This window comes from Coprococcus sp. AF51-11b1 (genome assembly GCF_027682785.1).
GTDB lineage: Bacteria > Bacillota > Clostridia > Lachnospirales > Lachnospiraceae > Allocoprococcus > Allocoprococcus comes.
Genome location: NZ_JAQCZB010000006.1, coordinates 123,312 through 176,271 on the forward strand (window position 1 = coordinate 123,312; position 52,960 = coordinate 176,271).

44 protein-coding genes are annotated in these 52,960 nt (G+C 40.0%); 41 read left to right on the forward strand and 3 right to left on the reverse strand.

Annotation, left to right across the window (positions count from 1 at the left end; translation table 11 throughout):
- Positions 1 to 942: DUF6070 family protein (locus tag PGY05_RS07685; RefSeq protein ID WP_270206068.1), on the forward strand; the 942-nt coding region annotated here is incomplete at its 5' end.
- An 8-nt stretch (positions 943 to 950) separates the two neighbouring features.
- Entirely contained in the window at positions 951 to 2,183 is a 1,233-nt protein-coding gene (locus tag PGY05_RS07690; protein WP_118452046.1) for a DUF6070 family protein, read from the forward strand.
- Between the two features lie 64 nt (positions 2,184 to 2,247).
- Here the strand turns inward: PGY05_RS07690 and PGY05_RS07695 are convergent, their stop codons facing one another.
- Entirely contained in the window at positions 2,248 to 4,047 is a 1,800-nt protein-coding gene (locus tag PGY05_RS07695) for a BlaR1 family beta-lactam sensor/signal transducer (RefSeq protein ID WP_118452045.1), read from the reverse strand.
- Between the two features lie 21 nt (positions 4,048 to 4,068).
- Positions 4,069 to 4,437 (reverse strand): BlaI/MecI/CopY family transcriptional regulator, encoded by a 369-nt coding sequence (locus PGY05_RS07700; protein ID WP_005330465.1) that lies wholly within the window; start codon positions 4,435 to 4,437, stop codon positions 4,069 to 4,071.
- 139 nt (positions 4,438 to 4,576) lie between these two features.
- On the opposite strand from PGY05_RS07700, the gene PGY05_RS07705 reads away from it, so the two are divergent.
- A complete protein-coding gene (locus tag PGY05_RS07705; RefSeq protein ID WP_021739063.1) occupies positions 4,577 to 5,017 on the forward strand; it encodes a winged helix-turn-helix domain-containing protein in 441 nt (146 codons plus the stop codon).
- Between the two features lie 58 nt (positions 5,018 to 5,075).
- A complete protein-coding gene (locus tag PGY05_RS07710; protein WP_006428643.1) occupies positions 5,076 to 5,417 on the forward strand; it encodes a hypothetical protein in 342 nt (113 codons plus the stop codon).
- 181 nt (positions 5,418 to 5,598) lie between these two features.
- On the opposite strand, the gene PGY05_RS07715 is transcribed toward PGY05_RS07710, so the two are convergent.
- Positions 5,599 to 5,961 carry a helix-turn-helix domain-containing protein gene (locus tag PGY05_RS07715; RefSeq protein ID WP_006428642.1) on the reverse strand — a complete coding sequence of 121 codons (363 nt, stop codon included), beginning with the start codon at positions 5,959 to 5,961 and terminating at the stop codon, positions 5,599 to 5,601.
- Positions 5,962 to 6,446: 485 nt separating this feature from the next.
- Between PGY05_RS07715 and PGY05_RS07720 the strand changes: the two genes are divergently transcribed.
- The 37 genes from PGY05_RS07720 (at position 6,447) to glf (ending at position 52,890) form a co-directional block, all read left to right on the forward strand.
- Positions 6,447 to 6,917, forward strand: a complete 471-nt coding sequence (locus PGY05_RS07720; protein ID WP_064786979.1) for an RNA polymerase sigma factor — start codon at positions 6,447 to 6,449, stop codon at positions 6,915 to 6,917.
- Between the two features lie 593 nt (positions 6,918 to 7,510).
- A complete protein-coding gene (locus PGY05_RS07725; RefSeq protein WP_009243963.1) occupies positions 7,511 to 8,032 on the forward strand; it encodes a type II toxin-antitoxin system PemK/MazF family toxin in 522 nt (173 codons plus the stop codon).
- Between the two features lie 150 nt (positions 8,033 to 8,182).
- A complete protein-coding gene (locus PGY05_RS07730; protein WP_005337954.1) occupies positions 8,183 to 8,410 on the forward strand; it encodes a helix-turn-helix domain-containing protein in 228 nt (75 codons plus the stop codon).
- On the forward strand, positions 8,407 to 9,624 hold the full coding sequence (locus PGY05_RS07735; RefSeq protein ID WP_055181881.1) for a site-specific integrase: 1,218 nt from the start codon (positions 8,407 to 8,409) through the stop codon (positions 9,622 to 9,624). Before PGY05_RS07730 ends, PGY05_RS07735 begins: the two co-directional genes overlap by 4 nt.
- A 2-nt stretch (positions 9,625 to 9,626) precedes the next feature.
- Positions 9,627 to 10,919 carry a tyrosine-type recombinase/integrase gene (locus PGY05_RS07740; RefSeq protein ID WP_005337952.1) on the forward strand — a complete coding sequence of 431 codons (1,293 nt, stop codon included), beginning with the start codon at positions 9,627 to 9,629 and terminating at the stop codon, positions 10,917 to 10,919.
- A 333-nt stretch (positions 10,920 to 11,252) separates the two neighbouring features.
- On the forward strand, positions 11,253 to 13,238 hold the full coding sequence (uvrB, locus tag PGY05_RS07745; protein WP_270475630.1) for an excinuclease ABC subunit UvrB: 1,986 nt from the start codon (positions 11,253 to 11,255) through the stop codon (positions 13,236 to 13,238).
- A gap of 27 nt (positions 13,239 to 13,265) precedes the next feature.
- Positions 13,266 to 16,106, forward strand: coding sequence for an excinuclease ABC subunit UvrA (gene uvrA, locus PGY05_RS07750; RefSeq protein ID WP_270205529.1), 2,841 nt, complete (start codon positions 13,266 to 13,268; stop codon positions 16,104 to 16,106).
- A gap of 96 nt (positions 16,107 to 16,202) precedes the next feature.
- Complete coding sequence (locus PGY05_RS07755; protein ID WP_195502326.1) at positions 16,203 to 17,192, forward strand: rod shape-determining protein; 990 nt, start codon at positions 16,203 to 16,205, stop codon at positions 17,190 to 17,192.
- Between the two features lie 61 nt (positions 17,193 to 17,253).
- A complete protein-coding gene (gene recD2 / locus PGY05_RS07760) occupies positions 17,254 to 19,476 on the forward strand; it encodes an SF1B family DNA helicase RecD2 (protein ID WP_270205530.1) in 2,223 nt (740 codons plus the stop codon).
- Positions 19,477 to 19,514: 38 nt separating this feature from the next.
- Positions 19,515 to 20,255 (forward strand): ComF family protein, encoded by a 741-nt coding sequence (locus PGY05_RS07765; protein WP_117823981.1) that lies wholly within the window; start codon positions 19,515 to 19,517, stop codon positions 20,253 to 20,255.
- A 54-nt stretch (positions 20,256 to 20,309) separates the two neighbouring features.
- On the forward strand, positions 20,310 to 20,705 hold the full coding sequence (locus PGY05_RS07770) for a hypothetical protein (RefSeq protein ID WP_055157315.1): 396 nt from the start codon (positions 20,310 to 20,312) through the stop codon (positions 20,703 to 20,705).
- The gene (locus tag PGY05_RS07775) at positions 20,705 to 21,871 is read left to right on the forward strand and encodes a hypothetical protein (RefSeq protein WP_270205531.1); all 1,167 of its coding nucleotides are present in this window, start codon (positions 20,705 to 20,707) and stop codon (positions 21,869 to 21,871) included. The genes PGY05_RS07770 and PGY05_RS07775 overlap by 1 nt, the downstream gene beginning before the upstream one ends.
- A gap of 55 nt (positions 21,872 to 21,926) precedes the next feature.
- On the forward strand, positions 21,927 to 22,814 hold the full coding sequence (gene cdaA, locus PGY05_RS07780; RefSeq protein ID WP_175305997.1) for a diadenylate cyclase CdaA: 888 nt from the start codon (positions 21,927 to 21,929) through the stop codon (positions 22,812 to 22,814).
- 58 nt (positions 22,815 to 22,872) lie between these two features.
- Positions 22,873 to 24,072: a CdaR family protein gene (locus tag PGY05_RS07785; RefSeq protein WP_270205532.1), complete on the forward strand. Its 1,200-nt coding sequence runs from the start codon at positions 22,873 to 22,875 to the stop codon at positions 24,070 to 24,072.
- Entirely contained in the window at positions 24,062 to 24,325 is a 264-nt protein-coding gene (locus PGY05_RS07790; protein ID WP_270205533.1) for an HPr family phosphocarrier protein, read from the forward strand. Before PGY05_RS07785 ends, PGY05_RS07790 begins: the two co-directional genes overlap by 11 nt.
- Before the next feature lie 7 nt (positions 24,326 to 24,332).
- Positions 24,333 to 25,514, forward strand: a complete 1,182-nt coding sequence (locus PGY05_RS07795) for a MerR family transcriptional regulator (RefSeq protein WP_270205534.1) — start codon at positions 24,333 to 24,335, stop codon at positions 25,512 to 25,514.
- A gap of 537 nt (positions 25,515 to 26,051) precedes the next feature.
- Complete coding sequence (rfbA, locus tag PGY05_RS07800; RefSeq protein WP_055156554.1) at positions 26,052 to 26,948, forward strand: glucose-1-phosphate thymidylyltransferase RfbA; 897 nt, start codon at positions 26,052 to 26,054, stop codon at positions 26,946 to 26,948.
- A 19-nt stretch (positions 26,949 to 26,967) separates the two neighbouring features.
- The gene (rfbB, locus tag PGY05_RS07805) at positions 26,968 to 27,987 is read left to right on the forward strand and encodes a dTDP-glucose 4,6-dehydratase (protein WP_270475631.1); all 1,020 of its coding nucleotides are present in this window, start codon (positions 26,968 to 26,970) and stop codon (positions 27,985 to 27,987) included.
- A gap of 22 nt (positions 27,988 to 28,009) precedes the next feature.
- Positions 28,010 to 28,951 carry a dTDP-4-dehydrorhamnose reductase gene (gene rfbD / locus PGY05_RS07810; RefSeq protein WP_117556372.1) on the forward strand — a complete coding sequence of 314 codons (942 nt, stop codon included), beginning with the start codon at positions 28,010 to 28,012 and terminating at the stop codon, positions 28,949 to 28,951.
- Positions 28,952 to 28,967: 16 nt separating this feature from the next.
- Positions 28,968 to 29,579: a dTDP-4-dehydrorhamnose 3,5-epimerase gene (gene rfbC / locus PGY05_RS07815; protein WP_270205535.1), complete on the forward strand. Its 612-nt coding sequence runs from the start codon at positions 28,968 to 28,970 to the stop codon at positions 29,577 to 29,579.
- A 154-nt stretch (positions 29,580 to 29,733) separates the two neighbouring features.
- A complete protein-coding gene (locus tag PGY05_RS07820; RefSeq protein ID WP_117556370.1) occupies positions 29,734 to 30,645 on the forward strand; it encodes a nucleotidyltransferase family protein in 912 nt (303 codons plus the stop codon).
- Positions 30,646 to 30,663: 18 nt separating this feature from the next.
- Complete coding sequence (locus tag PGY05_RS07825) at positions 30,664 to 31,608, forward strand: glycosyltransferase family 2 protein (protein ID WP_117556368.1); 945 nt, start codon at positions 30,664 to 30,666, stop codon at positions 31,606 to 31,608.
- A gap of 7 nt (positions 31,609 to 31,615) precedes the next feature.
- A complete protein-coding gene (locus tag PGY05_RS07830; RefSeq protein ID WP_270205536.1) occupies positions 31,616 to 32,032 on the forward strand; it encodes a GtrA family protein in 417 nt (138 codons plus the stop codon).
- A 5-nt stretch (positions 32,033 to 32,037) separates the two neighbouring features.
- Entirely contained in the window at positions 32,038 to 32,832 is a 795-nt protein-coding gene (locus PGY05_RS07835) for a glycosyltransferase (protein ID WP_055156542.1), read from the forward strand.
- 32 nt (positions 32,833 to 32,864) lie between these two features.
- Positions 32,865 to 35,210: a GH25 family lysozyme gene (locus PGY05_RS07840; RefSeq protein ID WP_270205537.1), complete on the forward strand. Its 2,346-nt coding sequence runs from the start codon at positions 32,865 to 32,867 to the stop codon at positions 35,208 to 35,210.
- A gap of 159 nt (positions 35,211 to 35,369) precedes the next feature.
- Positions 35,370 to 38,705: a glucosaminidase domain-containing protein gene (locus PGY05_RS07845; protein WP_270205538.1), complete on the forward strand. Its 3,336-nt coding sequence runs from the start codon at positions 35,370 to 35,372 to the stop codon at positions 38,703 to 38,705.
- Between the two features lie 138 nt (positions 38,706 to 38,843).
- Positions 38,844 to 40,421 carry a hypothetical protein gene (locus PGY05_RS07850; RefSeq protein ID WP_270205539.1) on the forward strand — a complete coding sequence of 526 codons (1,578 nt, stop codon included), beginning with the start codon at positions 38,844 to 38,846 and terminating at the stop codon, positions 40,419 to 40,421.
- Between the two features lie 66 nt (positions 40,422 to 40,487).
- Positions 40,488 to 42,443, forward strand: coding sequence for a polysaccharide biosynthesis protein (locus PGY05_RS07855; protein ID WP_270205540.1), 1,956 nt, complete (start codon positions 40,488 to 40,490; stop codon positions 42,441 to 42,443).
- 172 nt (positions 42,444 to 42,615) lie between these two features.
- The gene (locus PGY05_RS07860) at positions 42,616 to 43,620 is read left to right on the forward strand and encodes a glycosyltransferase family 2 protein (RefSeq protein WP_270205541.1); all 1,005 of its coding nucleotides are present in this window, start codon (positions 42,616 to 42,618) and stop codon (positions 43,618 to 43,620) included.
- Between the two features lie 14 nt (positions 43,621 to 43,634).
- A complete protein-coding gene (locus PGY05_RS07865; protein ID WP_270205542.1) occupies positions 43,635 to 44,423 on the forward strand; it encodes an ABC transporter permease in 789 nt (262 codons plus the stop codon).
- Positions 44,424 to 44,434: 11 nt separating this feature from the next.
- Positions 44,435 to 45,175 carry an ABC transporter ATP-binding protein gene (locus PGY05_RS07870; RefSeq protein WP_022220078.1) on the forward strand — a complete coding sequence of 247 codons (741 nt, stop codon included), beginning with the start codon at positions 44,435 to 44,437 and terminating at the stop codon, positions 45,173 to 45,175.
- A 12-nt stretch (positions 45,176 to 45,187) separates the two neighbouring features.
- A complete protein-coding gene (locus tag PGY05_RS07875; RefSeq protein ID WP_022220077.1) occupies positions 45,188 to 46,993 on the forward strand; it encodes a glycosyltransferase in 1,806 nt (601 codons plus the stop codon).
- A gap of 3 nt (positions 46,994 to 46,996) precedes the next feature.
- A complete protein-coding gene (locus PGY05_RS07880; protein WP_270205543.1) occupies positions 46,997 to 48,826 on the forward strand; it encodes a glycosyltransferase family 2 protein in 1,830 nt (609 codons plus the stop codon).
- A gap of 42 nt (positions 48,827 to 48,868) precedes the next feature.
- A complete protein-coding gene (locus tag PGY05_RS07885; RefSeq protein ID WP_270205548.1) occupies positions 48,869 to 50,062 on the forward strand; it encodes a DegT/DnrJ/EryC1/StrS family aminotransferase in 1,194 nt (397 codons plus the stop codon).
- 9 nt (positions 50,063 to 50,071) lie between these two features.
- Positions 50,072 to 50,752: a sugar transferase gene (locus PGY05_RS07890; RefSeq protein ID WP_008374631.1), complete on the forward strand. Its 681-nt coding sequence runs from the start codon at positions 50,072 to 50,074 to the stop codon at positions 50,750 to 50,752.
- A gap of 23 nt (positions 50,753 to 50,775) precedes the next feature.
- Positions 50,776 to 51,774: a glycosyltransferase family 2 protein gene (locus tag PGY05_RS07895; RefSeq protein ID WP_270205544.1), complete on the forward strand. Its 999-nt coding sequence runs from the start codon at positions 50,776 to 50,778 to the stop codon at positions 51,772 to 51,774.
- Positions 51,775 to 51,792: 18 nt separating this feature from the next.
- Positions 51,793 to 52,890 (forward strand): UDP-galactopyranose mutase, encoded by a 1,098-nt coding sequence (gene glf / locus PGY05_RS07900; protein WP_270205545.1) that lies wholly within the window; start codon positions 51,793 to 51,795, stop codon positions 52,888 to 52,890.
- The last annotated feature ends 70 nt before the right edge of the window (positions 52,891 to 52,960 follow it).

The window sequence follows — 52,960 nt, forward strand, 5'->3', positions numbered from 1 at the left end:
AAAGGATATGCGGCAGTAGATTGTGATAATCAGATTGATATGGTCAATCGTGAAAAAGTAGAAGATTTTTGCAAAGCAGCAGAGAAAGAAGAACAGGCAGCAGTAGATATTGTTGTTGTATTTGATGAAGGGGAAATTATACAATATCATTTAGAGTCAATGAATGGAAAGATAAATGTTCGATTATGTCAGGTTAAATGGAAGGATAATAGCCCACAGGCTAATTATTATGATGAATATGAAGCATATGAGTGGAAATATACAGAAAAAGGATACTTGTTTCTGGAGGAATATCACCCACCGGGATTTGATGGAGCACCGGGTGAAACTGGATTCAGAGTGCAGCCATTAGATAAAACATGCCGAGAATTGAATCGAAAATATGTTATGCCGTTGGGGTATGCACTTAATAATCTGTTGATTACAAATTGGGATAACCAGAATTATACGGAACTTGATTTTTATGATCTTTATGAAAAAATGTATTATATGAAATATGGAAAGCAAGTTCCATATGAAGCAAATTATGGTGGAGCAGAATATGAAGTTCCAAAAGATGAGTTTGAAGAGGTTATAAAGACCTATTTACCATTTAGTAATAGCGAGATTGAAAAAGGAACTTTTTATAACTCTGATAATAGAACTTTTAGATACAGACCGCGAGGGTTATATGATTGTGAATTCCCATATGAGCCATATCCGGAAGTTATCTCATATGAAAAATTACAAGATGGAACATTAAAACTTACGATAGAAGCAGTATGGGAAATCAGAATGTTAGATCAGGCAATCACCAGTGAATTGATGATAAAACCTATGGAAGACGGAAGTTTCCAGTATTTATCAAATAAGGTAATCAAGTCAGATCAAAATGCAAATGCAGGGTGGTATATGCCAAGGTTAACAGAAGAAGAGTGGGAAGAGAATTACAGTAATAATTAGGGGGCAATATGAAAAGAAAAAGTATTTTGTTAGTACTTTGTATAGGAATGATTCTGACTTCCTGTGAAAGTAAGATATCGTTAAACAGCACAGATGTAAAAAATGAGAAGAATCAGAAAAACACTACCATGGAAAATCCGGATAAGGGATATAATCTACCAATCGATGAAGACAAGAAAAAGGAAGCTGTGAACGATTGTGAAGAAATTATGGGCATTATCCGAGATATTTATTCTGAATATAATGGAATACAAGAAGCAGATCAGAACACTGCTGAGCAAATGATGAATCGGATGAAAGAAATTATCAAACAAAATGGGAATCCGGTCATTGGTTCCGATCATTATTCTGTTATGGATAATTATCAGAAGATGGAACAATTTTTAAAATCTGCAGAACAAGAAGAAAAAGGAAGTGTAATTTTATATGAAGCAGATACAGATGGTGGAATTACCAGAAAAGAATATAGTTATGATGGAAAAGAAATGAGTGTGATGTCCGCAAAAATGATCTGGAGTGAGGATACAGAGCCTGTACTTACATACATATCGCTATCAAAAATAAAAGAATGGGCATATACTGAAAATGGGAATTTCTGTTATGAATTATGCGTACCTGAACCACCGGAAGTGACAGAGATTGTAGATGGAAGTTGTATTATCCGGGTAAAGCCTTTGAGTGAGGAGTGTCGGGAATATTCAAAAAAATATGTGAGTACGTTCGGCTATCAGGGAAACAATCTGTTATGTTCAAACTGGAATGCGGAGGATATGCAGGGGTTGGATTATAATGGACTTTATGAATATTTTTATCAAATGAAATATGGAGAAAAATTTACTGCAGAAAAAGAGGTTGTGGGAATTCCAGCAGAAGAGTTCGAAAATGTAATTATGACATATCTTCCTGTTACAAAAGAAGAATTGAAAGAATGGGCGGTCTACGATGAACAAAGTAATATGTTTATCTGGGAACGATTGGGATGTGGTAATTATTCACCAACACATTTTGGCTTGTCTTTACCGGAAGTAACAGAAGTCAGGCACAATGAAGATGGAACCATTGTTTTGACAATTCATGCAGTATGTGATTCTGTTGTATGTAATGATGTTGTTATTACACACGAACTTACGATGAAAATTCAGGATGATGGAACGATTCAGTATGTTGGAAACAGGATTTTAGATAATGGTATTGATAATATACCGAGGTATCAGTACCGGTTAGGTAATTTGCAGAATTGATCAGTAGAGAAGAATGAAATAAAGAGAACTGATAACGGGAAATTATGCTATCAGTTCTCTTTATTTATTTCCAAATACCAAGATTAGAAAGTACAGATTCTGTTATTTCGGTAGCCTGACTTCCAGTTGCACCAGAAGAGGATTGAATATTTGTTGCGAAGTAGTAAGTATTATTCGCTGTTTCAATGTATCCGATAAACCAGCCATTGACATCTTTACCATTGACACGCCCAGTTCCTGTTTTCCCGTAAAGAGAACCGGAAGAAGTAGTGGAAAGCAGCAGGGCTTTTTTTACTGCCTGGATATTTTTACTGTCAAAATGAAAATTATTTTGATAGAAATCCTGTAACAATTCCACCTGTTCTATGGGTGATATCTTCAGAGAGAAATCTGTCCAATAGAGATTTAGATTTGTTCCAGTATTCTGATTCCCATAGTTTATTGTCTGTAAAAATGTTCTTACGGCTTCAAAACCTGCCTGTGAATCAATTGCCTGAAAATACCAGTTTACGGAATTATGTATAGCCGAGGTTAAATCTTGATCGGCTTCCCATGAATTAAAAGGATATGGTTCTCCATTCCATGTGAAAGTGGAATGTTCTGGTGTAATAATTCCAGATTCCAAGCCAAGTAATGCATCATATATTTTATAAGTCGAATTCGGTGATACACGTGTGGAAGCATGCTCCATATTATAAATATTCCATTTATCAGCAGACTGATCATATAAAACAAAACTTCCAGTGTAGTCCCCAAAATTGGAAGAAAGATTTAGCTGAGTAATATTCTTTTCGGTTGTGTCAAAATGATACCCAGTCTGATCAGAAGCATAAACAGAAAGTATGGGAATGCATCCAATGATGATAGTAGAGACGAATATGCATATAAGATATCCACGAATTTTTTGTTTAAAAGTAGGTTGGTGGAATGATGCAATATTTAAAATGCGTCCTTTTAACTGTTTTATATTTCCACTAATTCCCATAGTAAGAGGGAATGGAGACAGAGCTATTGTTTCGGCAAAGTTAATCAGTGTATTTCCATATGACTTGTATTCTGTTTCTTTCAATAATTGTAATACAGCACTGTCGCAGGCAAGTTCCCGTTCCTGTCGTATTCTTTTTAGAAAATACCAGATTAGGGGATTGAACCAGTAGAAAACATTTACTGTATTTATCAAATATCCAATTAGAATATCTTTATGCTTGTAGTGCTGCAGTTCATGAAGAAGCATATAGCGAATATCAGTTGCGCTTATAGTTCCAGCGTTAAAATCTGAAATCAAATGAATTGGAAGATAAATGCGAGGATGCAGGAAACCAGCCAAAACAGGAGATTTCAAAAATGCTGTACTATAAATCGGAATGGTATGCTTGCTGTTCACTTCGTTTAAACATTCTATATAAAGAGCGTTTAGTTCTTCATTTTGAAGAGGTAAAGCAGAACTATGTAAGGCTTTTACTTGTTTTACTGAGCGGTAGAGAAGAAAAAACATTATGAATATACCGATACTCCAGAAAAATACAAGTAATGTGTGAATAAAAGTTGGTATTTGGGTGCTGACAGAGACAGCAAAATCATTTATTTTATCCAAATTATAACCATTACCAGAAAGAAAAGTGGTTTGAATGTCACCATTGGTACTTGAACTGGCTGTCAGCAAATGGCTCCACGATATAGAAGATGGGGCAGAGCTTATTGGTAAAAAGGGAACAATTAGAACGGCAAGAAATATAATCGAAAGATTATATTGCATACGTGCGGATAATTGCCTTTGCAATAAATTTTTTAATCCCAGTAAACTACCTAAAAAAATACAAATGATGGCATTACACAGTAAAAATCGAAAACTAAAATATATCAAAATATGCTCCTCCTCCCATGGTTAATGATTGGAAAGAAGATTCCGTAAGCTGGCAATGTCTTCTTCAGACAATTTATCATCCTCAATGTAAGAGGCAAGCATAGAAGTGATATTACCATTATAATATCGTTTTAAAAAAGAATTACTTTCCTGCCGAATATATTCGTCTTCTTTGACCAATGGAGTATAGACAAAAACCCGGCTTTGTTTTTCGTAGGTTAGTGCTTTTTTAGAAACGAGACGTTTAATCAATGTCTGAATTGTTTTAGGACTCCAACGGGAAATTTGTGTTAATTTTTCAGTAATTTCATTGGTGCTGATTGGTGCATATTTCCAAACGATTTTCATAACTTCAAATTCGGCTTCTGAAATTTGAGGCAGATTGCTCATGTGATATTCCTCCAAATCTTACAAATGTAATAAAAATATTATATATCTTAAAAGGTTATTCTGTCAACGAAATAAAAACTTGACTTTAAATCTTACAGATGTAATAATAGATAAAAATTACACTTGTAAGATTTGGAATATGAAAGGTTTTTATAAAATGGGAAGGGTAGTTGTTGTAACATTTGATGAAAATGAGGAAGAAAAATTAAATGAATTATTACATTTTCTGTCTGCTAAAAAATACTCTGAGATGCCTGGTAAACAAAATAGGGTACTTGATTACGGAGCATTAAAAATAAATGCGGAATATCGTTCTGTAGAAAGTAATGGTGAGCTGGTTCAATTGACGAATTATGAATTTGAAATATTATATTTGCTGGCAAAAAATCCAGGACGGATATTTTCAAAGGAACAAATATATACACAGGTGTGGAAAGAACCATATTATGGGGCAGAAGATAATGTTATGGGCATAATTCGGAGAATCAGAAAAAAGATTGAGCCAGATTCTGCAAAACCAAGATACATTTTAAATGTATGGGGTATGGGATATAAATTTAATGGTGAATTGATGAAATGATGAAATATAAAATTGGGCATAATAAGTAAAGATACCAAAAAAAGCAGGAGAAATTTTTATGGAAAATGATATTTGGAATGAAATATCCTCTTTTTTGAACCAGTTGCGTTGTGAGAATATAAACAGAGAAAGTTATATCTATTTCCAAGAACTTGCAAATATTCAGTTGAAGAAGAAAATGGAAAAAGAAAAGGTGAATAAACTTCTCGATCATATAAGTTATGAGGACAGGGAGAAGTTGAAGCAATATGGAGAAATTTTGGAAGAAGAAGCGTTTGTGTCAGAACAAAGGGCATATTGTCAAGGATATGTAGATTGTATTCAGTTATTGGCTGGTTTAGGACTCTTGAAAAAATCGACGGATATGGAAAAAATAATTAGCGAGATGAAAAGCAATTAAGTGTGTCGTGGAGGGAAATGTAGTATTTGATAGATAATAGGATGTTCGTAAAGAAGAAACAGTTATGTTATATCAAGTTGTAATGATATAGCATAACTGTTTTTAACATATGGTAATAGTATTTATTCCACTAATTTTAAATATCGGTAATTATCAGCTATTTATCGGTATTTTACAAGTTTTATTTTGTATCATTAGTAGTGTCTACGTTAGAAATAAAAGGATTAGAATCTAGCAGAGCTGTCGTAGTTGCAAGAATTACCTGTAACTGATAATCATTGCACTGATTTAAGAGCCGAAGAATCTGATCATATGTAGAATTATTTTTATTCTGATTTGGATAAACGTAGTCATCAGCAGAAATATTTAAAGTCTGCATGGTTTTACAAAATAATTCCAGACTGGGACCGCCTTTATGGCGTTCGAGGTCTCCAAGATAAGCCGCCGATATTCCGAGTTTTTCAGCAAGAGCTTCTTGTGTTAAATGCATTTCCATACGCCCTTGTTTTACTAAAGTGGCAAATAATGTTTTTGGAATATCCATGTTTGTATACCTCCATAAACTTAGTGTATTACCCTAAATTTGAAAAGTGAAAAGGGTGTAATATTAGAAAAAACACAGGGTATTACCCGATGAATGAGAAAGCATACAAATCTCTTTCGGTTAAAAAAAACAGATTCCGAAAGAGCAGTATTTGTATGCTTATTTTCTTTTCCGGAATCTAACCGGAGAAAATATGGTTCTTAGCAAGAGTTCAGCTAAAAAATTCTGTTCAACAGAAGGTATTCAATTAAAAAAATCTCAACAATTTCATTAGTAAATGTTGGAATTGAAACTAGGGTAAGAGCCAATAATGAATCCAGGGTAATAAAATATCGAATTAAATGCGTCCATAGGAGTGAAATCTGTCAGGGCGTTTTTTGTTACCTAAATATTGAGAATGAGCAATTCAAAATAAGGTCGATTGTTCGTATTCGTGCCCCGCCTACTGATCTGAATTCAAAAAAATTCAGATTGGAGGAAAGGTCATGGAAGGCAGACAGCCTAAAAGAAGAAAAGATAAATATAACCCATATGAAATCTATGAGAAGGACGGAAAATATTATGTTTCATTTCGTAATGGTGAAAAAGAGTACAAGGATTTGGAAATAGGAAAGAATGTATATGAAGCTTTTAATACGTTTGAATTGCAGGATGTGTCGCATATGAATGTTGTGGACAGGCATTTGGAACAGTCAGAAATCTGGGATTCCAGTTTATATGAACGGGTATTTCAGAAAGAGGAAGGTGTAGAGGATACTGTTCTGAATAAACTGGAAGCGGAACGTTTACATAGTGCAATTCAGCAGTTGTCGGAAATTCAGAGAAGACGATTGATGAAGTATTATTTTGAAGATAAGAATTATGAGCAGATTGCACAGGAAGAAGGCTGCTCTTTTCAGATGGTAGCAAAGTCTGTAAAAGCAGCAATCAGAAATTTGAAAAAGATTTTGAGATAGTGGGTTGAAAAATAGCGTTTAAGTGAGGAAACAGGTGGAAAGAGAAATATTTTGATCCACCTGTTTCTTCTTTTGTCACGAAAAGACTGGGGAGCGGGAAGAACCTTGACAAATTCATATACATTCATCAGGCACATTCCTGTTGTTATCGTGATGAGCGTAAGCCACATTAACAAATACGCCATAACACAGGCTGGGTAAAGACAGCGAAATCCCACCCGTATACTTCCTTTTGGTTTCAGTTTGTATTACCCGGACTGTTGAGCGAAAAATATCTGGTTATAACTGTCAGATTGCTTCTGGCAGGGCGATGACAGACAACAGGCATAATGATACTCCTGTCCGGTCATAAAGTCGTGTATACAAAATATTTCTTTGATGCCGCAACAAGTGAGGGCAGCTTCAGGAGATCCCTGGAGAGGAAAACTCCCAATCCCATATATTTATTTTAGATAAAATCCTGTGGAGCTGATTAGCAGTCAGCCGTCTGATGATTTCCCAATTACAAGTCGGGGCGTCGGGGACAAATAGGCTTGTATTTTACATATTTAGGGATAACAACAGTTAGAAAGACGAGAGGAGATATAGCAAAGATGGAAGATAGAAACGTCAGGCGTGGGGATATTTATCACGCCGACCTTGATCCTGTATTTGGAAGTGAGCAGGGCGGTTATCGTCCGGTGCTGGTGATTCAGAATAATATAGGAAATCAATACAGTCCGACAGTGATCGTGGCAGCAATTACAAGTAAAGAAAAAATGAAACTGCCGACACACATTGCAGTCCCGGAAATGGAAGGTTTGGAAAAGGATTCTGTAGTGCTGTTGGAGCAGCTTAGAACTTTAGATAAAAGACGGTTGGAAAATTATGTGTGTACCTTAGATCGTACTGAAATGGAGAAAATCAATAAAGCAATCCGAAGAAGTACCGGGATACCGAAGATAATTGAAAAACCGTTAGTCGTGAGCTTGTGCAGAGTATGTGCAGGCAATTTTTATGAGGTGCCGGGACGTTATATCCGGCGGGTGAATCCGGAGCAGCGATATAAGGAATTATGTATGTTCTGCAATGTCCGGAATGGGTACGACTATTATATAGGAAGAAAGAACAAGTAACACGTAAAAGTCAAGTGTGCGATTTGAAAATTCGCACATTGGACGATGTAGACGAAAATGGATATCTTAGTGGTGTACCGTTTTTAGATGTTACACAGCTAAAAACTACCGGTAGTAAAGCGCAAAGATTAGGACGAGGAGGATAACGTCATGGCAATGATAGAGAATGAAATGGAAAAGAAAGTATATAAAGTAGAAGATGTTCAAAATTTGCTTGGGCTGGGACGCTCCAAGGCATATGAATTTATAGAAAATGTTTATTATGACAGAAAACCATTCCGGGTGTTGAAGATTGGCAGATCTTATCGTATCCCATGCAATTCTTTTGATAAGTGGCTGAATGGAGACGAGGAGAGAGAAAGAGTGAGAGCAGAATGAAACAGAAAGAAACGCAGCAGGAGACAATGTCAAAGGAAAAGAGAGTTGTCTTTTTTGAAGGAAAATCATGGTATCACAGAACCAAAGAGCTGCAGGACGATCTGACGACAAAATATGGGAAAAAAGGTGGCTTTGAAACGCCGGAAGAAGCAGAGAAAAGTTACTGGGAATATGAAAAAAGATACCAGAAGAAGCAGAGAAATCTCCAGATTGCAAAAATGCAAAAGACAGATGTGATGCTTGGGGATTATCTGGAATACTGGTTTGAAAATATTTTCAGTCCGAGAATTGAGACAACCACGAGAATGGTTGGAGCATATACCTTATATAATCTGATTCTTCCGAGTATGGAAGCGGATATCAAATTAAAATACATTTCAGTAGAGTATTTAGATGCTCTACTGGAACGTGTCGCAAAAATCTGTCCTTCAGCGGGAAATAAAGGGCGGGAGCTTTTGAGCATCGCCATGAAAGATGCAGCAGGAGATAAGTTCATAAGCTATAATCCAATGCCTGAGACAAAGCCATATCCGAGAGCAAAACCAAAGGTAAGGGTATTAAGCAAAGAAAAATTGAAAGTTTTTCTTGAAGCTGCGAGCAAGAATCCTTGGTATCTGGAAATTTTACTGGGACTGTTTTGTGGGTTACGAAAAGGAGAAATTCTTGGATTGAAATTTCAGGATTTTGATTTTGAAAAACAGACCGTCAGAATTAGCAGACAGCTTGTTGGAAACCTGAAACTGAAAGAAAAAGAATTTACGGTTACGGAATATGCTGTTATTGAAAGGAATCCAAAGACTGAGAACAGCTACCGGATATTGAGAGTGCCAAAAGTGGTGATGCAGGAAGTAAAACGCAGACAGCAGTTGATTGAATTGCGAAAAACTGATCCGGGCATAGAATACAAGAATTTTGATTATGTATGTTGTCAGGAAAATGGCGAACCCCGATCATTAACGGCAATGAATCAGGCACTTACGAAAATCTGTAACAGAAATGGATTGGCAAATATCACCGTACATGGACTCAGACATATGTTTGCGACCATTTTAATTGAGCTTGGAGTTCCATTGTTTAAAATATCTGGTCTGTTAGGTCATAGTTCCGTTCATACGACTTACGAATATTATTGTGAGATTATGGACGAGCAGGATAAGATTATTGCATTTGTAAATAATACATTTGTACCACAACGAACGGGAACGGAGGGATAGCCATGCATAAGACCTTTGATTTTAAGAAATATGTAGAATATAAGGTTTATTCGGTGACGACAATCAAAAAAGGATATGGATTTCGCGTGTTGCTGACGTTTGCAGATGAAAGTACAAAGACACAGCAACATGCGGGATTCACAACCAAAAGAGAAGCTAATGCATTTCGTGATGAAGTAATCGGACAGCTACATACCGGAACCTATATTGTGTATGGAAAAATCCGGGTAGAGGAGTTTATGATCTTCTGGCTGGAAGATATTATGCGTCCCCGGATAACAGACGATACTTATACAACTTACAAAAGTTCCATTAAGAATTATATTGTTCCACAGCTTGGAAAAATGTATATGTCTACACTGAATCAGGGGTATATCAGAAAATTATATAATGCAGTTGCAGAGAAGTATGAATCGGTTGCGAAAAATGTCAGGACGATCATGAAAACATCATTGGAGTATGCATTTAACAAAAATGTATTGGCAACAAATCCTGCGAAGGGAATCAATTTACCGAAGAAAATAAAAAAGACAGAGTATCGTGTCCTGAAAATTGACGAGAAGAAAACATTGACACTTCCGCAGGTGCTTCGGTTGATTGAGGCAAGCAAGGAGACACCGATTCATATGCAGATTTTATTTGCGGTATTGATGGGACTCAGAAGAAGTGAAATAAATGGTCTGAAATACAGTGATGTCGATTACATTCACAGGACGTTGAGAGTAGAGCGTCAGTTGGGAAAGAAGCCAAACAGTAAAGCAGAAGATTGTGCACCTAAGATGCTGACAAAGCAGGAAATTAAAACAAAAACACCTGCTGGTGTGCGTGAACTTCCAATACCGGATTATGTATTTGAAGCCATTCTAGAAGAACGGAAAACTTATGAGAAGAACCGCAGACGCAGACCAAAAGAGTTCCGGGACTGGAATTATATTTGTTGTTCTACATATGGGAATCCAAGGAGTAAAGGCTTTCATCAGAAATACTATAAAGACTTGTTGAAATCCTTGGATTTGCCTGATATTCATTTTCACCAGTTGAGAAATACCTATGCAACTATTTTGCTGAAGAATAGCTTTAATTCAAAAGGTGTTTCGCATTTATTGGGACATGCCAAGGAAATCATATCAGTAGATGTCTATGGAGATACGCAGGAAATCATAGAAGACTGTCTGGATGTATTGGAACCATTTATTGAAGAAGTTATTCCAAAAGAGCGGAAAGATCAGTATTATGATTATTCAGAAGTGATTGAAATAGACTTAATCCTGGAGGAATATTTCAACGCAGCATGATAAAAAATAGAATAGTAGTAAGAGAGAAAAGTACAAATAAGAATCGAACATTTGTGCTTTTTCTTACCTTCATCTATATACTTTCAAAAAAATGTCTGATATAATAGGGACTGTTACAAGAACAAACAGTAAAAATATGACAGAATCGGAGCCTGGTATCATCAGGTATTTCCGAGTGTTGTTTTATCCGCAAAAATCAGTTTTGTGACTTTTATTCGTAACGAGGTGAAAAAGACATCTATTCACCATAAAATAAGCTTTTCGTTACGAATCTGGATACGAATTTTTGGCTGATAATGATCATAGTAAAAGTCACAAATGGAGGGATTTACCATGAATGAGTTCAAATTAAAAGCCCCATATAAGCCAACCGGAGACCAGCCACAGGCGATAGCAGAGCTTGTGAAAGGGTTCAAGGAAGGCAATCAATGCCAGACTTTACTAGGGGTTACGGGTTCTGGAAAGACTTTTACGATGGCAAATGTGATTCAGCAATTACAGAAGCCGACGCTTGTCATTGCTCATAATAAGACGTTAGCAGCTCAGTTGTACGGAGAGTTCAAGGAGATGTTCCCTGAGAACGCAGTGGAATATTTTGTCTCCTACTACGACTACTACCAGCCGGAAGCTTATGTTCCGTCATCCGACACTTACATTGCCAAGGACTCTGCCATCAACGATGAGATCGACAAGCTCCGCCACTCTGCGACAGCAGCGCTTTCTGAGCGGAATGATGTTATCATTGTGGCAAGTGTGTCCTGCATTTACGGACTGGGTTCGCCGATTGATTACAAGGAGATGGTGATTTCACTTAGACCGGGCATGATCAAAGACAGGGATGAAGTTCTGAAGAAGTTGGTTGAGATCCAGTATGACCGCAATGATATGGATTTCAAGCGTGGAACGTTCCGGGTGCGAGGAGATGTGGTTGAGATTTTCCCAGCGTATTCGGAAAAAATTGCATACAGAGTTGAATTTTTCGGTGATGAGATAGACAGAATAACAGAGATTGATACATTGACCGGTGAAGTGTTGAATGTGATCGGGCATGTGGCAATTTTCCCGGCATCTCATTATGTAGTGTCCAAGGAGAATATGGAGCGTGCCATCGGGGAAATTGAAAAAGAACTGGAGCAGCAGATCCGTTATTTTAAAGGGGAAGATAAGCTTCTGGAAGCACAGCGTATTTCTGAGAGAACGAATTTTGATATAGAAATGATGCGAGAGACAGGATTTTGTTCCGGAATTGAAAACTATTCGAGGCATCTGACCGGGCAGAAAGCAGGGGAGCCGCCATGTACATTGATTGACTATTTTCCGGATGATTTTCTGATCATGATCGACGAGTCGCATAAGACGATTCCACAGATTGGAGCCATGTATCACGGCGATCAGTCGAGAAAGACAACATTGGTAGATTATGGATTCCGTCTGCCATCGGCAAAGGATAACAGACCGCTCAGCTTTGGGGAATTTGAAAGTAAGATTGACCAGGTACTGTTTGTATCGGCGACACCGGGAGAGTACGAGGAGTCTCATGAACTGCTGCGGGCAGAGCAGGTAATCCGACCGACAGGTCTTCTGGATCCGGAAGTAGAAGTGCGTCCGATCGAAGGACAGATTGATGATCTGATCAGTGAGGTAAATAAAGAAACAGCGAAGAAGAATAAGGTACTGATCACAACGCTGACAAAGCGTATGGCGGAAGATCTGACCGATTATATGCGGGAGCTTGGCATTCGTGTGAAATATTTACATTCGGATATTGATACTCTGGAAAGGACAGAGATCATCCGGGATATGCGTTTGGATGTATTTGATGTACTGGTTGGAATTAACCTGCTTCGAGAAGGTCTGGATATTCCGGAGATCACACTGGTAGCGATTCTGGATGCGGACAAAGAAGGTTTTCTGCGTTCGGAAACTTCACTGATCCAGACCATTGGTCGTGCGGCGAGAAATGCAGAGGGGCATGTTATCATGTATGCGGATAACATGACGGATTCGATGCGGATGGCGATTGATGAGACGATGCGCCGTCGTGAGATTCAGATGAAATACAATGAAGAACATGGAATCACGCCACAGACGATCAAGAAGTCGGTGCGTGATCTGATCAGTATTTCAAAGAAGGTTGCAGCAGAAGAGATGAAGCTGGAAAAAGATCCGGAATCCATGAGTGTGGCAGAGCTGGAGAAGCTGGTCAAGAAGCTGGAAAAGCAGATGAAGAAAGCGGCAGCAGAGCTGAATTTCGAGGCGGCAGCAGAGCTGCGGGATAAGCTGATCGAGCTGAAAAAGCATTTGAATGAGATGGAGTAAAGCGAAGAGATAGAAGAGGAAGAACAGATGGCAGAAGAAAAGAAAGAACTGATAAAGATCAGAGGTGCGAACGAGCACAATCTGAAGAATCTTGATGTAGATATTCCGAGAAACAAACTGGTAGTACTGACCGGTCTCAGTGGTTCCGGCAAATCATCCCTTGCATTTGATACAATTTATGCAGAGGGACAAAGACGATATATGGAATCTCTGTCTTCTTACGCAAGACAGTTCCTTGGGCAGATGGAGAAACCGAATGTAGAAAGTATTGAAGGGCTTTCACCGGCGATTTCCATCGACCAGAAGTCTACGAACCGCAATCCGAGATCCACAGTCGGAACCGTGACGGAGATTTACGATTATTTTCGACTGCTGTATGCAAGAATCGGGATTCCGCATTGTCCGAAGTGTGGAAGAGAGATCAAGAAGCAGACGGCAGATGAGATGACCGATCAGATCATGGCACTTCCGGAAGGAACAAAGATCCAGCTGATGGCACCGGTTGTGCGGGGGAGAAAGGGAACCCATGTCAAGCTTCTGGACAGAGCAAAGAAAAGCGGTTATGTCCGTGTAAGGATTGACGGAAATATGTATGAGCTTTCCGAAGGAATCACATTGGACAAGAATATCAAACATAATATTGAGATTGTTGTAGACCGTCTGGTTGTCAGGCCGGGGATTGAAAAAAGACTTGCAGATTCCATAGAAAGTGTATTAAGTCTTGCGGAGGGGCTTCTGGTCGTGGATGTGATCGGAGGGGAACCGTTGAATTTCAGTCAGAATTTTGCCTGCCCGGACTGCGGAATCAGTATTGATGAGATCGAGCCGAGAAGCTTTTCATTTAACAATCCATTTGGTGCCTGCCCGGTATGTTTCGGACTCGGATATAAAATGGAGTTTGATGAAGACCTGATGATTCCCGACAAATCACTCAGCATCAATAAAGGAGCAATCGTGGTGGCAGGATGGCAGTCCTGTACCGATAAGAGCAGTTTTACTCACGCGATTCTGGAAGCGCTCTGCAAGGAATATCATTTTGACCTGGATACGCCGTTTGAACAGTATCCGAAGGAAATCCAGGATATTTTACTGCGTGGGACTAATGGAAAAGAAGTCAAGGTCTATTATAAAGGACAACGCGGGGAAGGGATCTATGACGTTGCATTTGATGGACTGATCCGAAATGTGGAGCGAAGATACCGTGAGACAGGATCGGAGACTATGAAAGCGGAATATGAGAGTTTTATGCAGATCACACCTTGCCGAGAATGTGGCGGACAGCGACTGAAAAAGGGCGCGCTTGCGGTAACGGTCGGAGATAAAAATATTTCAGAAGTAACAGCAATGTCGATTGAACGGCTTCAGCGGTTTATCAGCAGTCTGGAATTGTCAAAAACGCAGCAAATGATCGGTGGACAGATATTAAAAGAGATCAAAGCGCGCCTGCAGTTCCTTCTGGATGTAGGTCTGGAATATCTGACACTTGCCCGTGCAACAGGAACTCTTTCCGGTGGAGAAGCACAGAGAATCCGGCTTGCGACGCAGATCGGTTCCGGTCTTGTGGGGGTGGCTTATATTCTGGATGAGCCAAGTATCGGCCTGCACCAGAGAGATAATGACAAACTTCTCGCAACACTCAAGCATCTCCGTGATCTCGGAAATACACTGATTGTAGTTGAGCATGATGAAGATACCATGCTTGCGGCAGATCAGGTAATCGACATCGGACCGGGAGCCGGAGAACACGGTGGAGAGCTGGTTGCCCAGGGAACGGCACAGGAGATCATGAAAGTAGAACGGTCGATCACAGGTGCATATTTAAGCGGAAAGATCAAGATTCCGGTTCCGGTAACCCGCGCAGTTCCGACCGGCTGGATCAAAGTTGTAGGTGCAGCAGAGAACAACCTGAAAAATATTGACGTGAAGTTCCCACTTGGTGTGATGACCTGTGTAACCGGCGTATCAGGTTCCGGTAAGAGTTCATTGGTGAATGAAATCCTTTACAAGAGTATGGCGAAAAAGCTAAACCGTGCCCGTGTGATTCCTGGAAAGCATAAGCGGATTGAAGGACTGGAAATGCTGGACAAAGTGATCGACATTGACCAGTCTCCAATCGGAAGGACGCCAAGATCCAATCCGGCGACATATACCGGAGTATTCGACCTGATCCGGGATCTGTTTGCGGCAACCGCGGATGCGAAGGCAAAAGGCTATAAAAAAGGAAGATTCAGCTTTAACGTCAAGGGCGGACGCTGTGAAGCGTGTAGCGGAGATGGAATCATCAAGATCGAGATGCATTTCCTTCCGGATGTATATGTGCCGTGTGAGGTATGCGGCGGAAAACGCTACAACCGTGAGACGCTGGAGGTAAAATATAAAGGAAAAAGCATTTATGATGTTCTGAATATGACGGTAGAAGAGGCGCTTCATTTCTTTGAAAATGTACCGAGTATCCGTAGAAAAATGGAGACACTTTACGATGTAGGACTTTCTTATATTCGTCTTGGCCAGCCGTCTACAACCCTTTCCGGCGGTGAAGCACAGCGGATCAAGCTTGCAACTGAACTGAGCCGGAGAAGCACTGGGAAGACAGTGTACATTCTGGACGAACCGACAACCGGACTTCATTTTGCAGATGTGCACAAGTTGACGGAAATCCTGCGCAGACTCGCGGCAGATGGCAATACGGTTATAGTGATCGAACATAACCTGGATGTGATCAAGACAGCAGATTATATTATCGATATCGGACCGGAAGGCGGTGACAAGGGGGGCACAGTTGTTGCGTGCGGTACACCGGAAGAAGTGGCAGAAAACCCGAATTCATATACAGGAAAATACATCAAAATGATGCTGGACAGAAAATGATACAGAAATCTTAAAAAATCCTGAACTTGAAAAAAAGACTTTCTATTTATTAAAGATTTGATTATAATAAGGTGAGTATGTGAAAGGGGAATCGTGATGTCAATAGATTTAGGAATTGATTTAGGAACAGCAAGTATCCTCGTTTATGTGAAAGGAAAGGGAGTTGTACTGAAAGAACCTTCAGTCGTTGCCTTTGACAGAGATACCAATATGATAAAAGCAATCGGTGAAGAAGCAAGGCTGATGCTTGGAAGGACACCGGGGAACATTGTTGCGGTAAGACCTCTCAGACAGGGCGTTATTTCCGATTACATTGTCACAGAAAAAATGATCAAATATTTTGTTCAGAAAGCACTGGGGAAGCGTACATTTAAGAAGCCGAATATCAGTATCTGTGTGCCAAGCGGTGTTACAGAGGTTGAAAAAAAGGCGGTAGAAGAGGCTGCTTTTGCAGCCGGTGCGCGGGAAGTACATTTGATTGAGGAACCGGTTGCAGCGGCAATCGGAGCCGGAATAGATATTTCAAAACCATGCGGCAACATGATCGTGGATATCGGTGGTGGTACATCCGACATTGCGGTGATTTCCCTTGGAGGAACTGTTGTGAATACATCATTAAAAGTTGCAGGTGATGATTTTGATGAAGCAATCGTCCGTTATGTCCGGAAAAAGCACAATCTGCTGATCGGAGACAGGACAGCAGAAGATATCAAGATCAAGATCGGAACGACATATCCTCTTGTAGAAGATGAATCAATGGAAGTAAGGGGACGAAACCTGGTAACAGGATTGCCAAAGACGGTCACGGTAACGGCTTCTGAGACCGAAGAAGCACTGCATGAGACTACAAGTCAGATCGTCGAAGCGGTCATTGGGGTTCTGGAGAAAACACCACCGGAACTTTCCGCGGATATTCTGGATCGTGGAATTGTACTGACAGGTGGAGGTGCGCTGCTTCGCGGGCTGGAAGAACTGATCGAAGAAAGGACAGGCATCAATACGATGACAGCGGAAGATCCGATGAAGGTTGTTGCAATCGGTACCGGTCAGTATGTGGAGTTTATGAACGGAAAAAAAGATTTCTAGTGATAAGCACATGAGAAGGCTGTTTCTGTAGAGAGACAGCCTTTTTAAAAAGGAAAAAAGTATGGAAACAGTAAAAGGTTACGTAGAACACATTGTATTTCGCAATGAAGACAATGGATATACCGTATTTAATTTGAATAATGATGATGGCGATCTGACCTGTGTCGGAAACTTTAACTATTTATCAGAGGGAGAGCTGGTTGAGGTGAACGGAGAATATGTGGTTCACAGTGTATATGGAACACAGCTCCGAGTGCTGAGTTATGAGATCAAAGCACCGGAAGATCTGCTTTCGATTGAACGCTATCTGGGATCAGGGGCGATCAAAGGGGTTGGTGCATCTCTTGCCGGCAGGATTGTGAAAAAATTCAGGGAAGACACCTTCCGGATCATCGAAGAAGAACCAGAAAGACTTGCGGAGGTGCGTGGGATCAGCGAACGTATGGCAAGAGAGATCGCTGTACAGGTAGAAGAGAAAAAAGATATGCGGAAGGCAATGATCTATCTTCAGAAATTTGGGATTTCGACGACACTTGCAGCAAAGATTTATCAGTTTTACGGTCCGAAGACCTATCAGGTACTGGAAGGAAATCCATACCAGCTTGCAGATCAGATTCAGGGGATCGGATTTAAGATCGCTGATGAAATCGCAACGAAGATCGGCATTCATTCAGACTCGGATTTCCGTATCCGGAGTGGTATTTTTTATACCTTACAGCAGAGTGTTGCCGAAGGGCATGTCTATCTGACAAAGGACGTGTTGCTTCGTCGGGCATCTGCACTTCTGGAAGTGGAGATTAAGGATATTGAGAAATACCTGATGGATCTGTCGATGGAAAAGAAGATCGTACTCAAAGAATCTGAAGAAGGTCTGCGGGTATACGTGTCCCACTTCTATTATCTGGAACTCAATACCGCGAAAATGCTGCATGATCTGAATCTGGAATATGAAGAAGCCAATGTAGTGATCGAAAAAAAGATCCATCAGATTGAAAAAGAAGCCGAAATGCAGCTTGATGAGAAGCAGGAAAATGCGGTCATGGCGGCTGTGCGGAATGGAATTATGATTCTCACAGGAGGTCCTGGAACCGGAAAAACGACGACGATCAATGCCATGATCGAATATTTTCACAGTGAGAATATGGAAATTATGCTGGCAGCACCAACCGGGCGTGCCGCAAAAAGAATGACAGAGGCAACCGGATGGGAAGCGCAGACGATCCACCGGCTTCTGGAGGTGAACGGTAATCCGGAGGAGGATGAGAACCCGAGCCGGAACGGATTTGCAAGAAATGCAGACAATCCACTGGAAACCGACGTGATCATCATCGATGAGATGTCTATGGTAGACCTGCCTCTGATGAATGCACTTCTTACCGCAATTGTACCGGGGACAAGGCTGATCCTGGTAGGGGACTGTAACCAGCTTCCATCAGTAGGCCCGGGAAGTATTTTGAAGGATCTCATCGCATCGGAATGTTTTCCGGTTGTCATGCTGACCCGGATTTTCCGACAGGCACAGGAGAGTGATATTGTGGTAAATGCACATAAGATCAACCGGGGAGAACCGGTCCTTTTGGATAATAAGAGCCGGGATTTCTTCTTCTTGAAAAGACAGGATCCGAATGTGATCATCAGTGTTCTGCTGACACTGATCCAGAAGAAACTTCCCAAATATGTCAATGCAAAACCATATGATATCCAGGTACTCACACCGATGCGGAAAGGACTGCTGGGAGTGGAAAGGCTGAATAGTATTTTGCAGGAGTATTTGAATCCACCGGAGCCGGGAAAAGCGGAAAAAGAATATGGCGATCACAAATTCCGCGTGGGCGACAAGGTGATGCAGATCAAGAATAACTATCAGCTTGAATGGGAGATCACAACCAAGTATGGACTGACGGTGGATAAAGGGATGGGGATTTTTAATGGCGATATGGGAATTGTTACCGAGATCAATACATATACTGAAACACTGGAAGTTGAATACGATGAAAAGAGAAAAGTAAAGTATCCGTTTGAATTGCTGGAAGAACTGGAGCTTGCCTATGCGATCACCATTCACAAGTCGCAGGGAAGCGAATATCCGGCGGTTGTCATCCCTCTTCTGAGCGGACCGAGACAGCTGTTTCACAGGAATCTTCTTTACACGGCAATCACAAGAGCCAGAAAATGTGTGACAATTGTCGGAAATGACCAGACCTTCCAGGAGATGATCCGGAATACCAATGAACACAACCGGAATACCAGTCTGGCAGAACGGATCCGGGAGTTCTGCGGATAGTTATACAGAAAATGTAGAAAATCAAATCCGAAAAGCGGATGGAAAACTTAAAAAAGGTCAAAGAAACAATTCTGGAACTAATTTATCCCTCAAAATGTCCGTTTTGTGGAGAAATTGTAAGTGCAGGAAAGAAACATTCTACGGAACACAATGGAATCTGCAAGGCGTGTCGTGAAAAACTTCCTTATATTGGTGAAGTAAGATGCATGTGCTGTGGAAAGCCTTTGACAGATCCGGCTGAAGAATATTGCTATGACTGTACCAGGCAGAAGCATCTTTTTGTTGATGGCAGAAGTCTCTGGGTGCATAAAGATGCAGTGGAAAATGCAGTTTATGCAATGAAATATCAGAACCGGAGGATTTACGGACAAACGTTCGGAAAAGAAATGGCAGAGCATTTTCTTTCTTATCTATGGGAAAGAAAGATCACCTTGATCGTGCCGGTTCCGCTGCATTCCCGGCGAAAAAGAAAGCGGGGATTTAATCAGGCAGAAATTGTAGCAAAGGTATTATCAGAAAATACCGGAATTGCCATGGATGCAGGTGCTGTTAAGAGAATTAAGGCGACTAGTCCTCAGAAAGAGCTGGGCGATAAAGGGAGAAAACGAAATATCAGGGGAGCATTTGCAGTGCAGAAAAATGTAAAAGGAGAAAATATCGTTTTGATCGACGACATTTATACGACAGGAAGTACCTTAGACGAGGCGGCGAGAGTGCTGAAAAAGGCAGGAGCCGAAAATGTATACTTTTTGACGGTAAGTATTGGACAAGGAATCTGATATTTGTTATACTGAAAGTAATGCATATACGAATAAAACGTATGAGGTGACAAAATGTTAAATGAAAGCAAAGTTAAGCTGATGACAAGGATGGCGATGTACGAAAGCAAACAGGGAGAGGAAGATTTTAAGATCAGTTCTTATTATAAGAAAGATTACCGGAGCTTTCACACCATTGCTACGATCATATGGGTCACGGTCGGTTATGCTGTTGCAGTGGGAATCGGAGTTATTGCTTTTCTGGATGAACTGATGGGAAATCTGAATATGCAGTTTCTTGTGATGCTTGCGGCAGCTGTGATAATTGGATATCTGGTACTTGTTATTTTTTATGGAATCGTTGCTTCCCATTTTTACGGAACCAAACATGAAAAAGCAAGAAAGCGTGTGAAACAATTCAATCACGATCTTACAAGACTGAACAGAATGTATGAAAGGGAGAAACGATAATGAATGATCTGATAGTATGGAGAGATAAATTACAGGAATTATACGCGATGAAATCAATCTATATTGATAAAGCTGTGCAGTTTGTTCTGGCACTGGTCACATTTCTTATGATCAACCAGAATATTGGACTGATGAAAGCGGTGGCGACACCGGTTGTAGCGGTGGCACTGGCAGTAATCTGCACCTTTCTTCCACCGGTTGTAACGGCGTATGTGGCGGCAGGACTTGTAATTGTGCATCTGTTCAAACTGTCTATAGGAGTGGCAGCGGCAGCGGCACTGATCTTTGTGGTAATGTTTATCTTTTACTGCAGATTTACTCCGAAAAAGGCACTTCTTCTGCTGGTCACACCGGTAGCATTTATGCTTCATGTTCCGTATGTGGTGCCGGTTGCCTGTGCGCTTGTACTTGGACCGATTTCAGCAGTACCGATTGTATTTGGAACGATCATTTACTATATGATCGAATGTGTGAGAACTTCGGCAACAGCAATCACCAGTGCAGATGGAATTACCAAGCAGATTTCGCTGTTTGTGAAGACGGTATTCCAGGATAAGACTCTGTGGATCACTGTGATCGCATTTATTATCTCTATTTTTGTGGTGTATACAGTGCGCCGGCTTTCGGTAGATCATGCGTGGAAAATCGCAGCAGCATCCGGTGCGGTTGTGAATATTGTTGTAATTGTGATCGGAGATATTGTATTCGATATACATACCTCTTATAATATGCTGATCATTGGAAATATTGCAGCAGTCGTGATTGGTTTTATCATGGAATTTTTCCTGTTCTCGGTGGATTATTCCAGAACAGAACGTCTTCAGTTTGAGGATGATGAATATTACTATTATGTAAAAGCCATCCCTAAGATTTCGGTGACAGCTCCGGAGAAGACGGTCAAACATATCAATGAGCGGAAAGAAACAGGTGAGATTGCGGGAACAGAGCCGGAGAGAAGACAGAGGTCGAAGAGTGGGCAGACGGAAAAACCGGCAGTACGCAAAACAAAAACGGTTTCTAAGGTAAAACGGCCAAAGAGTCCGGCAGTTCAGCGACCGACAAGAGTTGGGGGCAATACAGATGAAATCCTTCTTGCACAGAGCCTGAAGGAAGAACTGGATATTCAGAGCATTGTGGAAAATGAACTGAATAGCGATAACAAATAGGGAAATATTATAAAAAACAGGGGTATAAATAACGGATAGAAAAGGGGGTACACTGTTGAACACAGTATTAACACAGGTTTTAAAAAGATTTGTATCAGAATCGTGGTACTTCCCGCAGATCCGGGTAGTAGATGCTGTTGAGATACTGATTATTACATTTTTATTCTATCAGATTATTCTCTGGATAAAGAATACAAAAGCCTGGATGCTGCTGAGGGGGATTCTGGTTGTTGCATTGTTTATTCTGGTGGCTGCAGTTTTTAAAATGTATACGATTTTGTGGATTGCACAGAATTCACTTCCGGTCATGGCAACCGCAGTCGTGATCATTTTCCAGCCTGAGCTCAGAAGAGCATTGGAAAAACTGGGGGAAAAACAATTTGTTCCCAATATGGTAGCACTGGATAAAAGAGGAAAAGATAATGTACGTTTCAGCCAGAAAACGATTGATGGAATCGTAGAAGCATCCTTTGCGATGGGAGCAGTGAAGACAGGAGCACTTATCGTCGTAGAGCAGGCAATCATGCTGACAGAATACGAGAGCACCGGAATCGCGCTGGACTGTATTGTATCACCGCAGGTATTGATCAATATTTTTGAACACAACACACCACTTCATGATGGCGCGATCATTGTCCGTGGAGACAGGATCGTATCAGCGACCTGCTATCTTCCATTGTCAGACAATATGGGAATCAGTAAGGAGCTGGGGACCAGACATCGTGCAGCAGTCGGAATGAGTGAGGTGAGTGATGCTCTGATCGTCACCGTATCAGAAGAGACCGGGTATGTATCTGTAGCGATGGGCGGACAGCTTGTGCGCAATGTTACACCGGAATATCTGAAAAAACGTCTGGAATCTATCAGTAAGAAGAGTATGGAGATCGGACGTTTGAAAAAAATATGGAAAGGATGGAGATCGCATGAAAAGGGCGTTGACTAAAAACTGGGGTCTTAAGTTGTTGGCATTTGTATTCTCTGTCCTTTTATGGATAATTGTTATGAATATTGAAGATCCGGTGGACGAACGGACATTTTCCGGAATCCAGGTGACAGTGACACATCCGGAAATCGTAACAAATCCGGGCAATACATATCAGATTCTGGATGACAGCAGGACGATATCCGTAACAGTAAAGGCAAAACGTTCTATTTTAAATAAAATTAAAACTGATGATATCAGAGCAACAGCGGATATGAAGAATCTGGATGTCAGAACCAGATCCCTGATCCCGATCGATATATCGATCCCTTCTTATGCAGGAAGGTTTGAGGCGACTGCCAATCCGATCAATCTGCGAGTAAGCATTGAACTTGGAAAATCAGAGACTTTCCCGATCACTGCAACCAGTTCGGGAACACCGAGAGACGGATATCAGGTGGGTGAGCTGAAAGCAAATCCGGAGAAGATTAAGATCAGCGGACCAGAATCAGTAATCGATTCAATCGACAAGGTGGTAGCACTTGTCGATGTTTCAGGACAGTCTAAAGATGAGGAAAAAGAAGCAGAGCTGATTCTTTATGATAACAATGGAAAGATCGTAGATTCGACACAGATTGAAAATAACCTGGGAGATGAAGGACTGAAAGTTCAGATAACTATGCTTCAGACAAAGAGTATTCCGGTAGAATTTGATACTTCGATGATTGGCACTGCCAGCGGATATCATTTCAGTGGGATCACGATCCAGCCGGAAAGTATTCAGATCGTAGGTACAGAAGAGCAGCTTGCAATGGTGGATTCTATTGAGATTCCGGCAGAAGAGCTGGCAGAAGATGGTCTGGACCAGACAATAGAAAAGACAGTAGATATCGCCAATTATCTTCCGTACTGGGCAAAGACAGACCAGGACAGCGCAGGAGGCGTACCGATCGTTATAAAGATCCAGGTAGAGAAATTCGGAACTAAGACAGTTGAATTCCCATACAATTCCATTGCGCTGCTGAATGCACCAAAGGATTACAAGGTGTCATATGCAGAACAGGGCGATCTGGAAATTGTTGTGCGTGGTTCTAAAGAGGATCTGGATGATTTTACTCTTGAAAAAGGAAGCGTGTCAATCAATCTGAACGATTGCAAGACAGCGGGAACCTATAATGTTCCGATCCAGGTTACACTTCCTGACGGAATTGAACTTGAAGATACGATCAATGTACAGATCACATTGACAAAGAGCAGTGGAGGAGAAAATGATCAGTAAAAAGGTAACGATCAAAAATCCGACGGGATTGCATTTGAGACCGGCAGGACTTTTCTGCAAGATGGCACTGGAATATGAAAGTAAGATCACTTTTCATTACCGGGATACGGAAGGAAACGCGAAAAGTGTTCTGAGCGTACTTGGTGCATGCATTAAGTCCGGAGATACGATTGAGATCGTGTGTGAGGGAAAAGATGAAGAGAAGGCACTTGACGCTATGGTAGAATTAGTGGAAAGTGGGATTGGAGAGTAAGAGATAAATGAAAAAAGAGGGATTTTATTCATCGGGAGAATTTGCCCGTATGGCACATGTCACCGTGCGTACCATCAGATATTATGACAGCCATGATATATTAAAACCGTCTTTTGTAAATGAATCAGGAGCTCGTTTTTATACAGATGAGGATTTCACAAGACTTCAGCAGATACTTCTGCTGAAGTTTTTGGGTTTTTCGCTGAATGATATCAAAAATATGACTATCGGAGATATGGATTATCATTTTTTGTCAGATTCGCTGGAAGTACAATTAAAACTGGTTCGTGATAAGATCGAACAATTGCAGCTGGTTGAAAAGGCAATTGAAGATACTTCCGGTGAGATCAGAGAGTATCATACGGTAAACTGGAACAAAATGCTGGAACTGATTCATCTTACAGGAATGGAAAATGCGGTAAAGAAGCAGTATCAAAATGCCACCAATATTGCTTCCCGAATCCGCCTGCACCGATTATATTCGGTAAATAAAGAGGGATGGTTCCCCTGGATCTATCGAAATCTTGAATTGAAAAATGGACTGAAGGTTTTAGAAATCGGTTGTGGAAACGGAATGCTCTGGAAAGAGAATATACAGAAAATACCAGACAGCATCAGCATAACACTTTCTGACCTGTCCGAGGGTATGTTAAGAGATGCCAGAAGAAACATCGGTCAAAAGGATAAGAGATTCGAATTTGAAATCCTAGATGCAGAAAAGATTCCCTTTGTGGCAGAAACCTTTGATCTGGTGATCGCCAATCATATGCTGTTTTATTGTGAAGATCTGAGTCAGACCTGCAGGGAAGTGGCAAGAGTATTAAAGAAATCCGGAAGATTCATATGCAGTACCTATGGAAAAAAACATATGAAAGAAGTAAGTGAGCTGGCAAAAGGATTTGACAATCGGATTGTACTGTCAGCTGACAATCTGTATGAGAAATTTGGGAAAGAAAACGGAAAAGAAATCTTGAAACCATATTTTCATGAAATTTCGTGGCAGGAATATAAAGATAAGCTGGAAATTCAGGATGCAGAACCGTTGATCGCATATATCCTTTCCTGCCATGGCAATCAGAATCAATACATCTTGAGCAGATACCAGGAGTTCAGAGATTATGTAAAACAAAAAGCTGGCAAAGGATACGATGTGACAAAAGAAGCAGGCATTTTTGTCTGCAGGAAATAAACAGTGCAAAAATGTCTGCTTCTATCTTGAGAACAGGATAAATAATATTAAATCCGGTCAAGAGGCTAGACTTCTGAAATCAGGATCTCCAAAGAAAGTATGGAATGTGAAATCAGAGAATCTGCCTTGATCAGAGAATCTGAATTCCAGGTTTCATAGTAAATTTCTTTGGTGTTTCAATATATGCTTTTCCTTTAATGTCATATCTTTGCACCGATTCAATTAGGAAAGAATGTTAAGAAGATCTTCCAGTCACAAATACATCCATATTATCTTTACGAAGGTAGTCATTCAGAACAGCTTCAAAATAAAAATCTTTGTGAATCTCCATCTTAAAACCTCCTTGCGAAAGATTTTTGCAACATGTTGCATTTTTCTATTCTACAATTATATTATATGTGTTAATCTAGATCCTTAAATATATCATAAAAAAAGACTTGAAGGTAACGTAACGTCATCTTTTATAATAGTAATTGTAAATAATAGAACTAAATTGCTGCATACAGACAAGATCGTGTACAGAGAGGAGAATTTTAGATGAAAGGAATCATTCTTGCTGGTGGATCAGGAACAAGACTTTATCCATTAACCATGGTAACATCGAAACAGCTACTTCCGATTTATGACAAACCAATGATTTATTATCCAATGTCAGTGCTTATGAATGCGGGGATTAGAGATATTCTGATTATTTCGACACCTGCAGATACACCGAGATTTCAGGATCTGTTAGGAGATGGACACCAGTTTGGCGTAAATCTTCAGTATGCTGTACAGCCAAGTCCGGATGGACTGGCACAGGCATTTATCATAGGAGCAGACTTTATTGGTGATGAGCCGGTGGCAATGGTTTTAGGAGATAATATTTTTGCCGGACATGGCTTGAAGAAGAGATTAAAAGCCGCAGTAGAAAATGCAGAAACAGGAAAAGGGGCAACCGTTTTCGGATATTATGTAGATGATCCGGAACGTTTTGGAATTGTAGAGTTTGATAAGAATGGAAAAGCTGTCTCTATTGAAGAGAAGCCGGAACATCCAAAGAGTAATTATTGTGTAACAGGTCTTTATTTTTACGATAACCGTGTTGTTGAATACGCAAAGAACTTAAAACCAAGTGCAAGAGGAGAACTGGAAATCACAGATCTGAACCGCATTTATCTGGAAGATAACAGCTTGAATGTGGAACTTCTTGGACAGGGATTTACCTGGCTTGACACAGGAACCCATGAATCACTGGTAGATGCAACGAATTTTGTAAAGACAGTAGAGCAGCATCAGCATAGAAAAATCGCGTGTCTCGAGGAAATCGCATATCTGAACGGATGGATTTCAAAGGAAGAAGTTCTCGAGGTTTATGAAGTTTTAAAGAAAAATCAGTATGGACAGTACCTGAAAGATGTATTAGATGGAAAATATCAGGAACATTTGTATTAAGAAAGATGAGGAAATAAGAATGACGATAATTGTAACCGGAGGAGCCGGATTTATAGGAAGTAACTTTGTATTTCATATGCTGGAAAAATATCCTGACTACCGAATTGTATGTGTAGATAAGCTGACATATGCAGGAAACTTATCCACTTTGGCACCGGTCACGGATAATCCGAACTTCCGTTTCTGTAAGATTGATATCTGCGACAGAGAGGCAATTTATCAATTGTTTGAAGAAGAACATCCGGACATGGTTGTAAACTTCGCAGCAGAATCCCATGTAGACCGTTCCATCGAGAATCCGGAAGTATTCCTGGATACCAATATCAAGGGAACTGCTGTTATGATGGACGCCTGCCGTAAATATGGAATCCAGAGATATCATCAGGTAAGTACAGATGAAGTATATGGTGATCTTCCGCTGGACAGACCGGACCTTTTCTTTACAGAAGAAACACCGATCCACACAAGCTCTCCGTACAGCAGTTCCAAGGCAGGAGCAGACCTTCTGGTTCTTGCTTATCACAGAACCTATGGACTTCCTGTAACCATCAGCCGTTGCTCCAACAACTATGGCCCATATCATTTCCCGGAAAAACTGATTCCGCTGATGATCGCCAATGCATTAGCTGATAAGCCGCTTCCGGTTTATGGAGAAGGCTTAAATGTACGTGACTGGTTATATGTTGAGGATCATTGCCGTGCCATAGACCTTATTATTCATAAAGGACGTGTCGGAGAAGTGTACAATGTCGGCGGACATAATGAAATGAAGAATATCGACATCGTAAAGATCATCTGCAAAGAACTTGGAAAACCGGAAAGTCTGATCACACATGTAACCGACCGTAAAGGACATGATATGCGTTACGCCATCGATCCAACTAAGATCCACAATGAACTTGGATGGCTTCCGGAAACCAAATTTGAAGATGGAATCAAAAAGACCATTCAGTGGTACTTAGATAACAAGGAATGGTGGGAGACAATCATTTCCGGCGAATATCAGAATTACTATGAAAAAATGTATGGCAACAGATAAGAATAGTAGGAGCGATAGTCGAATGAAAGTATTTGTAACAGGTGTGGCAGGTCAGCTTGGCCATGATGTCATGAATGAATTGAAAAAAAGAGGCTATGAGGGCATCGGTTCCGATCTTGCACCGGAATATGCAGGAGTGCAGGACGGAAGTGCTGTTACCACAATGCCATATGTTCCTTTAGATATTACAGATAAAGAAGCAGTAGAAAAAGTTCTCACAGAATGCAGACCGGATGTTGTGATCCACTGTGCTGCATGGACTGCGGTAGATCTTGCAGAAGATGAGGATAAGATGGCAAAGGTTCGTGCTATCAATGCCGGAGGGACAGAAAATATTGCAAAGGTTTGCAAAAAGCTTGACTGCAAGATGGTTTACATTTCCACAGACTATGTATTTGACGGACAGGGAACAGAACCATGGCAGCCGGATTGCACTGCTTATAAGCCCCTGAATGTTTACGGACAGACAAAGCTGGAAGGTGAGCAGGCGGTCAGCAGCAATCTTGAACGCTACTTTATCGTTCGTATTGCATGGGTATTTGGAGTAAATGGAAAGAACTTCATTAAGACGATGCTGAATGTAGCAAAAACACATGATACGTTGAAAGTTGTAAATGACCAGATCGGTACCCCGACATATACCTATGATTTGGCACGTTTGCTGGTGGATATGATCGAAACCGACAAATATGGTTATTATCATGCGACAAACGAAGGCGGCTATATCAGCTGGTATGATTTTACTAAGGAAATATTCCGACAGGCCGTAGAGATGGGAAGAACAGAATATGCCGAGGATGCTGTGAAAGTGCTTCCGGTTACAACGGAAGAATACGGAGTTTCCAAGGCAAAACGACCGTTTAACAGCAGATTAGATAAGAAGAAGCTGGTGGAAAATGGTTTTACACCTCTCCCGACATGGCAGGATGCTTTGAAGAGATATTTGAAAGAAATTGAGTTCTAGGTAAGGAGCGGAAAAAATGGGACAGATTAAAGTAGAAAAAAATGCAGGTGGAATCGAAGGACTTTGCGTGATCGAACCAACCGTACACGGTGATGCGCGCGGATATTTTATGGAGACCTACAATCAGAAAGATATGGAAGAAGCAGGACTTACAATGACCTTTGTACAGGATAATCAGTCTTCTTCTACCAAAGGAGTACTCAGAGGTCTGCATTTTCAGAAACAGTTTCCTCAGGGAAAACTGGTTCGTGTTGTAAAAGGAAGCGTTTTTGATGTCGCTGTGGACTTGAGAAGTGGATCCGAAACCTATGGGAAATGGTTTGGAGTAGAACTGACAGAAGAAAATAAAAAACAGTTCTATATTCCGGAAGGATTCGCTCACGGATTCCTGGTGTTATCTGACCTGGCAGAATTCTGCTACAAGTGTACAGATTTTTATCATCCGGGAGATGAAGGCGGACTTGCATGGAATGATCCGGAAATCGGCATCGAATGGCCGGAGCTGACGGGAGAATATCATGGTACAGCAAGCGGCGAAGGTTATACATTGACAGATGGAACCAAACTGAATTTAAGTGAAAAAGATGTATTATGGAAAGGTTTGAAAGATACCTTCCGATTTGAATAACAGGAATACTTATCCTCGGCACGAGTTGTGCCGGGGATTTTCATTTTATGAGAAAAATCTTAAAAAAAAGGAAAAATGTTTTAATTGAACCTTGTATGTGTTATAATCAGAGGTAAATGTTAAAATTTTGCTATATACAAATGGAGGAATTATTATGAATAAAGCTACATTAGTTGTTATGGCAGCTGGGATTGGAAGCAGATTTGGCGGTGGCATTAAGCAGTTAGAGCCGGTAGGACCAAAGGGCGAGATCATTATGGACTATTCCATTTATGATGCAATACAGGCAGGTTTTGATAAAGTTGTTTTCGTTATCAGAAAAGACTTGGAGGAAGATTTCCGTAGAATTATCGGAGACCGTATCGAGAAAAAAATCAAAGTCGAGTATGCTTTCCAGGAGGTGGATGATATACCGGCAGAATATAAAGAAAAGTTTGCCGGAAGAACGAAACCTTGGGGAACCGGTCAGGCCATTTTATGCTGTAAGGATGTAGTAAAAGAACCATTCCTTGTAATAAATGCGGATGATTATTATGGAAAAGAAGCTTATGCAGAAGCTTTTCGTGAACTGACAAAGGAAGAAGAGAAGTCAGACAAGATGCAGATCAGCATGGTAGGCTTTGTTCTTAAGAATACATTGAGTGAGAATGGCGGTGTGACACGAGGAGTCTGCAAGGTGGATGAGAACCAGATGCTGACCAAGATCGTGGAAACCTCCAATATCGTGAAAACAGAAACAGGTGCCGCAGTTTTAGCTGATGGAAAGGAAGAAATCATTAATGCGGATACTCCGGTTTCTATGAATATGTGGGGACTTACACCAGAATTTTTTGGTATTTTAGAGAGTGGTTTTGCTGAATTCCTTGACAAACAAGAAGCAGGCAATCTGAAAGGAGAATATCTGCTTCCGACCATTATCGGAGATCTTCTGGAAAAAGATCAGGTTTCGGTAAAAGTGTTAAAATCCCATGACAAGTGGTTTGGGGTTACCTATAAAGAAGACAAAGACCTTGTCGTAAGAGAAGTAAAAGCTCTGATAGAAAAAGGGCTATATCCAGAGAATTAAGGAAGAGGAAAAGAATAAATGGGTGATGTATTATATATAGTAGTTCCTTGCTACAACGAAGAAGCGGTTCTTCCGGAAACGCAAAAAGAACTGAGCAATAAGCTGGAAACAATGATTACAGCTGGTGCTGTTTCCGAAAAGAGCAGAATTATTTTTGTAGACGACGGATCAAAAGACAAAACATGGGAACTCATCGAAAAATATCACAGTGAGAATCCGAGAATTGGCGGTGTCAAGCTGGCACACAACAGAGGTCATCAGTTCGCAGTTCTGGCCGGTCTTATGACAGTAAAAGATCTGTGTGATATGGCGATTACCATGGATGCGGATCTACAGGATGACATCGATGTAGTAGACAAATTTGTTGAAAAATACAAAGAAGGCTGTGAAGTTGTATATGGAGTCAGAAATTCCCGTGCAACGGATACGTTCTTCAAAAAAACGACTGCAGAAGGATTTTACAAGATCATGCAGGCGATGGGAGTAGACATCGTATTTAACCATGCAGACTATCGACTGATGAGTAAAACCGTATTAGATGCCTTATCTGAATATAAAGAAGTAAATCTGTTTCTGCGTGGAATCGTTCCACTGATCGGGTACAAAAGCGATACCGTAGAATATGCAAGAAAAGAACGTTTTGCCGGAGAATCCAAATATCCGCTGAAAAAAATGCTTGCCTTTGCTATTGATGGAATTACTTCATTCAGTATTAAACCAATCCGTCTGATCACAACTCTCGGTGTAGGAGCCTTATGCGCCAGTGCGCTGATGATCATCTGGTTTATTATCGGAGCAGTCAGAGGAAACACAGTTTCGGGCTGGGCAACCATCGTTATTTCCATCTGGCTTTTTGGAGGACTCATCTTATTAGGTCTTGGCGTTGTCGGAGAGTATATTGGAAAGATTTATATGGAAGCAAAAGGAAGACCACGCTTCAGAGTAGAAAAATTCTTAGGGTAGAAGTAGAATGCAGAAATTAAAAGAATTATGGGATAAAATCGGAGTCCAGTTTATTAAATTTGGCATGGTAGGAGTAAGTAATACAGTTGTTTCACTGGCAACTTATTATTTGTTTACATTTTTTGGTGTGTATTATCTCATCGCGAATGCACTTGGATTTGTGACAGGAACGCTGAATGCATATTATTGGAACAGCAAATTCGTATTTAAAGAAGAAGCAAAAGAGAGTGGCAATAAAAAAGAATCCTTGGTAAAAACCTATATTTCTTATGGATTCAGCTTCATCCTCAGTACTCTTTTACTTTATTTACAGGTTAACATCCTGGGAATATCACAGGCTGTGGCACCGATTATCAATATTATGATCACAACGCCGATTAATTTTTTGATGAATAAATTTTGGACATTTGCTAAGAAGGGATAAATGGAATGGAATATCAAAATACAGATCACACATTTGCAGTGTGTGCATACAAGGAATCGCCGTATCTGGAAAGCTGCATCAAATCGCTTGTAAACCAGAAGGTAAAAAGTAATATTATCGTTTGTACGTCGACACCTTGTGAGTTTATCGAGAATATGGCAAAAAAATATGACCTTCCCTATTATGTAAGGGAAGGAAAGAGCGATATTTGTGATGACTGGAATTTTTCTGTTGCATGTACAAAAACGAATTATGTGACAGTTGCGCATCAGGATGATGTGTATAATGAACATTATGTGGAAGAACTTTTGAAACATATTCCGGATGAAAAGATGTCGATCTTTATCGCAGATTATCTGCCTCTGAAAGGCGGAAAAGTCGGAAAGCGAGATATAAACAGTAAGCTCCGGAAGTTTTTGAGACAGCCTATGAGATGTAAAAAACTTGCTGCCTCAAAGTGGTGGAGAAGAAGGATTCTATCTCTGGGGAACAGCATCTGCTGTCCGGGAGTTACCTATAATAAAAGTGTGGTAGGACTTCCAATCTTTACTTCCAAGATGAAGTTCTGTATTGACTGGGATACTTTTTTGAAATGTGCAGAGATTAAAAATTCACATTTTGCTTATTGTGATACACCTATCATTTATTATCGAATTCATGACGGGGCAACAAGCAAGGAATTTATCGTCGATCACAGAAGAATCAAAGAAGATACCGATATGTTTAATAAATTCTGGCCTTCTTTTTTAACAAAGATCATTATGGTTTTTTACAAAAAGGCTTATGATACTTACAATTAGGAACAGACAGTTTAGAATGGCGGAGTAAGTAAATGAAAATAAATAGAATATTTGCAGTGCTGATGGCAGTAATTTTTATAGGAAGTCAGCCAATGGCAGTTCTGGCAGAAGATGTGCCAAATGAAACAGAAAATGTATCAAACGAAACAGCAGAGCTGCTAAATGAATCGGAAGATGTAGCAAATGAAACAGAGAATGTATCAGATGAAGCAGAAACTGTTTCAGACGAAACAGCAGAGAGTGCAGGACTGAGGGATCAGAGCGGATTTGTGGAGAACAGTTTCCGATATTCCAACGGACAGCCGATCCAAAAGAGGTCAGCCAGTGCATATGCCATCAGTGATACATCGAATGCCTATAAAAAAATCAATGGCGTTTGCTATAATTCACAGGGAGAACCGGTTGAGGGGGCAATCGGAAAGGTCATCGACGTGAGTGAACACAACCAAGATATTGACTGGGAAAAAGTAAAGAACTCAGATGTCGATTTTGCAATTCTCCGTGTTGGATATGGAAATGATGTTTCTTATCAAGATGATAAAAAATGGCAGTATAACGTATCTGAGTGTACAAGATTAGGAATTCCTTTCGGAGTTTATATCTATTCTTACGCTGAGAATACAACGGAAGCCGAAAGTGAAGCGGATCACGTACTGCGACTGATCAAGGGATACAATCTGGCATATCCGGTGTATTATGATCTGGAGGATAACAGCCAGGTCAGCCTTGGAAATGACACGATCCAGAAGTTTGCTGAAACCTTTTGCAATAAGATCAGCAATGCAGGATATCAGGTAGGTGTGTATGCGAATCTGAATTGGTGGAACAATTACCTGACAGGCAGTGTCTATAACAACTGGCATCGCTGGGTGGCACAGTATAATTATCAATGTGATTATAACGGGAATTATGATATGTGGCAGTGCACCAGCAAGGCACAGGTGGATGGAATCAGTACAGATGTGGATGTCAGCTTTTACTATGGCGATCTGTTAAGTGATGCAGATGTGAATACACCGGTTGTAGAAGTAGGTGATACCGACCTTATCAGCTATTGTGCAAATATTCAAAATGTTGGCTGGACAGACTGGAAGAAAAACGGGCATGCCCTTGGAACAATCGGAAAGAGCCTGCGTCTGGAGGCACTGAAAATCCAGACAAACAGCGAAAATCTGGGAGTAAGTTATACCGGACTTGTGGCTGGGTATGGATGGACTGATGAAGTTCAAACCGGCGCAATGCTTGGCACAGAAGGCCAGAGCAGAGCTCTGGAGGCTATTAAACTTAATCTGACCGGAGATGATGCAGAGAATTACAATATTTATTACCGGGTACATAGCAGTAATTTTGGCTGGCTTGGCTGGGCGAAAAATGGAGAGAAAGCCGGAACAGAAGAGTATGGCTATGCAATAGAGGCAGTACAGATTGCTGTTTTGCCAAAGGGAAGCGCTGCTCCTGGAGAAACGGCAGATGCGTATCGTTTTAACGAAGAGTGGAATAAGCCGTCAGTTAAATATACCGCCCATGTGCAAAATGTAGGTTGGCAGCCGACTTGCTGCAATCAGGAAACAGCAGGAACGATCGGGAAAAACCAGCGTCTGGAAGCTTTGCAAATAAGTTTGTCTGGTCGTGGATTTTCAGGAGACATTCATTATAGTACCCATGTGGAAGATATTGGATGGCAATCAGAAGTTTCAAATGGAGAAACGGCAGGGACAACCGGACAGAATAAGAGGATTGAAGCAATAAAAATCTGGCTGACCGGTGAGATAGAAAAGGAATATAATGTGTATTACCGCGTCCATGTCCAGAACTTTGGCTGGCTTGACTGGGCGAAGAATGGAGAAATTGCAGGAACGGTTAACTATGGTTATCGGATGGAAGCAATAAAGATTGCTCTGGTTCGTAAAGACGGAGAAGGACTGACACCGGTAGGAACTTCCTCAAAAACCTTTGATACCCAGGCTGTTTACAGTGCCCATGTTCAAAATATAGGCTGGCAGGATGAGGTCTATAATGGAGAGACGATCGGAACCGTTGGTCAGGGACTCCGCATGGAGGCTTTGAAACTGGATTTATATAAGCCATTGTATTCGGGAGACGTTACCTATAGCGCCCATGTTCAGAATATTGGCTGGCAGGACTGGAAAAAAGATGGCGAGATATCCGGTACAGTCGGAGAAAAACTCCAAATGGAAGCGGTTAAGATAAAACTGACCGGTGAGATGGCGGATCATTACGATATTTATTATCGTGCACAGGTTGAAGAACTTGGCTGGCTGGAGTGGGTAAAAGATGGAAAAGAAGCCGGGACTACAGGCAAGGGATACAGACTGGAATCCTTGGAGATTAAACTTGTGCCGAAGACAGAAGGATAAAAAGAAGCATAAGGAATAGAAGAGACGCTGAAGTGATTTGCCATGAACTTCAGCGTTTCTCTGCCTTGAAAGTTATAAAAATGTTGCTACTCTAAGAATGTGGGTGCTATACTAAGACTGAAACAGTGGGGGATCTGATGAATAAGTAAGGAGAATACTATGGGAAAGAAAGCAAAGCAAATGGCTGCACTTTTTATGGCAGGTGCTGTGATAACAGGAATGACAGAGATGCCGCTTCGTGTATATGCCGAAGAAGAACCTCAGAAAGTCGAAGAAAAGCTGATAGAAACAGACGAATATGGAAACGTGTATGAAATAGAACCGGAAATAGGATTAGTTGAAGAAGACAAAAGTATTCGAATGGCAAGATCTTCTTCTGCCCAAATCGTCAATTTTAATACAAAAGGTGCTGTGGTTACAGAATACACAGAAGCAGAAACCGGCGCCCAGGGATATACCTGCGGTGCGTACGGTGCGGACGCTGCTTATCTTGGAACCAGCGATGGAAAAGTGCGGTTTATGCTTTCAGGCGTGATCGGAGAAATCGATCCGGATGAAGTACAGGTCGTAGATATTTCCCAGGTTGAATCCCTTAGTTGTTATCAGGTCTCATCCGGAAGACTCTATCATAATATCGTTGGAAACGTAACGAATAATGATTATAATGCCTGTCTGGACAATGGACCGGCACCAGAGTATCTTGCAGAGGGCACCGATTATTATAGTTATGACGGACATTATTTTTACACCTACGATAATTTTGAAAATATGCTGGAAGATTATCAAAACGGTGACCGTTCACATTCTGTGAATCCGTCTGCTCCATATTATAATTATTTTCAGTATCTGCCGCTTCGCAGTCAGAGCAATTATAGTGCAGATGAATTGAATTCTATCATCAATGCAAAGACTGATTCGGACTCTAAAATGTGGGATACCGGTGCACAGTTTGTGAAAAATCAGGATACATACGGTGTAAATGCCCTGATGATGGCAGGAACAGCAGCCCTTGAGAGTGGATGGGGAAAGAGCAGTATTGCAAAGGAAAAGAATAATCTTTTCGGTTTAAATGCTGTAGATACCTCTCCTGGAGAGAGTGCCAATAGTTACAAGGATGTCTCTACCTGTCTCAAGGATTTTGCGGAAACTTATATGTCGAAGCAATATTTAAGACCGGGATGTGGAACCTATAAAGGAGCCTATCTGGGTAATAAAGGAAGTGGAATTAACGTCCACTATGCATCCGATCCGTTTTGGGGTGAGAAGATCGCCAATTTGATGTGGAGCCTCGACAGGACAAATGGATCAAAAGATTATGGAAAATATTCCATTGGAATAAAGGATCTGATAAACAGTGAACATACCACACTGAATGTCAGAAAAGAAAGCAATACTTCTTCTGATGTGCTGTATAAGACAGCTGCTCAGTCACAGTATGCATTTTTACTTTTGGATAATGGTGAAGCAGCGAATGGATTTTACCGGGTTCAGAGCGATGGTGTCCTTACAGAGGGAAGAAACGGAGTAGACAGCAGTACCGGTAACTATAATTTTCAGGATATGTATGGATATGCCAGTGCAGATTACATTTCACTTATTCAGAAAGGAAACGGATCTTCTTCAAATGTGAAGCCGCCTGAAAATAACAAGCCGGATACAGGGGAAGAGGTAGAGCCGGTAGCAGTACCGGATGAAGTGAAGGATGCTTTATCTGTTTCGGCACACGTAACAAATCTTGGATGGTTAGATGAAACTGGAAATGGTGAAAAGGCAGGTACTGTAGGCCTTGGATACGCAATGCAGGCCATGAAAATGCAGATATCAGGAATTGATGGTCTGGGTATCGAATATCGTGCCCATGTGGCGGATGATGGTTGGCAGGATTATGTTGCAGACGGTGAACAGGCAGGAACAACCGGGCAGAGCAAAGCAATACAGGCAGTTCAGATTCGTCTGACAGGCGAAAAGAAAGACGAATACCAGATCTTATATCGTGCCCATGTGGCAAATGATGGATGGCAGAATTATGTCACAACAGATGAGATTGCAGGAACAACCGGAGAATCGAAGGATTTACAGGCAATCCAGATCGTATTGCTGAAAAAAGAAAAGGATGTAGATGTTGAGAATAAAGACCTCCTTTCTTACAGTACTTCTGTGCAGGATCTTGGCTGGACCGGTCAGGTGAAAAATGGAGAACAAAGTGGTACAGTAGGTTTGTCAAAAGCAATCCAAAGTATAAAGATTAATGCCAATCTTGCAGACCTTAATGTGGAATATTCAACTTATGTGCCAAATGCAGGCTGGCAGGAATATTCTGCAGATGGAAAGGAATCGACAGCAAATGACAATCCAAAAAGAATCGAAGCTATTAAAATCAGATTAAAAGGAACGCAGGCAGAGAATTACGATATTTACTATCGTGTTTATACAAGCAATTATGGCTGGCTTGGCTGGGCAAAGAATGATGAGGAGTCAGGAACTAAAGGTTATGACTGCCAGGCAGAAGCCATCCAGATCGTTGCAGGCAAAAAGGGAATGGATGCTCCCGGAAGTACAGAAAATGCATTTGTAGAGAAGGATCCGACCGTTTCTTATACTGCATATGTCAATGGTGAAGGATGGATGAGTCCGGTTGAAAATGGAGAAACCAGCGGTACAACAGGAAAGTCCTTGGCTTTAGGTGGAATCAAAGTTAATTTGCGTGATAAAGGCTACGCAGGAACCATTCTATATATGTCACATATACAGGATATTGGCTGGGACAGCTGGAAAGAAGAAGGTGAAGTAAGCGGCACCGCAAATGGCCAGAAGAGGCTAGAAGCTGTAAAAATCAGACTGACAGAAGAAATGGAAGAAAGATATGATATCTATTACCGTGTCCATGCGCAGAATTTCGGCTGGATGGGATGGGCCAAGAATGGAGAGTCTGCCGGAACCGAAGGCTATGGTTACCGTGTAGAAGCCATTCAGATTAAAATTGTAAAAAAAGGTGCACAGGCTCCGGGAACAACGGAACAGTGCTTCAGCAAAAAATGGACCTCCATCGTCTATTCTGCTCATGTACAGGATATTGGCTGGCAGAATAATGTAAAAGACGGGGCTCTTGCCGGAACTACCGGGGAAAGTAAACGAGTAGAAGCAATCAAAATATCCCTGTCAGGTCAAAAAGCAGAGGGAAGTGTGGAATATAGTGCCCATGTACAGGATATCGGCTGGCAGAAGTCTGTAAAAGACGGAGCCCTTGCCGGAACCACTGGAAAAGGAAAACGAGTAGAAGCGATCAAGATTAATCTTACCGGAACGCTTTCTGAATCATGTGATGTGTATTACCGTGTCCACGCACAGGATTATGGCTGGCTCGGATGGACAAAAAATGGTAATCCTGCAGGTACAGAAGGACTTTCAAAAAGAATAGAAGCAATCGAGATCAAAGTTGTTACAAAGGGAGATACTGCTCCGGAAATGGGCAAAGAAGCATTTGTCAAAAAATAAAAATACAGGCATCAATGGAAAGGTAGGAATATGAAAAAGTTTTTGAGAGATAAGAGCAGTCATATTATATTCATATGTGTTCTGCTTATACAGATCATTTTTATGATTTTTTATTGTGATATGAAAAAAGGATATTTTGTGGATGAGTTATGGTCCTATGGACTTTCTAACAGTTATTACCACGCACAGATCTGGGAAGATGGAGCATTAGATAATTCGGAAATCAGTCCGGATATGTTTAAGGAATATATGACAGTCAATGAGGGAGAAGCCTTCAAATTTGGATCTGTTATCTATAATCAGACCCATGATTCCCATCCACCTCTTTTTTATATGGTTTTGCATGCAATCAGTTCATGCTTTCCGGGACAATTCAGTAAATGGTTTGGTCTCATTCCTAACTTGTTGTATTATGCAGTAACAATTATATTTTTGTATAAAATAGGGAAATTAATCAAAAAAGATAAATATTTTGCTTTCTTTCCGGTTTTGTTTTTTGGATTTAGTATTGCAGCGGTAAATATGGTGACATATATTCGAATGTATATGTTATTAACCATGTGGTGTACCATTTTCGCATATGAACATTTGGAAATGATGGCATCAAGAAAAATCAAAATGAAAAATTTGATCAGTATTTTGCTTGCTACTTTTGGCGGTGTATTTACACATTACTATTTTGTGATTTTTGCATTTCCTATGGTGATCTTTCAGATGATCTGGATGATCATGCGAAAAGACTTTAAAATGACCGGAAAATATGTAGTGAGCGGAGGCGTTGGCGGAGTTTGTGCTGTTGCGTTATACCCTGCAATTCTTAAGAATCTGACGGGTACAGGAGTGAGCCATAGCCAGAAAACACTTCAGAATATGCATAATTTTTCAGATTGGACGTCACGAATCAGAAAATTCTGGGTTATAGTCAGTGAAGAGATGTTCGGCGGTGTCTTCATGCTGCTTCTGATTGTCTGCTGCCTTGGAATTCTTGCATATCTTATCACACAGGTTTTGTGGGAAATGAAGCTGCAATATCATGCAGATCACTATGAAATTGCAGTGAATAATAAAGAACACACAAAAACTGTTTATGTAAAAGTAAAAAGAGAAACATATTTGATCTGTGATATAATACTTACTTGTGCTTTTGTATTTGTTATTTCAGCAAAAATCTCGCCATGGCAGGTGAACAGGTATATCATGAATTTATTTCCTTTTCTGTCTCTGCTGTTTTGCTACCTGCTTTATTTTATCTATAAGTTATGGATAAAAAGTAAAGCAAAGATTCAGATTGCAATGGTTATTTCAATGATGCTGATAGGAGGCTTGACGTATTATGTAAATGATCCTTGTTATTTATATCCGGAAGGAGAAAATAATATTGCAATCAGTAAAGAATATGCAGATACAACATGCTTGTATGTTTATACAACGTCTTATATAATGATTAACGAAGGGTTAGAATTACAGAATTACCAACGTTTATATCAAATGTATTACAAAGATCTGGATATAAAAGTACCGGACGTTTCAATAGAAAATTCCAAATTAGTTGTATATTTGGATCGAATACTTGATAAAAAATATGATGATCTCGGTGAAAAGGTAACCATGGATCCTGAAAAATGCTTAGAAAAGATACAGAAATTAACCGGACTTAAAAATTCAAAGGAATTGTATCAGGATGAAAAGGCATATGTATATGAGTTATATAACTAAGCGGAGATTGGTTAGAGAACGGTAATATTTTGTGACAGTATTATGTTGTACAAATGGAGGTCGCTTATGAAAAAAACATGGGGATTGCAAAATTCCAGAAGTCGGATGATCGCACTGTTTATTGTAGATATCTTAAGTGTGATCCTGGATTCGTATCTGGCAATTATTTTGCGTTTTAAATTGGATAATATCTGGGTACCGGCAGAGTATATGTACAGTGTCGAGAGCTATATGGTCATCAATGTTATCACAACAGTAGTCATTTTTTTAGTACTTAATCTGTATAACAGGGTATGGTCTTATGCCAGCATGAATGAGATGCTTGCCATTCTTGGTGCAACAATGCTGTCAACGGTCTTTCAGGCTTTCGGTTTCAGTTTGTTGTATCTGCAGGTTCCGAGAAGTTATTATTTCTTCTATTTTATTTTGTTAAGTATCACAACGATCATCACTCGATTTTCTTATCGCATTTTGCATACCATGGAAAATGGATTGAAGAAATCAACCAGGCATAGCCGTAACACCATTGTGATCGGTGCCGGCGAAGCCGGAAATATGATCATCAAAGAATTAAAAAGCAGTAAATACCTGAATCAGAAGGTTGTCTGCGTGATTGATGATAATCCTTCCAAAAAAGGAAAATACATTCATGGAATCCGCATTGTCGGAGGAAGAGATAAGATTCAGGAAGCAGCAAAGAAGTATGATGCAGAAGAAATTATCCTTGCAATTCCTTCGGCAGGAACAAAAAATACCAGAGATATCTTAAGAATCTGTAATCTTACAGATTGTAAACTTAAGATATTACCGGGAATGTATCAGCTGATCAATGACGATGTAGGAGTGTCAAACCTGCGGGAAGTATCCATCGAAGACCTTCTCGGAAGAGATACTATTGAAATTGATATGGAAAGCGTTGGGCAGTATGTGAGAAATAAAAGAGTATTGGTTACGGGAGGCGGCGGCTCCATCGGAAGTGAATTATGCCGTCAGATCGCTTCCCACAATCCAAAGCTTCTTATCATTTTTGATATCTATGAGAACAATGCCTATGACATTCAGCAGGAGCTGGTTCGTAAGTATCCAAATCTGAAGTTGGAAGTACTGATAGGTTCTGTTCGAAATACAAGTCGAATTGAAAGCGTCATGGAGCATTATCGACCGGATGTTGTTTTTCATGCGGCAGCCCATAAACACGTGCCACTTATGGAAGACAGCCCGAATGAAGCCATTAAAAACAATGTGTTTGGTACTTATAAGACAGCAAGAGCTGCGGACAAGTACGGGGTAAAGAAATTTGTACTGATCTCTACGGATAAAGCAGTAAACCCTACCAATATCATGGGTGCATCGAAACGTATGTGTGAAATGATCGTACAGACCTTCAGCAAATATTCCAGAACAGAATACGTGATCGTACGATTCGGGAATGTGTTGGGAAGTAATGGAAGCGTTATTCCGCTGTTTAAAAAACAGATGGAGGCAGGAGGTCCTGTGACAGTTACGCATCCGGATATTATCCGTTATTTTATGACGATACCGGAAGCAGTTTCACTGGTACTTCAGGCGGGAGCTTATGCCCATGGCGGAGAAATCTTTGTGCTGGATATGGGAGAGCCTGTGAAGATTGCTGATCTGGCAAAGAATCTGATCCGACTTTCCGGATATACACTTGGTGTGAATATGGAGATCAAGTATACCGGTCTTAGACCGGGGGAAAAGCTGTATGAGGAATTGCTGACAAAAGAAGAGGGACTACAGAAAACAGCGAACAACCTGATTTTTATCGGCAAACCTCTTGAGTTCGATGAAGTACATTTCCTCAGCCAGCTGCGAGAGCTGGAAAAGGCAGCAATGGAAGAAAGTCCGGATATTAAAGAAAAAGTTGCAGATATGATTTCTACTTATCATATCAGACCGGAAGATAAAAAAAGAGACAGTGAGGCTTTTCAGAAACTGGTCAGTTTAGGGAGGATCAGTCATGAAGGACCCATTGTAGATGAAAAACACAGTGGTATATAAAGTGGGCAGATTTGACAAAGATGCGAGTATTTGATATAATCTTTCCATCTAAAGAAAAGTGTAGTATAATATTCTAGTAATCAGAATAAAAGTTGGTGATTCAGATAGAACTAAATATCTGTAAAACCAACTTTTTTTGAGAAAAATAGTATTAAATCAGGTTAGGAGAACAATGGACGAGAAAATATTAACAGTAACTGTCCCAAGTTACAATGTGCAGGCATATCTGGAAGACTGTCTGGAATCCTTTGTGAATTCTGAAGTCATGGATGATATTGAAGTTTTGATCGTGAATGATGGTTCCAGCGATGATACTGCAACAATTGCGGAAAGATATGTTTCAAAGTATGAAAATACGTTCCGGTTGATCAATAAAGAAAACGGCGGACATGGTTCCACCATCAACACGGGAGCTCGTGAGGCAAGAGGAAAATATTTTAAAGTTGTTGATGGAGATGACTGGGTAGACACCAGAAGCTTCATCCGACTGGTGAAACTTTTAAAAGAAATTGATGCTGATATCGTTGCATCGAATTATACCTGGATCAACCATACGACACGGCTGCCGGAAAAGAGGCAGGAATATCCGTTTGAAAAAATCGAGTATAACAAGCTCTACCAGTTTGAGAAGATTGTTGGTAAGACCATCATAGATATGCATGCCACGACTGTGAAGACGGAGCTTTTCAGGAAAGCAAATGAACAGATTGATGAACACACTTTTTATGTAGATGTAGAGTTTATTGCATTTCCGATTCCTTACGTGAAGACAGTATATTTTATGGAAGACCCTGTTTACCAATATCGTCTGGGACTTCCGGGACAAAGTATGTCCATTGAAAAGATGCAGAAGAATCTGAAGAATCATCTGCGGGTTCTTATGCGGCTCAATCAGTACTGCAAAAAAGTCGAGAAGACGGCTCCAAAGGCAAATCTGGAGTATATCAGGGAATTGACAGCAACAATCCTTACCAGTCAGATGAAAATTTATATCAGCTTTCCTCTGAAGAATGGTATGCGAAAAGAAGCAATGAAATTAGATGCATATTTTTATCATAAGAACAGAGAAGTGTATGACAGAGTAAAGAATCCGGCAGTGTTGTTTTTACGGAAAACAAGATATGCTGCATTCCCGTTAGCTGTACTTGCATTTAAAGGCCGAAGAGATTCATATTAAATTGGAGAAGAATAATGAGCGTAACAAGAGATAGGATAAATACATTTTTTAGATATAAAGATTTATTAAGAGAACTGGTAGTCAGAGACGTGAAATTAAAATACAGAAGAAGTTTTCTGGGATATGTGTGGAGTATTTTGAATCCGCTGCTGATCATGCTTGTAATGACACTGGTATTTTCCCAAATGTTCCAGCGCGGAATCGAAAACTTTCCGGTTTACCTGCTGACAGGTCAGGCATTATTTGATTTTATGAATAATGCAACCCATATGTCTATGTATTCTGTGTTGGATAATGGAGCTTTGATCAAGAAAATATATGTACCTAAATATATTTTTACCTTATCAAAAGTAACAAGTTCCCTGATCGACCTTATTTTCTCAATGGGAGCATTGATTCTGGTCATGCTGATCACCAGAGCACCGTTTTCACCATATATCCTGCTTTTTCCATTGGTAGTGATTCCGCTGTATATCTTTGTATGCGGATTGGGCTTTTTCCTTTCTGCTGCGAATGTTTTCTTTCGAGATATTCAGTATATCTACAATGCCATCACAGTAGCATGGATGTATGTAACCCCAATGTTTTACCCGATCGAGCTGCTTCCGGACTGGCTCAGAAAGCTGGTAGAATACTGTAATCCAATGTTTTATTATATCCAGTTCTTCAGAGATCTTGTTTTATACAGACATTTTACAACTCCAAGAATCTTTATTGGTTGCTGGGTAATGGCTTTTATCATGCTGTCAATTGGACTTGGTGTATTTAAGAAAACACAGGATAGCTTCATTTTATATATCTAGGAGAAGGGCGAATGAACGAAGAATATATTGTTGATGTTGATAACCTGACGATTCGGTTCAACATGGCATCTGAAAAGGTAGATAACCTGAAAGAATATGTGATCAAACTGATCAAACACGAATTGATGTTCCAGGAATTTCTTGCGTTAAAAGATGTCAATTTAAAAGTAAAAAGAGGAGAGGCATGGGGACTGATCGGAACAAACGGATCCGGAAAGTCAACGCTTTTAAAAGCCTGCTGTGGAATTTTAAAACCATACAAAGGTTCAGTTACTACAAAAGGGACCATTGCACCGTTGATTGAATTGGGTGCCGGGTTTGATATGAATATGACGGCTAGAGAAAATGTGTTTTTGAATGGAACTGTACTTGGACATTCAAGAAAATTTATGGAAGAGCATTTTGATGAAATTATTGAATTCGCAGAATTGCAGGATTTCTTGGATGTTCCGATTAAGAATTTTTCCTCTGGTATGCAGGCAAGACTTGGATTTGCAATAGCTACCATGGTGAGACCGGATATTCTCGTGGTTGATGAAATCTTATCCGTTGGTGATTACCAGTTCCAGCAGAAATGTTATGAGAGAATGGGGCAGATGTTGAGTGGAGGAACAACTCTGTTATATGTTTCTCATGATATAAATTCTGTCAGACAGTTATGTGATCATGCTATTTGGATTGACAAAGGAAATGTTCGAATGAGTGGTCTGGTAGAAGAAGTAACAACTGAATATATGCATATGAATCAGTAAGTGGTGAAAAGCATGATATTACAAAAAATTGTATGGAATCAACAGTCTGTTGAGGAACCAGAATTATACTATAAATTAAAAAACGGAATTAAGTCAGAGAGTGGAATATTGCTTAATGCAGGTGGTGAAGCAGATTTCTTGACATATATGAATATTTTTTCTGCTGAAAAATGGAGAAAGTATACAGGTATTCAATCGGTTTGTGTGTCTGTTAATTTTAAAGGAAAAATAAAGGTTGTCATATATGCCTTATCCTGCAAGAATAAAAAAGTATGTTCGAAGATAATTATGCAATTTCCAATGGAAAGCAAAGGCGAAGATTCCGTGAATACTCCAATATTTGCTTTACCGGAGAGTGGAGTAGTAGGTGTATCCATAATCGCTGAGGAGGATACAGCCCTCTATGCAGCAAGTTATATGACTGATGAAGAGAGGGAAAAGAAGGAAGTTAAGATAGGAATAGGCATTTGTACTTTCAAACGTGAGAAGTATGTTGAGCGAAATATGAAAGTATTAAAAGAAAATCTGCTTAACAATGAGAATGCCTTATCTTATGGACATTTGTCGGTATGCATATCCGATAATGGCGGTACATTAGTAAGAGAAAAAATCGAGGATGAACATATTCGCATTGTTAAGAATAAAAACCTTGGTGGAGTGGGTGGATTTACCAGAACTATGTTCGAACATATGCGAGATGATAGTATTACACATGTTTTATTGATGGATGACGATGCAGTGATTTCTCCTGAAGCGATAGAACGAACTTATACATTATTGACCCTGCTTAAAGAGAAATACAGAATGGCAGTAATCGGAGGCTCATTATTAAGAGAAGATTTGCCAACTCTGCAGTATGAATGTGGTGCCTGCTGGAATGATGGTGATATTGTTGCGAATAACCATAATTTTGACATGACACAATTAAAAAATGTTGTGATAAATGAGCAGATTCAAAAAGCAGAGTATACAGGCTGGTGGTATTCGTGTATTCCGGTTCCGTTTATTAAGGAAATGCATTATCCTTTGCCGTTTTTTATCCATAGAGATGATATAGAATATGGATTGAGGGCAAATGGGCAGTTTATTTTCTTAAATGGAATAACGATCTGGCATGAAGCTTTTGAAAATAAATTACCTGGTTTCCTGGAGTATTATGATGTCAGAAATCTGGCAATTACGAATGCAATCCATAATCCGCAGTTTGCTGCAAAGGATTTTAAAAAGATGCTTTTCGTGCAGGTCAGCAGTAATATCGGAAAATACAGATATAAATATGTGGATCTGAATTTGAAAGGTGCGGTTGATTTTTTAAGAGGTTTTAAGTGGTTTTATAATGCGGATACCTTAGGTGTGCATGATGGATTAAAAAAATATAATTATCAGTCTATGCCGGCAGAAGAATTTATAGGACATAATGGAATCAAGCCGGAAGATCTGGATCCATGTGGTAGACCGGAGGCTGAACCACCGTGTAAATTAAAGCGAATATTGATCATGTTGTCAATGAATGGTCATTTTCTGCCTGCATATAAAAACAGAGCGACAAAAGTAGCCAGACCAAATCCGAATATTTATGACTTGTTCCGCTGCAATGAGGTTGTGTATGCTGATGCAGCAGGAAATGCAATTTGTGTGAAGCGGAGCAGGATAGAACTACTAAAAGCATATATAAAAATGTTGAAAGTATTTCGATTAATAGATTTGCATTATGACAAGGTTTGTGAAGAATATAGAAAAAATCATTCGAAACTTGAAAGCAAGGATTTTTGGAGCAGTTATTTAGAGTTAAAAGAAGTACAAAATAAGGAGATGTAAACAATGGAGTTAAAATTGCAAAGTATTCTATTTCCAGATAAAGAAGAATATACAGATAATGCCGATCTTTTTTATAAGGGTGGATTAGGAATCCGTGATGCTGAAGAAAAATGTTTTGTATTTTCAAAATATAGTACATGTGATTTTGGGGCATATTTAAATGCCTTTTCTATGAAAAAATGGAAAAAACACACAAAAATCGGCAAAACGATGTTGAAGCTTGAAATTAAAGGTGACTTTGAGCTGGTTCTGTCCGGATATCATAGAATTGAGAATTCAGCAAAAAGAAATGTTTTGTTAAAGAAAGAATACCATTGCGATCAAAAAGCAGAAATTATTGTTGAGATTCCATCAAATAAGGACACATTGATTGCATTTGAACTCCGCATGTATTCAGAGTGCTGTGTATATGGTGGTGGTTATTATGCTGAGGTAAATGAAAGTGATTTCAATGAAGTGAGACTTTCAATCGCAACGACAACATTTAAAAAAGAAGACTTTATTCGTAAAAATGTTAAAATGATCAAGGATGAAATTTTAACTCAGGATGATATCATTGGAAAAAATGTTTATCTTCACATCGTTGATAATGATGAGGGTCGAGTATTGTCGGCGGAAGAATTTGAAGGTCCGCATATTTATTATCACAGAAATAAAAATGTAGGCGGTTCAGGTGGATTTACACGAGGAATGATCGAATCTATTCGCCAGAAACCAAAGGCGACTCATGTATTATTGATGGATGATGATGTTGTTGTTTTATCAGAAAGTATAAAAAGAACATATTTATTATTGTTACTGGCAAAAGAAAAATATAAAGATTATATTATCAGTGGTGCCATGCTTTGTTATGAAGAGATGGATGTTTTCCATGAAGATGTGGGATTTTTAGGAGCAGATGGAGGACAGAATTCTTCAAAAGGTCATGGAAAAATTGTAGAGATGGCTGAAATGCTTCAAAAAGAGGAAGCAAAAACGAAAAAGGCTGATTCCTATGCTGGCTGGTGGTATTGTTGTGTACCGGTAACAATGATCGAGAAAAACGGATTTGCATTACCATTGTTTATCCGTGTTGATGATACGGAATTCAGTTTCCGTAATAATGCTAAATTTATTACCATGAACGGTATTTGCGTATGGCATATGGGCTTTACTTTAAAGTTCAATTATTTCATGGAATATTATCAAGTATTCCGTAACTTTTTGATTGAAGAGGCATGTAATCCGTCCAGAAACAGAAGAGAACGTATCTGGAAACGTTTTAATGGTATGTTTTTAACGGAAATACTGCGCTTTAATTATGATGCTGCAGAAATCATTGTTGATGCAATCAGAGATTATTTAAAAGGACCTGCTTTTATTGAAACGGAAAAATGTCAGGAACGATTAAAAACAATGTCCGCAAAAAATGCAAATATGGCAGATCTTGCAGAATTTGATGAATATGGGGTGGATATTGATTCTATTTATCAAACAGATCACAGAAGTCTGAAGGATACCATTCTTTATCGTCTGACTTTTAATGGACAGTTTTTATGGCCAAAAAAATGGTTACGGAAAGGGCCGGCGGCGGTTGCTCATGACTGGTTCTATAATCCACAGAGACAATGCCTTGTAGATAGTGTCATTGCGATTAATCCAAATGCATATACTGCAGAAATCAGATATTTGGATAAGAAGAAATTCAGACAGGTCATGAAATACTATCTTGAAACAGTGAAGCGTTATAAAAAAATTCACAAAGAAGTAGATAAAGCTTATTATAACAGAAGAAAATATTTGACATCTTATAAGTTCTGGAAAGAGTATTTAGAATTAGAAAAGTATCAATAAAGATCTAAAATTTATGAAGAAAGAAGTTTTTTTATGAAAAACATGCATATCGCTTTCTCTCCTCCGGATATCACAGAGGAGGAGATAGCAGAAGTTGTGGATACTTTAAGAAGTGGCTGGATCACCACCGGACCAAAGACGAAGCTCTTTGAAAAGAAGCTGGCCGAGTATATGGGAACTAACCGGGTTGTTTGCCTGAATTCAGCTACAGCCTGTCTGGAGATGACTTTGCGTCTTCTGGGAATCGGACCTGGAGATGAAGTGATCACGACAGCCTATACCTATAGTGCCTCAGCAAGTGTTGTCTCACATGTGGGCGCAAAACTGGTTTTGATTGATGTGGCGAAAGATTCCTATGAGATGGATTATGAAAAACTGGCAGACGCTATCAATGAAAAGACGAAAGTCATCATTCCGGTAGATCTTGCCGGAATTATGTGTGACTATGATAAGATATTTGAAATTGTAGAAGCAAAGAAATCACTTTTCCATCCGGCAAATGAACTTCAGGAGAAGTTTGGCAGAGTGATTGTGGTGGCAGATGCTGCACATGCATTTGGCGCAGAGCGAAAAGGAAAGAAATGTGGACAGGCTGCAGATTTCACAAGCTTTTCCTTCCATGCGGTAAAGAACCTGACGACAGCGGAAGGTGGCGCAGTCACATGGCGCCCGATCGAAGGTGTGGATGATGATGAGATTTATAAAAAATATATGCTTTTTTCACTGCACGGTCAATCCAAAGATGCGCTAGCTAAGACGCAGCTTGGCGCATGGGAGTATGATGTTGTGGCACCTTATTTCAAATGCAATATGACCGATATCATGGCTTCTATTGGATTGGTACAGTTAAAACGCTATGATGCATTATTAGCACGGCGCCGGGAAATCATAGGAATGTATGATAAAGCACTGGAAAGTCTTCCTGTGAGTGTACTGAATCATTTTGATACAGATCATAAGTCCAGCGGACATTTGTATCTGATCCGTGTTCAGGGAAAAACACGGGAAGAATGTAATGAGATCATTACGAAGATGGCAGAGCATGGCGTAGCAACGAATGTGCATTACAAACCGTTACCGTTGTTATCTGCATACAAAAATATGGGATTTGATATCAAAGATTATCCAAATGCTTATGCTTTATTTGAAAATGCAATTACATTACCGCTTCATACGAAACTTACCGATGAAGAGGTAAAATACGTGACAGATGTATTGAAGGAATGCATCGGATAGGAATGCTGTATGAGAAAATGGGACGAACTTCCGAAGTTTATGAGAACAGACGAAGTAAAACAATACTATGATATTCTGATCAGACACGAAAAAGAATTAAGATTAAAGAGATATTTTGACATTCTGCTTTCGATGATTTTACTTGTCATTTTATCACCGATCATGTTAGTCATCAGTATTGCAATCAAGCTGGATTCACCGGGACCGGTGATTTACAAGCAGGTGCGTGTGACACAGTATGGAAAGAAATTTCACATTCTAAAGTTCCGTACTATGGTGCAGAATGCAGACAAGATGGGAACACAGGTTACGATCAGTCAGGATTCCAGACTGACACGGGTTGGAAAAGTGATCCGTGGCTGCAGGATTGATGAATTTCCGCAGCTTATCAATGTTCTTCGCGGAGAGATGAGTTTTGTTGGAACCAGACCGGAAGTTGTGAAGTATGTAAAAGGATATACGAAAGAAATGTATGCGACTCTTTTGTTACCGGCAGGAATCACTTCCAGAGCCAGCGTATGCTACAAAGATGAGGGTGAAATGCTGGAGCATGTAGAAGATGTGGATTATGCTTATATTCATGAAGTGCTTCCGGAGAAGATGAGTTATAATCTGGAAGATCTGCGCAAATACAGTCTGTGGAGAGATTTTATGACCATGTTTATGACAGTATTTGCAGTATTACGATAAGAACTACAGTATAGGAGAAATGTATGTTAGTATCAGTTTGCACGATTGCGCGCAATGAAGAAGAGTATCTTCCGCACTTGCTGGAGGATATCACAAAACAGGATTACCCGGCAGAGCAGATCGAAGTTGTGATGGTGGACAGCAGTTCAACAGATGGAACCAGACGGATTATGGAACGTTTTGCCGAAGAAAATCCGCAGTATCATAACTGCTTTGTTACGGAAAATCCGGGGAACAATCAGGCATCCGGATGGAATCAGGCAATCCGTAGTTCAACCGGAGATATTATTATCCGTCTGGACGCACATGGACGCATTCCGGAGGATTTTGTTTCCAAGAACGTAGAATGCATGGAAAGCGGAGAATATGTCACTGGTGGACCAAGACCGAATCTTCCGGAGAAGGACACACCGTGGCAGAAACTTCTACTGAACGCAGAAAGTTCGATGTTCGGAAGTGGAATCGCAGGCTTCCGGAGAGAGAATGAAAAGAAATATGTAAAGTCCATGTTCCATGCAGCGTATCGGAGAGAAGTATTTGAAACGGTTGGACTTTTCAATGAAAATCTGGGAAGAACGGAAGATAATGAGATGCATTACCGGATCCGGCAGGCAGGATACCGCTTATGCTACGATCCGCAGATTCATTCCTGGCAATATGTGAGAAGTTCGATTTCTGGAATGATGAAGCAGAAATACGGCAATGGAGACTGGGTAGCAAGAACTCTTGGTGTATGTCCTGGATGTCTCAGCATTTATCATTTTGTGCCGTTTGCTTTTGTGATTGCGATTCTTGTGACATCCATTTTGGCAACACTAAAGAAGCCATTTCTGGCGATTGCCATGTGGATCACTTATTGGTGTGGTGCAATCGGAATGGCAATTCTGTCTGTAAAAAATGAGGCGAAGCATATATGTCAGCTTTTGCTTCCGGGAATCTTCTTTTTACTTCATTTAAGCTATGGAGTGGGAAGTGTCGTCGGAATGGGAAAGATGATAAAAGATAAAATTACAAAGAAATAAAAGAGAGGATTTAGTATTATGAAGTATGATTATTTAGTAGTAGGATCAGGATTATACGGAGCAGTATTTGCTCACGAAGCAAAGAAAAAAGGAAAAACCTGTCTGGTAATTGACAAGCGTCCGCATATCGGTGGAAATATTTACTGTGAAAATATTGAAGGAATCAATGTTCACAAATATGGTGCACATATTTTCCACACATCCAACAAAAAGGTTTGGGATTACATCAATCAGTTTGCAGAGTTTAATAACTACATCAATTCACCGGTAGCGATTTACAAAGACGAGCTCTACAACCTGCCATTTAACATGAACACATTCAGCAAAATGTGGAATATCAAGACACCACAGGAAGCGAAAGATATGATCGCAAAACAGGTTGCAGAGACAGGAATCACAGAGCCGAAGAACCTGGAAGAACAGGGATTATCTCTGGTAGGAAAAGATGTATTTGAAAAACTGGTAAAAGGTTATACCGAAAAACAGTGGGGACGTGCTTGCAAAGACCTTCCGGCATTCATCATCAAACGTTTACCGGTAAGATTTACATTTGACAACAACTATTTCAATGACAGATATCAGGGAATCCCGATCGGCGGATATACAAAGATCATTGAAAAGATGCTGGACGGAATCGAAGTAAAGACAGATACCGATTACTTTGAATTTATCAAAGAAAATCCGGATATCGCAGAGAAGACACTGTTTACTGGAATGATTGATGAATACTTCGGATACAAGCTTGGAGCACTGGAATATCGTTCGGTAAGATTTGAGACAGAAGTACTTGATACAGATAACTATCAGGGAAATGCAGTTGTGAACTATACAGAAAGAGAAGTTCCTTATACACGTATTATCGAACACAAGCATTTTGAATTTGGAAAACAGGAAAAAACTGTTATCTCCAGAGAGTACTCTTCAGAATGGAAAGTAGGAATGGAACCATATTATCCGGTAAATAATGAACAGAACAATAAGCTGTTTGAAGAATACAGAAAGCTTGCAGAGCAGGAAAAGAATATGATCTTTGGTGGACGTCTTGGAAATTATAAGTATTATGATATGGATAAGGTAATTGAGGCGGCACTGGAGATGGTGGCTGAGGAATTATAAAAGGTTTGGATAAGGGCGTGTGAAAAAACGAAAGTTTTTTCATGCGTCCTTTTTCTTATAAATACAACAG

Coding starts and splice junctions, on each gene's coding strand:
- PGY05_RS07710 (WP_006428643.1), top strand. CDS start 5,076: ATGGAAAATGATATTTGGAATGAAATATCCTCTTTTTTGAACCAGTTG.
- rfbD (WP_117556372.1), top strand. CDS start 28,010: ATGAAAGTATTTGTAACAGGTGTGGCAGGTCAGCTTGGCCATGATGTC.
- PGY05_RS07735 (WP_055181881.1), top strand. CDS start 8,407: ATGAAACAGAAAGAAACGCAGCAGGAGACAATGTCAAAGGAAAAGAGA.
- PGY05_RS07690 (WP_118452046.1), top strand. CDS start 951: ATGAAAAGAAAAAGTATTTTGTTAGTACTTTGTATAGGAATGATTCTG.
- rfbC (WP_270205535.1), top strand. CDS start 28,968: ATGGGACAGATTAAAGTAGAAAAAAATGCAGGTGGAATCGAAGGACTT.
- PGY05_RS07865 (WP_270205542.1), top strand. CDS start 43,635: ATGAGCGTAACAAGAGATAGGATAAATACATTTTTTAGATATAAAGAT.
- PGY05_RS07840 (WP_270205537.1), top strand. CDS start 32,865: ATGAAAATAAATAGAATATTTGCAGTGCTGATGGCAGTAATTTTTATA.
- PGY05_RS07855 (WP_270205540.1), top strand. CDS start 40,488: ATGAAAAAAACATGGGGATTGCAAAATTCCAGAAGTCGGATGATCGCA.
- PGY05_RS07715 (WP_006428642.1), bottom strand. CDS start 5,961: ATGGATATTCCAAAAACATTATTTGCCACTTTAGTAAAACAAGGGCGT.
- PGY05_RS07835 (WP_055156542.1), top strand. CDS start 32,038: ATGGAATATCAAAATACAGATCACACATTTGCAGTGTGTGCATACAAG.
- uvrB (WP_270475630.1), top strand. CDS start 11,253: ATGAATGAGTTCAAATTAAAAGCCCCATATAAGCCAACCGGAGACCAG.
- PGY05_RS07845 (WP_270205538.1), top strand. CDS start 35,370: ATGGGAAAGAAAGCAAAGCAAATGGCTGCACTTTTTATGGCAGGTGCT.
- rfbB (WP_270475631.1), top strand. CDS start 26,968: ATGACGATAATTGTAACCGGAGGAGCCGGATTTATAGGAAGTAACTTT.
- PGY05_RS07785 (WP_270205532.1), top strand. CDS start 22,873: ATGAATATTGAAGATCCGGTGGACGAACGGACATTTTCCGGAATCCAG.
- PGY05_RS07860 (WP_270205541.1), top strand. CDS start 42,616: ATGGACGAGAAAATATTAACAGTAACTGTCCCAAGTTACAATGTGCAG.
- PGY05_RS07700 (WP_005330465.1), bottom strand. CDS start 4,437: ATGAGCAATCTGCCTCAAATTTCAGAAGCCGAATTTGAAGTTATGAAA.
- uvrA (WP_270205529.1), top strand. CDS start 13,266: ATGGCAGAAGAAAAGAAAGAACTGATAAAGATCAGAGGTGCGAACGAG.
- PGY05_RS07730 (WP_005337954.1), top strand. CDS start 8,183: ATGGCAATGATAGAGAATGAAATGGAAAAGAAAGTATATAAAGTAGAA.
- PGY05_RS07875 (WP_022220077.1), top strand. CDS start 45,188: ATGATATTACAAAAAATTGTATGGAATCAACAGTCTGTTGAGGAACCA.
- PGY05_RS07830 (WP_270205536.1), top strand. CDS start 31,616: ATGCAGAAATTAAAAGAATTATGGGATAAAATCGGAGTCCAGTTTATT.
- PGY05_RS07705 (WP_021739063.1), top strand. CDS start 4,577: ATGAAAGGTTTTTATAAAATGGGAAGGGTAGTTGTTGTAACATTTGAT.
- PGY05_RS07770 (WP_055157315.1), top strand. CDS start 20,310: ATGTTAAATGAAAGCAAAGTTAAGCTGATGACAAGGATGGCGATGTAC.
- glf (WP_270205545.1), top strand. CDS start 51,793: ATGAAGTATGATTATTTAGTAGTAGGATCAGGATTATACGGAGCAGTA.
- PGY05_RS07740 (WP_005337952.1), top strand. CDS start 9,627: ATGCATAAGACCTTTGATTTTAAGAAATATGTAGAATATAAGGTTTAT.
- PGY05_RS07825 (WP_117556368.1), top strand. CDS start 30,664: ATGGGTGATGTATTATATATAGTAGTTCCTTGCTACAACGAAGAAGCG.
- PGY05_RS07890 (WP_008374631.1), top strand. CDS start 50,072: ATGAGAAAATGGGACGAACTTCCGAAGTTTATGAGAACAGACGAAGTA.
- PGY05_RS07720 (WP_064786979.1), top strand. CDS start 6,447: ATGGAAGGCAGACAGCCTAAAAGAAGAAAAGATAAATATAACCCATAT.
- PGY05_RS07765 (WP_117823981.1), top strand. CDS start 19,515: ATGGAAAACTTAAAAAAGGTCAAAGAAACAATTCTGGAACTAATTTAT.
- PGY05_RS07870 (WP_022220078.1), top strand. CDS start 44,435: ATGAACGAAGAATATATTGTTGATGTTGATAACCTGACGATTCGGTTC.
- recD2 (WP_270205530.1), top strand. CDS start 17,254: ATGGAAACAGTAAAAGGTTACGTAGAACACATTGTATTTCGCAATGAA.
- PGY05_RS07820 (WP_117556370.1), top strand. CDS start 29,734: ATGAATAAAGCTACATTAGTTGTTATGGCAGCTGGGATTGGAAGCAGA.
- PGY05_RS07790 (WP_270205533.1), top strand. CDS start 24,062: ATGATCAGTAAAAAGGTAACGATCAAAAATCCGACGGGATTGCATTTG.
- PGY05_RS07775 (WP_270205531.1), top strand. CDS start 20,705: ATGAATGATCTGATAGTATGGAGAGATAAATTACAGGAATTATACGCG.
- PGY05_RS07885 (WP_270205548.1), top strand. CDS start 48,869: ATGCATATCGCTTTCTCTCCTCCGGATATCACAGAGGAGGAGATAGCA.
- PGY05_RS07795 (WP_270205534.1), top strand. CDS start 24,333: ATGAAAAAAGAGGGATTTTATTCATCGGGAGAATTTGCCCGTATGGCA.
- PGY05_RS07725 (WP_009243963.1), top strand. CDS start 7,511: ATGGAAGATAGAAACGTCAGGCGTGGGGATATTTATCACGCCGACCTT.
- rfbA (WP_055156554.1), top strand. CDS start 26,052: ATGAAAGGAATCATTCTTGCTGGTGGATCAGGAACAAGACTTTATCCA.
- PGY05_RS07895 (WP_270205544.1), top strand. CDS start 50,776: ATGTTAGTATCAGTTTGCACGATTGCGCGCAATGAAGAAGAGTATCTT.
- PGY05_RS07755 (WP_195502326.1), top strand. CDS start 16,203: ATGTCAATAGATTTAGGAATTGATTTAGGAACAGCAAGTATCCTCGTT.
- PGY05_RS07880 (WP_270205543.1), top strand. CDS start 46,997: ATGGAGTTAAAATTGCAAAGTATTCTATTTCCAGATAAAGAAGAATAT.